Raw genomic sequence first — 57,671 nt, 5'->3', positions numbered from 1 at the left:
GCAAGGGACGTTGTGAACCGTGGCAACGGCCCTACAGCGTGACCGTCGCGCGTTACGGCGACGAACACGATACATTCAGCTTGCTCGAGTGTGATGGGTCCGTTGCCCTGGGCGCGCTCGATCGCCTGAGTGTGCTCGCGCGGCCCGCGGGGGCCGAGCGTCCGGAGCTGCCACTGCCACTCGAGCCCGAGCCCGACAGTGAGTGGGCCGGCGAATGGGTGCCGAACGTGCGTTTGCTCGACCCTCGTCTGCTGTGGGTCGTGGCGCGCATCTCGGAGGCGTTCCCGTCCCGTCCGCTGTATTTGATCAGCGGCTATCGGCGCGGCGGCCACGGCAGCTTCCACGCCAAAGGTCGGGCCCTCGATCTGTTCGTCATGGGCGTGCCGAACGAACAGGTCATGCGCCTGTGCCGCACGCTCAAGGACGTCGGCTGCGGCTTTTACCCCCACAACAAATTCATCCACGTGGACGTCCGGCCGCCCGCGACCGGGCACGCCGTCTGGATCGACGTCTCGGAACCCGGGCAGCCGTCACGCTACGTCGACAGCTGGCCCGGCATCGTCGAGAGCGGCGCCCTGTCCTGGGGCAACGGCGAGTGAGCTCGGCAGGGGCTGCGGGGTTTTCGGCGATCCTCGGCCAGGCACCGGCCGTCGAGACCTTGACGCGTGCCCTCGCGGCCGGGCGTGTGCATCACGCCTATCGCTTCGAAGGACCGCCCGGAGTCGGCAAGGAGCTCGCGGCCTTCGCCCTCGCGCAGGCCTTGGTGTGTGAAGCTCCGACGCCGGTTGGCTGTGGCAAGTGTTCGTCGTGCCACCGAGCGGTCACGCTGGCGGAGCAAGATCCGCACGTGCCCCTGCACCCGGACGTGGTCCTGATCGGGCGCGGTCTGTATGGCTCGCTGCTCGGAAGCGGCGTGAGTGAAGCGACCGGCATCAGCGTCGAGCAGATCCGCAGGGTCGTGCTCGGGCGCACGGGCTACCCGCCACACGAAGGGCGCGCGCTCGTGTTCATCGTGCGGAACGCGGAGGAGCTGACGTTGCAGGCCGCCAACGCCATGCTCAAGACGCTCGAGGAGCCGACCGACCGCACGCACTTCGTGCTGCTCACGAGCCGCCCGCGACGCCTGATCGACACCGTGCGCTCGCGGACCCTCTCGCTCCGGTTCGCCCCGCTCGCCGACGACATCGTCGCCAAGCTGCTGACCGACCGCGGCCTTCCGGTGGACGTCGCTCCGCTCGCGCAAGGCAGCGCCGAGCTGGCCTTCGACCTCGCGGATCCCGACGCGATGCGCGAACGGGACGAGTTCTCGAGCGCGGCGCGGACGGCGCTCGAGGCCCCGGATCTGGCCGAGGCAATCGCCCTGGCTCAGAGCCGCGGCGAGGGGCGCGACGCCGTGCGGGACCAGCTCGGGTTCTTCGCGCAGTCCCTGGCTGAAGAAGCACGCCGCGCGCTGCCCCATGACGTCGATGCCGCGGAGGTCGCGGCGCGCCGCTACACGGTCGTGCTCGCTGCGCTGGCCCAGATCGAGAGGAACGCCCAGCCGGCGCTGACTCTCGAAGCGATGATCGCCCGGCTGCGGCGCGCCTGAATCCGAGTCGTCACTCGAGGGTCTGCGCGCCTCCACCCCAGCGCACCACGTCGGACGCAAGCAGCGCTCGCCCCTGCCACACACGACAGTGTTTGCCGCGGCCGAGCACCCACAGCGCATCGCCCCCGAGCCCGCGGTATTCCGACAAGAGCCCCTCGTTCCAGGGCAGCGGCACCGATTTTCCGAGCGGAGCGATCTGCACCGGCAAACGCCGTACCCGTTCGAAGCGCACTCCCCGTGACTCGATGCTGCTCGGCGTCTCTTCTGGCAGCGCCAGCGAGACCTCCTCGAGCCAGTACAGCGTCGAGGCCGGCGGGGGCAGACTGAGCACGATGGCCTCGCTCGCCTCGAACACCGCCGCAACCGGGTCGTTCGCCTCGCTGAGCAACCACGCTTGCTCGAGCCACAGCTCCCGACCGGACACCTCGATCACGTCTCCGAGCTCGATCTCGAAGCCGGCACTGCGGAGCGGAGTCGGAGCTGCAGCTGGCAACGCGGCCGCCTCGCTTTGTTTGTTGGCCACCGAGCTCGCGCGCTGTCCTTTCCGGATGAAACCCGCGACCCCAGCCAGCAGCGCCCCGCCTCCGACCAGCACCGCGGCAAGCACGAGGCTCACGCTTCGCCCCCGAGCGCGCGGGAAAATTCCCGGGCACGCGCCGTGACCGTCGAGAGCGCTGCGTCTCCCTCGGGCATCAGCGCGGAGATCACCGCACCCAGCTCGGCGCGGGCAGCAATCGCCGGAGCGCGCGCGAGCTCGATGCCACCGATGGCGACCAGGGGCACACCTCGAGCGCGCGCTCGGACGCTGGCGCGCCCGAGGCCATCGAGCCCCACGACCGGATCGGGATCCTGCTTCGAGCTCGTGGGGAACACCGGACCGAAGGCGACGTAGTCCGGCGCGAGCGCGAGCGCTCGTTCGAGCTCTGCCATGTCGTGGCACGACACACCGACGGCGAGTGTTGGTGCGAACGTGCGCACGTCGCTCACGTCCAGATCCGTCTGCCCGACGTGTACGCCATCACAGCCGGCGAGCAGCGCGAGATCCGGGCGATCGTTGGCGAACACACGCACACCGGCGTCCCGGCACGCTGGCACCAGCGCCCGCAGGAGCGCGAGGGTGTCCCGCCCGCCCAAGGACTTGCCACGCAGCTGGACCACGGCCGGCCGCGCGGCGATCACCGCGCGGGAGAAGTCGAGCACGTCGAGCCCCCGCGCGGAGAGGCTGTCGGTATCGATGATGGCGTAGAGTCCACGCATTCGAGGGCTTCCGGAGCATAGCGCCACAAACCGGGGTTTCGCCCCCACCATTGCCTGTCGCGCGAGCGGGCTGGCACGCGCGGCTCCGCTTTGGTACCCATGAGCCATGTCCCTGCGCACCTGCTCGTTTCTGCCGGCCCTGTTGCTCGTGGCGAGCAGCGCGCGGGCAGAGGAACCCGCGGCGCCGGGGGCTGCCGAGCCGAACCCACCGAACCTCACGCTTCGGGTGAGTGAGCGCGGGCCAGGCCTGCCCTGGTCTCTGAGCATCTCCAACCGCGGACAAGGCCCCGCGGTGCTGGCGGCCGATCCCAGGCTCCTGAGCCTCGAGGTCCAGGTCCCGAGCAAGAAGAAGACGGAGACTTGCCGGCTGCCCAGTGACTTGTTCCCGGGACACGCCGACAAACGCACGCTGGTCTTGCTCGAGCCCGGCGAAGGCGTCGAACAGCGCTTCGATCCCAGGCTCTACTGCTTCGCCGCAGGCGGACAGTGGCAGCTCGTGCCCGGCGCCATCGTGACGCCGCACTTCGGCTTTCCGGAGAAGAAGAAGACCGTGTGGCGTCGCGGCAAGAGGACAGAGGAGACTCCGAAGCAGGATCCGCCCTTCGCCGTGATGTTGCCGCCCAAAAAGGGCGCGAGCCGCCCCTCGAACGAGGGTGGCGTGAAGGGGCTCCGCGCCGAACCCTTTGCGCTCAAGAGTGAGTACGCCGAGTGGTCGCGCACGAAGCTCCCGGCGGACAAGAAGGCCATCGAGGACAGCCCGCTGGAGATCAAGATGGTCCAGGGCTCGGACGCGCAGGCGGAACGCGCCGCCACCGTGCGCATCACCGTGCACAATCGCAGCAAACACGCCGAGACCGTCTACTTCCGCCGCGAGCTCGTGAGCTACGAGGTGATGCGCCCGGACGGCCTCGTGACCTGTGATCCGCAGCCTGATGAGCGCGCACCCGATCGGCAGGCCTTCACGCGCCTCGGCCCTGGGGGAAAAATCTCGGTGGTGAGTCGTTTGATCGAGCTGTGTCCCACCGGTACGTTTGGCAGCCCGGGGCTGTACCTGGTTCACGCCCGCTACGACGCGACCGAGTCCGGTGATGACTGGAACATCGACGCCTTCGTGGGCCGTGTGGTCTCCCGCTCGCCGGCGACGGTGCGGATCCGTACCGGCGAACAGCCGTTCTTGCAGAAGCGCACGCTGGAGCGGGTGAGGGTCTCGCGCAAACCCGGCATTGTCCCTCCGCGCTGATGCGGGGCGGACAGATCAGGAAAATTCGGCTATCAGTTAGCGTGAGGAGAACGGTCACATGCGTCGTTTTGCACACTTGGTCTGGGTTTCCAGCTTGCTCTTGGCCTGCGGCGGGGAGTCGGACTCCGATCCCAGTGGCAGCGGTGGGGCGTCCTCGGGTGGCGTCGGCGGCTCGACCAGCGGCGGTGCCGGCGGAAGCGGCAACTCCACCAGCGGCGGCGCCTCGGGCAGCGGAGGCTCGACCAGCGGCGGCGCCTCGGGCAGCGGAGGCTCGACCAGCGGCGGCGCCGCGGGCAGCGGGGGCTCGACCAGCGGCGGCGCCGCGGGCAGCGGGGGCTCGACCAGCGGTGGAACGGGCGGCGGCGGAGCGGGAGGAACCGGCGGTGCATCCGTCGCGGCACCGGAGTGCAGCGTCGACAGCGACTGCAAGGTCTTCGAAGACTGCTGCTCCTGCGAGGGGATCCCCACCTCCCAGAATCCGGGGATCTGCAAGCTCGGGTGCACGACGAAGAAGTGTGCCGCGCTCGGCGTCTCCGCCACCGAGGTCAGCTGCGTCGCGGGCCGATGTGTCAAGGGCTACGACTGCGACTCGAGCAAGGTCGTCTGCCTGACCAAGGCGCCGAACTGCCCGGCCGGTGAGGTCGCTCAGATCAAAGGCAACTGCTGGAGTGGTGCCTGCGTCCCTGCCGGAGAGTGCACCAGCGTCGCCAGCTGCTCCGATTGTACGTCGGCGAAGTATGCTTGTGTGACCTACGTGGCGAAACCCGCGCCGGTCCGCCACTGCGTCGACATTCCTCTACCGTGCGCCGCTGCCAGTTGCGCCTGCTTCGGCCCGAGTGTGTGCACCGGCAGCTTCAACATCTGCAACGATCTCTCGGGCATCAAGGGTGTGACCTGCGGTTGCCCGACCTGCTGAGCCTCACGGGCTCGGCAGCTCACCATCGTAGAGCGGCAGCTCGAACTTCGACGTCAGCTGGCGGAAGATGTCGATGCTGTCGACGTACTTCGCCAGCGCCGCCGCGGCGCCTGGATTCGCGGCGTCCAACTGGGGTTTGCCGTTCACGTCCAGCTCGAGCATGGGCGTGCCGTCGGGGTTGAACAGCGGCTTTCCGTTCACGTCGAGCTGAACCTTGTAAGCGAGCGCCATGAGGTGATTGGCCCAGGCGAGCATGCGAGCGCCGATAGCCCGCTCGCGCACCTGACCCATGAGCTGCTCCGTCCCGGCGCGGTGTGCACGGTAGGTCATGCCGGTCACGGGGTAGCTGAACTTCATCACCTCGTCCGCAGGCCAGTCCGGGGTCTCGTTGGGGAGCACGGCGATGCGTGCGTCGTGCACCCACGAGCTGGACCAGTTGGTGGGGAAATACATGCTGCCCCACACCATGGCGTAGAGCTGCGAGTTCCAGCCGTAGTTCGGATCGGCAAGCTTGGCGTTTGCCGGGCGCGTGCCCAGATCCTTGGCGTCGTGCCAGTTGGGATACTGGAGGCTGCCGAGGGGGGTGTTGTTCGGGTCGTTCTTGACCACGACCCAGGGAGCGAAGGTGTCCAGATCTCCGGTCAAGAGCGCGGAGTAGAGTCGCCGGACCTGCTCCGGGTAGATGGTGGCGAAGCTCACGTTCTTGTAGCGCGAGTCGTAGAAGTCCTCCTTCGAGTTCGAGACGAAGGAGTCGAAGGCTTCACTCAGGTAGTAGGTCGCCCAGATCTTCTCGTAGTACGTGCCCACCTGCGACTGGTAGTCGCCCCAGAAATAACCTTGGGAATAGTCGAAGTCGTTGTGCAGATAACGACCGTCGCCGAGGGCCACGCGGAAGTCGTACAGGTACACGTCCGGTAGCGCCACGGCGTCGGCCGTGAAGAGCTCCGTCGCAACACCCACCGGTTGCCCGCTGCCGCACACGTCCGCCGGACAGTAGTGACCGGGCTCGGGGCGCGTCAGGATGCGCGCGAACAGGTCGAGCCCGTGAGTCGCCGCCAGCTGCAGCGGCCCGTAGTTGCCGTCCTCGAGCAGACCGGCGGCCGGTTGGGTGGGATCTCCGTCGAGCACGGCGCCAAAGGCAAACGCCTTGCTGATCTGCTGGATCTTGTCCAGGTAGCGGTACTGGATGCGGGCCGTCACGTCGAACGAGTTGAACTCGACCCGATTGCGCCGGAACGCGTCCAAGATGTAGCGGTTCTCGAAGGTGCTCTCGAGGAATCGCACCTGCTCGTAGGCATCGGCGCCGGAATCCATGCTGAACGAGGGCACGTTGCCGGTGTCCGCGTACTCATCGCTCGAGAACAGGTACCCGCGGCGTACACGCCCGGTCGCGTCGACCGCCCGCGGCTGCACCGCCCAGGAGAACGACGCGTAGTCGGGATCCGCAGCGAAGTCCGACATGTCGCGGTAGTCGACCACGTCCATCTCACGCTGTTTGCAGCGACTGCCGAGCGGCTCCAAGGAATCGGCGGCGCAGTCGCTGATGAGGCCGAACTCCTTCTGGTACTGGCTGTAGTGGATGAACGTGTAGGGATTGTTCACGTCCGTCGGGGGGAAGTAATAGACGCCGAACAGCCCCGGGCTGGTGGCAAACGCCGTGAGCTTGTAGGCCTCGGTCTGCCCCGCGCCCTTGGCGTCGACGCTGACGCCGTCCTTGGACCACACGTCGAGCACGTTGCCGTAGGTGAAGCGCACCGCGGCGCGGTCGTATTTGCCGGGCAAGAGCATGTCCTGGCTCTGCTCACCCGGGTAGTCCATGACACTCGAGGTCGAGTAGCGCTGGATCTCGCCGTCGATCTCCTTGTCACTGATGGGATCGCGCCAGCGAGGCCCCACACAGGCCGAGCCGTCCGTGGTGCCGGCGGGGCAGTCCTTAGCAGCGTCGACCCCGTCGTTGGTCCGGAGCTGCCAGTACTCGGGATCGTAGTTGAGCGAGTCGAACGACGCGCCGAAGTTGTGGCGAAGCCCCATCGAGTGGCCGACCTCGTGGGCGAGCACCCCCTTGTTGAACTCGGCGCGGGCCCAGTCGACGATCTTTCGACGATGTTCGTTGGCCGCTGCCTTGTCGCTCGGATCGGCGGGCGGCGGGAACTTCTTGACCAGCGCCCGTGCCAGGCCGAGCAAGTTGTCCGGCTCGGCCGCGTCGTAGCGGCAGGCGTGGCGACGCGCGTTGCCGAGCTGCCGCGCGCGCCGATCGGCGGCGCGCAGCGTGGGGTTCATCTTGCGGTCGAAGGGTGAAGCGCGCCGGATCGCCTCGGCGCTGGGCGGGGCTGCGGGGTCGGCGCCCGAGGCCTGCAGCATCTCGGGCGAGACGAGGCTGGCCTCGACGGCAGTGCCGCGCAGCGCCGACAGCCGCGCGGCGAGCGCTGCGTTGCCCGGACCCAGACGGCCGGAGTCGAGCAGGAACTTCGCCCGTGCCGCACGCTTGGCCAAGGGGTGGTGCATCGGCTTGGGCTTCGGCGCGCCGGCCAGGTACGGCGTGATCACCTGAGGGTCGAAGGCGGACAGGCGTGAGCTCAGCTCGTCTTTGGGCAAGGCCGAGAGTTTCTCCGCTGGCCCTTTGGGCTGATTGGCGGAGACCCAGTCCTTGACGTTCTGACCCTTGATGTAGTCGTCGGGTTTGATCTGGCCGTTGATGAGCGCCACGAGATCAGCAACCGTGCTTGCAGCGCGGTCGAGCACCGCCCCCCACTCGGCGACCGAGCCGGCGATCTTCTCACCCGTCAGCGGATCCTCGGCGTCCATCATGATGCCCCAGGGCGCCATGATCTGTGGATCCTGGACGACGGCCAGGATGTTGTAACGCAGGTCGCCGATGCGCGGCGCGGTCTTGTCGGCGCCGCAGGCGGGGTCGTCGCCCAGTTCGCTGGAGACGGGGTTGTGGCAGAGCACGAAGAAGTTCGGGACCTCGACGGGAGACGTGGCGCCGACCGGCGGCACGAAGTCGTCCGACCAGCGCGCCGGCCATCCGTGAGTGGTCTCGCAGCCCTGTTCACCCGTGCGCCGGCACTCGGCCAGGCGCCCCGCCAGCACGCCCACGCGCACCGCGTCGTTCCAGGCGCTCATCATCTCTTTGCTCGACTCGAACAGGTCGTCGGGGAAACCAGGGTTCACGTGCCAGGCAATCGTCTTGGCCTGGCGATCCCGGAGCGGCAGGGTGCACTCGCTGGTGACGGCATCACAACGACTGCCACGCCCCACGCTCGCACACTCGTCCTCGGTGCCGTCCGCGTCGTCGTCCCGGTGGGGATCCGCCCCGACTGGCGTGGTGTCCGGCGTGTTGCAGGCGACCACCGGGTCGGCGTGGGAGCGCTGCCACAGGTTCCAGCGAGTGCCGAAGCGGTGCCACTTGTCGTCGACCACACCGTAGCTGCGGTCGTAACCAAACCGATCGACCGTGAACAGGCCGAACATGTCCATCTTGGTACCGTCGTATTCGAGCGGTTCGTAGTCGGTGTCGGCGATCTTCAGGTACGACTGCCGAAGGGTCACCTCACTCGGGTTGCAGTTCACGCTGGGGAAGCTGCCGTACAGCCAGCAGGCCGGAAAATCCCCGTAGATCTCGTCCTTGATGACCTGGGGTTTGGCCCAGACCTTGTGGGTCACGTCGAAGTAACCGCGCTTCCGATCGAACACCGGTGTGTCCTGGTGCGCCGGATCGTTGACGTAGTAAGCGATCGGCTCGATCTGAACGCCGTAATAGATGCCCAGCTGTGAGAGGGTGTCGAGCTCGTAGGCGCTGGTGATCAGGTTCTTCGACCAGTCGACGCGAAAATACGCCCGTTTGTACCAGGGCCGGTCCTGGTCGTTCTCCTCGACGACGTTCAGCTCTTCGCCGGTGTTCTCGTTGTACGAGCGCTTGATGTCGAAGTGGCTGTCGATGGTGTACGCGGCCACCGCCTGGCCGTCGGGCGTGCGGCGCACCCCCTTGCCGTCCGTGTTCTCGATGCGCTCGTAGGTCAGGCGTGCGATCAGCAGGTCTTCGGTGATCTCCCAGCGCACCCGCATCGTCGGCTGAGCGTCGCTGTTGGTGAAGAGTCCGTCGGAGCCGGCCCCGGAGTCGACGTCGACCACGGTCACCCGCATGTAGAACTCCGGATCGTCCTTGGGATCACCGACCTCGCCCACGAAGAAGCTCTTTGCCAGCGCGTCCGCTTGAACGCGATTGATGGGCGCTCGCTCCTCGGCGCAGCCCGCGAGCAGTGAAAAGCCGAGCATGGACAGGGCGCCGAGCCAGCGCCGGACGGAGTTCTTCGACATGGTTCTCTCCCGCTTCGCCGGACCCGAGCCGGCTGGTCGGTTTGGGGACCGACGCGACGGCTGCCTTAGCGCAAATCGAGCGCGACTTGAACGCTGGCGGTGGGCGCAAGTGCGCTGCGGGCGGCGAACGAGTCTAGTGCTCGAACATGATTGGGGTCATTTCCGCGCCGGGGGCGGGGCGAGACGTTGGAGCAACCCGGGAGGCTGTCATGCACGTGGTGCTCGTCGGCGCGGAGTTCGAGGAAAACCTGGCCGTGCGCTATCTGCGCGGGGCGCTCGAGCACGCGGGGCATCGCGTGACTCAGATCGTGTTCAACGAGGCGGACGACATCGATCGCGCCGCCCGAGAGATCGTCGATGCGAACGCTCCGCTGCTTGGGCTCAGCATGGTGTTCACGTACCGTGCGCGCGAGTTCGTCCGACTCGCGACGCGCGCGCGAGAGCTGGGTTACCGGGGCCACGTCGTCGCGGGCGGTCACTTCGCCGCGTTCCACCCGACCGAGCTCTTGCGCGACGCCCCCGCCATCGACTCCGTCGCGATCGGTGAGGGCGAGGATTTGCTGTGCGAGCTCACGGGAAACCTCGGCAACCTCGGCGCGGTGCGCGGCCTGGTGTTCCGGCAAGCTGACCAGGTCGTGCGGAACGCCCCCGCGGCCAAACCGCCTGATCTGGATCGGCTGCCTTGGCCGCCGCGCAAGCAGCCTCTCGACGATTACCTGGGACTGCCCATCACGAACCTCCTGGGCTCCCGCGGCTGCGGATACTCGTGCACCTTCTGCTCCATCGTCGCCTGGCATCGCCTGACCGGCGGCGAGCGAGTGCGCATGCGGAGCGTCGAGAGCGTGGCCGACGAGATGGCGGCGCTCTATCACTCGGGGGCGCGCATCTTCAATTTCCACGACGACAACTTCTTCGTGGACGAAAAATCCGAGATGCTGTCACGGGTCGCTGCGCTCGGCGCCGCCCTCGAGCAGCGCCGGGTGGGACGCATCGCGTTTGCGATCAAGGCCCGTCCGGGAGCCGTCGACGAGGAGATCTTCAGAGCGCTGGTCGCCCGGGGTTTGTTCCGGGTCTTTCTGGGCATCGAGGCCGGCACCCCCGAGGCCCTCAAGCGCCTGGGGCGACGGCAGACCGTCGAAGAGAACGAGCGCGCCCTCGAGGTGGTCAACCGGCTCGGCATCCACACCGCCTTCAACGTGCTCTTGTTCAACCCGGATTCGACCCTCGAAGACGTGCGCGACAACGTCGCGTTCTTGGGCAAACACCCGCACAACCCCACCAACTTCTGCCGCACCGAGATCTACGCGGGCACTCCCCTCGAGACCAAGCTTCGGCGCGAGGGGCGCCTCCGCGGCAGCTATTTCGGCTGGGACTACTGCATCGCCGACCCGCGCGCGCAGCTGTGTTTCGAGCTGGCCTTTCACGCCTTCCGGACGCGCAACTACGGGCCGGACTGCCTGCACCACGCCGCCATGGCGCTCGACTACGAACATCAACTGCTCGCGCACTTCCAGGCTGAGCGGGCGGACCTGCGAGCGCGGGTCAAGGACCTCGTGGTGACGGTGAACCTCGATACCTGCCGGCACCTCGACGAGATCATCGAGCGCTGTGCGCTCGGCTTCGATTCTCCGGAGGCGCGCTCGGAGTTCGAGCGCAGGATCGCTGCTGCCGTCGAGGCTCAGAACCGTCGGCTGGGGGCCGCCGCGAACGCCCTGCTCGACGAGATCCGCGCTGGGGTCAAACAACCCGTGACCCGGGGTTGGACCAAGACCGCGCGCGCCGTGAGCCTGGCGGCGAGCATGTCGCTCGCGGCCACCGCGTGCAAGAAAAGCGGCGACGACAGCCACCCCACGGAGATGGTCGCGGCGCCGCCGACCCAACCCTACGACGCCCCTCCCCCACCGGATGCAGCGAGCGACGCGGGCGTGGGTCCCGCTGACGCGAGTCCGAGCGACGCCGCCAACGAAGCGGAGGCGACGGGCGCTCCCGGGGACGCCGCACCAGGCCCCGATGCAGCCCGCGACGCCGGCAAGAAACCCGTCCCGACGGGCGGAACCCACCGCCACGAGATGGTCCCGCGACCGCGCTTGCCCACTCACCCTTCCGAGATGGCGCCTGCGCCCCCCGACGACGAGTGACCGAGGGGCGAGCGGACCCGCGACGGGACGCGGCGGCCATGCTACCCGTGCCGCATGCGCTGCACATTTCTGATCCCGAGCGTGGTTCTCAGCGTGTGCCTCTGCGCTTGCGCGAAGAACCCCGAAACTCCCGGACCCAGCGCGCCGACCGCGCCGACCGCCGACGTGGAGTTGCCCAAGGATCGCATGGCAGGCAGCAAGGTGTTCGACGCGTTGGGCCACGAGCTCAGCTGCGCGCCACCGGGCAAGGCCTGTAAACCGAGCGACGAACCCGCTGACTTCAGGGACGCCTGCAAGCTCGCCGGATTCCGGGTCATGAAGTGCGGGTGCAACATGGTGTGCACCGGGAACTTCAAGCGCGAAAAGACGGCGTACGACGCCGAGAACAACGAAAAGGCCTGCGTCGCGGAGCAGAAGGACTGCACTCCGCCCGAGACGAGCGCGGCGTTTCAGGACGCGTGTACCGAGAGCGGACACCCGTTCGTCGTGTGCGGCTGTGAGTGGCTGTGCGGTGGAAAGCTGAAGCGGCCGGTATCGAAGACGCCGAACGAGTGAACGCCGGGGCACAGCCTCGAAGACTGATGTAGCCTCGGCGACATGACCACACGATGGCTCGCAGGGGTGGGTGCGCTGGTGTTGGGTTCAATGCTGATGCTGAGCTGCGGCGGCTCGACCGGCGGCGGCGGAGGTACGGGCGGGGGCAGCGGAGGCAGCGGCGCAACCGGAGGCAGCGGAGGCAGCGGCGCAACCGGCGGGAGCGGTGGCGGCAGCGGCGGCATTCCCCTGGTGCCGTCCGACAAGCTCGACCTGCTGCTGATGATCGACAACTCGATCTCGATGGCGGACAAACAGCAGCTGCTCTCGGACGCGGTTCCAGCGCTGGTCAAGCGCTTGGTCACGCCGGTCATCGACCCCGCGACGGGCAAACCACAGTTCAAGGCCATCGAAGACATCCACATCGGCATTGTGTCGTCGAGCCTGGGCGGACACGGCGGCGACCAGTGCAAAGAGAACGGCCCCGCGTTCAACCCGACGCAGAACGACAACGCACACCTGATCGGCACCGTACGACCGAGTGCAAACCTGCAGACCTACGCCGGCCTCGGGTTCTTGTGGTGGGATCCCAGTGGGACAAAAGGCAGCGCGGGCCCGGGACAGAGCGATGCAGCCCAGCTCGAGTCCGATTTCAAAGCGCAGGTGACGGCCGCGGGTGAGAACGGCTGCGGGTACGAGTCCCAGCTCGAGAGCTGGTACCGGTTCCTGGTGGACCCGGCCCCGCCCGCCCAGGTCGTGGTCGTCGACAACATCGCAGTGGCGCAGGGCGTCGACGCCGTCGTGCTCCAGCAGCGATCGGACTTCTTGCGCCCGGACTCCGTCGTGATCGTGATGATGCTCACCGACGAGAACGACTGCTCCACCGTCGACGGCGGCTTCAACTGGATCGCGGCCCAGACCTCGAACCCGAACAACACGGCGTTTCACCTGCCGCGGGCCGCCGGCGCATGCGCAACGGATCCCGACAGTCCTTGCTGTCGTTCGTGCAACGTGGCGGAGAGCTCCCCGCCTCCCGGCTGCGCCGATCTCGGGAGCGACCCGGAGTGTCAGAAGGGTGCGTACGACGACCAGAGCGACCACCCGAACCTGCGCTGCTGGGAGCAGAAACGCCGCTTCGGTCTCGATTTCCTCTACCCCACCGAGCGCTACGTGCAGGCGCTGACCCAGCCTATGATCTGTCCGACCTGGGACGGCAAGGGCCCAACGACGAGCTGCACACCGGTGAAGAACCCCCTGCTCGAACAGCGCAGCCCCGGCGCGGTGTTCTTGGCAGGCATCGTGGGGGTGCCGTGGCAAGATCTCGCGACGGAGGCAACCCTGAGCTCTCCCACGGAGCTGTCGTACCTGACCGCGGCAGAGCTCTCCGCCAAGGGCCGCTGGGCCTGGCTTCTGGCGGACGACAGCAAGGACCTGGCGGACGACCCGCTCATGATCGAGTCGAACACTCCCCGCTCGGGCACTCAGCCAGCGACGGGAGTCGCCTTGAGCCCGCCCTCCGCCAAGGCCGCCGCTCAGCCGGCCAATGGGCACGAGTGGAATACGAATCTCGCCGACCTGCAGTACGCCTGCATCTTCCGGCTGAACACCCCCAAGGACTGCGGCGCGTTCAGCAGCGGTGGCTGCGACTGCGACGACGTCGGCCCGGGTTACACCGCCAACAATCCGCTCTGCCAGGATCCGGCCTCGAGCACCTACTCGAAGCTGCAACACTATGGCAAGGCGTTCCCCGGGACGCGCCACCTGAAAGTACTGAAGGGCATCGGCAATCAAGCGGTCGTCGGCTCCATCTGCCCCAAGGTCACCGTGGGCGATCCGGCGAACCCCGCCTACGGCTACAACCCGGTGGTCGATGTGTTGGTGAAGAGCATCACGGGCGCATTGGCAAAATGACGCGCGCGCTCAGCTCGAAGCCAAGGCCTCGACCCGCGCGCTGAGCTCTGCCACGAGCGGCTCCACGCTCTCGCTCCGCCCGTGGCGCGCCAGGGTGAGCTCCGTGGCGAGCAGCTCTGCAAGCTCGTTGACGTCATCGAGCGCCTGCGAGTCCGAGCGGGCCAGCTCTGCCAGGCGTTCGCGATTGCGCGCCGAGGCCAGCATGCCGGCGTCGAGCTCTTGCTCGACCGCGTCGAGCCGGCGGCCGATCCGATCGACCTCCCGCAAGATGGCGTTGGCTTCGCGCTCCGACAGGAAACCGTCCAGCGCGGTGCCCGAGACCGCACCGCGAGCGCGCTCGACCGCGCTCGAGATGCGCCGCTCGACCAGTCGCGGACGCGGCTCGCTTCGGACCGGTGGGCCGCTGGCAAAAGCAAACGGCAACCACAACGGCCAGACCCCCCCCCCCCCCCCCCGCCCCCCCCCCCCCCCCCCCCCCCCCCCCCCCCCCCCCCCCCCCCCCCCCCCGGCCCCCCCCCCCCCGGCCCCCCCCCCCCCCCCCCCCCCCCCCCCCCCCCCCCCCCCCCCCCCCCCCCCCCCCCCCCCCCCGCGCCCCCCCCCCCCCCCCCCCCCCCCCCCCCCCCCCCCCCCCGCCCCCCCCCCCGGCCCCCCCCCCCCCCCCCCCCGCCCTTTCGGACCCCCCCCCCCCCCCCCGGCCGGCCCCCCCCCCCGCCGACCCCCCCCCCCCCCCCCCCCGGGCGCGCGGCGCGCGCGCCCGGGCCCCGGAGCCCCCCCCGGGCGCCCAGCCGCCCCCCCGCCCGCCCCCCCCCACCCGCCCCCCCCCCCCCCCCCCGCCCAGCGCCGGCGCCGGCGCCCGGCGGCCCCGGCCCCGCCCGCCGCGGGCCCCCCCCCCCCCCCCCCCCCCCCCCCCGGGCCCCCCCCCCCCCCCCCCCGCGCCCGGCGCCCGGGCGGCGCCCGGCGCGGGGGGGCCGGGCCCCCCGCGGGGGGCCGCGGGGGCGCGGCCCCCCGCGGGCCCCCGCGGGGCGCCCCCGCGGGGGCGCCCGGCGCCGCGGGCGCGGGCCGGGGGGGCGCGGGCCGCCCGCCCCGGGGGCGGGGGCCCGGCCGCCCCCGGCCCGCCGCGCCCGGGGCCCCCCGGGGGCCCGCGCCCCCGGGCGCCCGCCGCGCCGCCCCCCGCCGGGGGGCCCCCCGGGCGGCGGGGCGGGGCCGGGGGGGGGGCGGGGGGGCGGGCCGGCGCCCCCGGGCGGCCGGGGCCGCCCCCCCGGGGGGGGGGGCGCCGCCGGGCCCGGCGGGCGAGGCGCGGGGGGCGGGGCGGGGGGCGGGCCCGGGGCCGGGGGGGGCCGGGGGGCCCCCCGCGGGGCGCGGGGGGGGCCGGGGCCCCCCCCGACCGGGGGGGCGGGCGCGGCGCGCCGGGCCGGGGGGGGGGGGGGCGGGGGGGGGGGGGGCGGCGGCGCGCCCGCCGGGGGCCGCCGGCGGGGGGGGGCGCCCCGGGGCCCCGCGCCGGCGGCCCCGGGCCGGCCCCGGGGGGGGGCCGCGCCCCGCCAGCCGGGGGCAGGGGGGCCAACCCGCGGAACCCCCGAACCACCCCCCCAGCCCCCGCCCGGCCCGCGCCGGCCCCCCCCCCGCGCCCCGGGCCGCGGCCGGGGGCGCGGGGGGGGGGGCGGCGGGGGGGGGGGCGGGGCGCGGGGCGGCGGGGACCAACAACAGCAGCGCGGGCGCGCGCGGGGGGGGGCGCGCCCGGCGCGCGCCGGGCGGGCCCGCCGCCCGCCCCCCCCCCCGGGGGGCCGGGGGGGGGGGGGGGGGGGGGGCCGGGGGCGGGCGGGGGGGGGGGGGGGGGGGGGGGGGGGGGGCGCCGGGGGGGGGGGGGGGGGGCGGGCCCGCCCCCGCCCCCCGCCCGGGGGGGGCGGCCGGGGGCGCCGGGCCGCGGCGCGCGGCGGGGAGGGGGCGCCGCGCCCCCCGCGCGCCGCCCGGCCCGGGGGGGGGGGGGGGGGGGGGGGGGGGGGGGCGGGGCCGAGCGGGCGGGCCGGCGCGGGCGGGCGCGGGGGCCCCACGCCGTTGACCGTACCGGGCGAGCGTGCAGGAACTCGGGGCCTCCCGCGGCAATTGTGTGGAGAGCCGGCAGAGCCCGTGTGGACACATCACTGCTAGGGTTGCGGCCATCCCGTGAGCTCACCTTCCCTCCGCATCGGCATCATCGGCGACGTCCACCTGGCGTGGGACGATCGGGACGTCGCCCTGATCGATGCCGAGGCCTATGATCTGGTGGCGTTCGTCGGAGATCTGGCAGGCTATCGTCAGGACGCGCTCGGTGTCGCCGCGAGCATCGCGCGGCTGCGCACGCCCGCGTTCGTGGTCCCCGGAAACCACGACGGCGTGAGCTTGCCGCATCTGGCAGCGGAGACGCTGGAGCGCCCCCGCGCGGCGCGAATCCTCGGGCGAGGACAGTCACGGCGCTGCGAGAGCCTGCGCAGCGCGCTCTCGCCGGTTCCGCTCGCCGGGTACAGCATGCACGAGCTTCGAGGGGATCAGCTCTCGCTCAGTGTGATCGCGGGCCGTCCGCACTCCCAGGGCGGCGGGTTCTTTGCGTTCGCGAGCTATCTGAACGCGACCTACGGTGTGAGCTCTCTGGAGGAATCTGCAGCGCGTTTGTGCCGGCTGGTCGACGAAACCCCGCACGAGCGCCTGATCTTCGTTGCGCACAACGGACCGCTGGGCCTCGGGGCGCGTCGGCATGACCTCTGGGGTTGTGATTTCCGGAAGAGCGAAGGGGATTTCGGCGACGCGGATCTGGCCGCGGCCATCGAACACGCAAAGCAGCGCGGCAAGCGCGTGCTGGCCGTCGCGGCGGGTCACATGCACCACCGACTGAAGGGCGGCGGCGCGCGAACCTGGCAGTCTGAGGTCGACGGCGTGCTGTACGTCAACGCGGCGCGGGTGCCGCGCATCGAGAGGGGGCCCGGCGGGACCCGCCGCCACCACGTGCGCCTCGTTACCGACGGACAGAGTGCGAAGGCAGAGCGGGTGACCGTGTGCGAGTGAGGGCGTGGCTGGTGGTCTGTGCGCTCGGCGGAGCTTCTGAGTTTGCCCGCGCCGCTGAGCCCGACACCACGCCAGCCGTCCAGAACGAGGCGGGAAAAAGCGCCGCCGAGGCCGGCGCCCGCGGCGAGGCCGACGCGACGGGTGAGCAGTCATGGACCATCCCCTCGCTGCACGCCCTCGGCCTGATGACGACGATGCGCGCGACGGAAGCGTTCCTCTGGCCTGAGCCCTTCGCCGACACGGAGCTCTCCCACATCGGTCAGCACTACGAAGCGGCGTTCACGCTCCCCCCCAAGTGGGACTCGTCCCGTCGCGCCTTCGAATGGGACGGAGATCCCTGGTGGATCAACGGCATTGGCCACGCCCTCTTCGGCAGCGAGCTCTATCTTCGCGCCCGAACTTGCAAGAACGGCGTGCTGCCCGCGCTCGCCTTCACCGTCATCGGCAGCACTCTCTGGGAATACGGCTTCGAGGCCAACGGGGTGCGCCCGAGCGGCCTGGACCTCTGGTACACGCCGGCCGCGGGCCTCGTCCTCGGCGAAGTCCGGTACCTGGGCTGGTCCGCCGCCCGGCGCATCGGCGACCGGACCCTGCGCGGCGTGCTCCAGGGCGTGCTCGATCCATTCGGGGAGCTCGAGCGCTGGGCCGGGACGCGCTGTTAGGCTCGCTTGCTCGGCGCCGAATCGGATGGCGCGCCCCTGTCAGAACCGGCAAGCTGGCGTTCGTGCCACTGGACTCCGCGACGCTGCAAGCGAGCTTCGACCTTGCTCCGATCGGCGTCACGCTCACCCGCGACGGCGTCACCGAGTACTGCAACCCCGCGTACCTGGCGATGTTCGGGTACACGGACCACTCCGACGAGATCTACGGCAAGAGTTTGCTCTCGATGGTCGCGCCGGAGCAGCGCGAGGCGATCATCGACCACATTCAGAAGCGCAGGGTGGGCATCGAGGCCGAGGCCGCCTACGACTCCCTGGGGCTCCGTCGGGACGGTAGTGTGTTCCCTTTCCACGTCTCGGTGCGTCGGGTCGAAATCCAGGATGGTCCGGTGACACTGGCCTTTTTCATGGACATGACCGAACGCCGGCGGATCGAAGAGACCCTGCGCCAGTCCAACGAGCAACTGAACGCACTGATCCAGGCCTGCCCGGTGCCCATCATGCTGCTCGATCCGGCGGGGACCGTCCGCCTGTGGAACCCAGCGGCCGAGCGCACCTTCGGCTTCACCGAAGCGGAGGCGATCGGGAAGCCGAATCCGGTCGTCGACGAGGCGTCGCGAGCGGAGTTCCGCCGCAACATGGAAGGTGCGATGGCCACGGGCATTCAGGGCGTGCAGGCTCGACGGCGACGCAAGGATGGCTCGCCCATCGATCTGGCGATCTGGGCCGCGCCAATTCGCGACCAGAGCGGAGCATCTGCCGGGACGATGGCGCTCACGGTCGACGTGAGCGAACGACTGCGGACGGAAGCAGCCCTCGCGCGCAGTCAGGAACAGCTACGCCACGCGCAAAAGATGGAGGCCGTGGGACGCCTCGCCGGCGGCGTGGCTCACGACTTCAACAATCTGCTCACCGTCATCTCTGGTTTTTCGGCCCTCCTGCGCACGCAGATCCCGGGGCAAGAAGCCGCGCTCGGGAGCGCCAAGGAGATCGAGAACGCCGTGGGTCGCGCAGCCGCGTTGACCCGTCAGCTACTGATCTTCAGCCGGCAGCAGCCCGTCAGCACGACCGTCGTGGACCTCAACGAGGTGGTCAGCAGCATGGAGCGCATGCTGTCTCGCCTGATGGCCCCCGAGACGAGACTCGAGCGGCTCTTGGCCGTGGAGCTCGGGCGCGTGCGCGCAGACACGGGCCAACTGGAACAGGTCATCACCAACCTGGTGATCAACGCCAGTGACGCGATGCCGGCGGGCGGTCAGGTTCGGCTCAGCACGAGCAACGTCGAGCTCGATGACGCGCTCGGCTCCCGCTTCGTCGTCCCTGCCGGCCGGTATGTCGTGCTCGAGGTCCGAGATACCGGGATGGGCATGGACGAAGCCGTGCTGTCACGCCTGTTCGAACCGTTCTTCACCACCAAGGAGCGCGGCAAGGGCACCGGTCTCGGGCTCTCGACGGTCTACGGCATCGTGACGCAGAGCGGCGGGCACCTGCAGGTCGAGAGTCAGCCCGGGAGTGGAAGCACCTTCCGGGTGTACCTGCCTCGGGTGGACGAGCTCCCGCGGGACGCGGTCGTCCCGGAACGACGCATCCCTGCGCGGGCACGGGGGCCATTCTGGTAGTCGAGGACGAGCCGACGATCTTGCAGCTGGTCGCCGGCATGCTGGAGCAGGGCGGCTACCAGGTCCTTACGGCGGAGGGCGCGCCGCGCGCGCTCGAGCTGCTCGAGCGGCACACGGGCAAGCTCGCGTTGCTGCTCACCGACGTGATCATGCCGGGCCTGCGCGGGCCCGAGCTGGCCGAGCTTGCCTGGGCGAAGAGCCGGGACCTGCCCGTGCTCTTCATCAGCGGCTTCGCAGATCCGGCCGGCTTCCCAGGCGCGTTTCACCAGCGAAGGATCGGATTTCTGCCGAAACCCTTCGAGCACGAGGCACTGCTCCGAAAGGTGGAGCAGATGCTTCGAAAGTGAGGAGCGCTGGGCGCGACGGAGTCACCCGTCGGGAGCTATTTCCCGGCGTGGGTCTTGATCTCGGTCTCGAGCTGGGTCCAGACCGACTGTGTCGGGTCGAAGCCCTCTTGTGCAAACACGATCGTCCCGTCGGGGGCCACCAACAGGAACGACGGGTAGCCGAAGTTGGGCACCTTCTGCAGCACACTGCCGATTGCTGCCGGACCGAAGCCGCGGTCGGCGAGGGCGATGCCGCTGACCTGGTTTGTGTCCACCCAGGCCTTCAGGTCGTCCACGGTCGGGATGAACTCGGCGCGGCCGTAGTCGGGCACCAGCATCGTCACCACCAAGGTCGGGATGTTCAGCGCCTTCATCGCGTCTTCGAAGGCTTTCTGGCCCGCGACGGCACCGTCGCAGGGGCCGCAGGTGAGCTGCACCGTCTGATTCGCCTGAATGACCAGATAACGCCCGAGCAAGTCGTAGAGGCGAACCTTGTCTCCGCAGGCGTCGGCGAACACACCGTCAGGAAGCTTGTCATTGAGGATGGGAGTGTATTTCCCGACGTACTCCGGCGGTTTGGTCTGAGGCCAGCCGCAAGAATACGTGGCCGAGGGGCGCCATCCATCCAAGGGATCACCTTGCGTGGTGCCGAGAGTCAGAGTGCCAGTCCCCGTCACGCTGAGCGAACCTGTCGGAGCGGGAAAGTCGGCACTCACCGTGATTGTCACCGTGCCGCTCTGCTCCGTCGCCGTGCCCAGCTCCAAGAGCGGTTTGGTTCCCGGACCCCAATAGAATTTTTGGTCGCTACCCCACCCCACGCTGAGAGTTGGCGGAGGCAACGGCTGCTTGCAGTTGGTCGTCGTCACCTTGTGCGCCGAGCGAAAGGTCGGCTTGCAGCTCGGGCACTGCCAGAGTGCGCTCTGGTCTTCGACGCCGTCGATCTCATAGGTCGTCGAGCAGTCGGCGCTCGGATCGGTGCTGTTGGCTTGGTTCAAGGTCAGCGTGCCCTTGACGGTCGCGAGGGTCGTCGAGACGCTGCCGCCGGCGCCGGCTGCGCCTCCGCTGCCAGCCACGCCACCGCCACCCGCCGCTCCCCCGGAACCCGCTGCACCGCCCGTTCCCGCGCCGCCGCCCGTCCCACCACCACCACCGCCCCCGTCGTCACTGCCACAGCCAATCGCCGCGAGAGCAACCGCGACCCCCACTGCCCCGAACAACCGCTGCCGACCCGATCCGTTCATCATCATCTCTCCCCACGCGCGGCGCGACGCCGCATCGAGCGCGCGAGCATGTCTTCTCGCCCGGGGCTCGGTCAAGCCTGTCTTTCTCGCATGAAAGGCGACCGGACAGCCGCGCCCCGGCCCATACGCTTCGCAACCTCGACCGCATGTCGCTAGCCAGAGCCGGCGATCGGCGCTAGAGGCGCGGCACCAACGTGAGCGCTCCCCCAGAAAAGTCCGACGCCGGGCCCGACCTGACCCCCGACGATCTCGAACGCTGCATGCGCGTGCTCGAGGCGCTGATCGACAGCCGCGCGCACCTCGCCAAGTTGCCGCTCGAGAGCCGCAACCGCTTGCTCGCCGCGGCGGGCCGTGTCTCTCGACCGCACCGCCTGGAACAGAAGCTCCTGGCCCGCGCGCTCCGCAAACACAACAAGAAGGCGCTGCGTGCGGCGGACGAAGCGCTGCTCGAGCGGGCATCAATCCGGAAGAAACGCGCCCAGCCGGTCTTCATCACGCCGAAGAAACACGCCTTGGCCGCCGAGGCGCACGGCGAAACGCCGGAGCTCGACCAGGGCCTCGACGCGGCGGAGCTACAGAAACCGCGAGTCTGTTACGTCTGCAAGCAGCTCTTCTCCAAGGTGCACTTCTTCTACGACCAGATGTGCCCGACCTGCGGCGACTTCAACCACATGAAACGCTCGCAGACCGCAGATTTGAGCGGCCGCGTTGCGCTGATCACCGGTGCCCGGGTGAAGATCGGATTTCAGGCGGCGATCTTGCTGCTACGCGCCGGCGCCCGGGTCATCGTCACGACGCGTTTTCCCCACGACGCTGCGCTGCGCTTCGCCCGCGAGGCCGACGCCGGAAGCTTCGGCGACCGGCTGCAGATCTACGGCCTGGATCTTCGGCACACTCCCAGCGTCGAGCTGTTCGCCCACCACGTGATCGAGACCGAGTCGCGCCTCGACTTCGTGCTGCACAACGCCTGTCAGACGGTGCGACGCCCGCCAGGGTTCTACGGGCACCTGATGCAGGGAGAGCGTGGCGCGGTCGCGGCGCTGCCCGAGCGCGCTCGAGACTTCTTGCGGCAGCACGCGGAGCTCTCGCAGAGCGCGTCGCTGGCGACCACCCGCGAGGCACCCGCCCTGGCCAGCGCCCGTCTGGGTCTGGAGCGCGCACCAGAATTGACGCAGGTCCCCCTCACCGAAGAGGACCGGGACACCGGGCTCCAGCTCTTCCCGGCCGCGCAGCTCGACGCCGACTTGCAACAGGTCGATCTGCGCGAGATCAACAGCTGGCGACTCGCGCTCCATCAGGTCAGTACGGTGGAGCTGCTCGAGGTGCAGCTGGTGAACGCCATCGCGCCCTTCGTGCTGAACGGGCGGCTGAAGCCGTTGATGCTGAAGGATCGCACCGACGACAAACACATCGTGAACGTGTCGGCGATGGAGGGGCAGTTCCACCGTCGGTTCAAGACCAACAAACACCCCCACACCAACATGGCCAAGGCCGCCTTGAACATGATGACGCGCACGTCGGCGGACGACTACGTCAAGGACGGCATCCACATGAACAGCGTGGACACTGGCTGGGTGACGGACGAAGATCCGGCCCACATTGCGGCCCGCAAGACCGTCGAGCAAGGGTTCCACCCGCCCCTGGACATCGTGGACGGCGCGGCGCGCATCGTCGACCCCATCCTGGACGGCATCAACACCGGCGAGCACCTGTGGGGCCAGTTCCTGAAGGACTACAAACCTGCGCCGTGGTGACGTCCAGGTGCCTGTGACCCGCGAAAAGGGGCGCTGGCGCGTCCTCCTCGCGAGCCCCAAGGCGCCCTACGTGATCGCAGCGTTGGCGCTGCTGCTCACGGCGAGCTCGCTCGGCAACGGGCTCTTGATCGACGACCACTTTCACCGAATGGTCGCGCAAGACGGCCGAGGTTACCTCGGTGATGTGCGCTTCCGCCTCGATCAGTTCGCGTTCTTTCCAGGTGATGATGGCTTCCGCGCTCGGGCCCAGGACCTCGGGTTCTGGCCCTGGTGGGGCTCGCACGTGAAGATCATGTTCCTGCGCCCGGTCACCGCGGCCACGCATTGGCTCGACTCCACGCTTTGGCCTCATTCGAGCTGGGCGGCACATCTGCACAGCATGCTCTGGTACGGCGCGCTCGTGCTCGCCGCGGGCGCGCTCTATCGACGCACGCTGGCGGTGCCCTGGGCTCGGGGACTGGCAACGCTGCTCTTTGCGCTCGACAGCGGGCACGCTCTGCCCGCGGGGTGGCTCGCGACCCGAAACATGACGCTGAGCGTGCTCTTCGGTGTCGCCGCCCTCACGTGCCAGCATCGCTCTCGGAGCGACGGCTGGCGACCCGGCCGCTGGCTCGGCCCGGCGGCGCTCGGGCTGTCGCTGTTGTCCGCCGAGTACGGTGTCGGCGCGCTGGCCTACCTGCTGGCGTACGCCCTGGTCATGGAGCAGGGCGCCTGGCAGAAGCGGGCGCTCGGCATGCTGCCGTATCTCGGCGTCGGGGCCGCCTGGCAGCTGGTTCATCGCGCTCTCGGCTACGGCGTCGCGAACACCGGGCTCTACACCGATCCGCTCCACCAGCCCGCCGCGTTCGCGGCCGCGCTCGTGGAGCGGGCGCCGGTGCTCCTGGCCAGCCAGCTCACCCTTCCCTTCGCCGATGTTGCGACGGGGTTGCCAGAGCGCTTCGGGCCGCCGCTCGTGCTCGCGTCGCTGCTCGTCCTCGGGCTCTTCGCCTGGCTCTTCCGGCCGCAGCTGGCTCTGGAGCGCAGTCAACGCTGGTACGCGCTGGGCGCGCTCTTCGCGGTGATCCCGAGCTGCACGACGTTCACGCACTCTCGCATGAACCTGTTCGCCAGCATCGGCGCCGCGGCGCTCGTCGCAGGCTTCGCCGAGCGCGCAGTCGCGGCGACGACTCGCTCGTTGCTCACGCGGACCATCGCCGTCGCCCTCGTGCTGCGGCACACGTTGCTGTCGGCGCTACTGTTATCGGTCAACGCTGCCGTCCCCAAGAAGTTCGCGAACCTGTTACTCGCAGCCGACCGCTCCCTGCCCAGCGACCCGGCATTGGCGAAGCAGACCCTGGTCGTGGTGAACACTCCGCACGTGTTCGCCTCGAACTTCACCATCACGATGCGCCAGCACGGCGACGACTACCCAGGCACGTGGCCGGAGAGGATCCGCACGCTCGGCGAGAGTGTGCAGGCCGTCCAGGTACGGCGCATCGACCTTCACACCCTGGAGGTCGAGGTCGCGGACGGCTACCTGGGTGCGCCGCTCTATCACATCGCCTGGACGCCGCGTGACAAGCGGCCCGCCGGGTTCACGGTGGAGCTGGCGGACAGCCGCTTCGAGGTGATGGAGGCCACCCCCGACGGCCGCCCGCTGAGAGTCCGCGCGCGCTTTGCCGAGCCGCTGGAGTCCCCTCGCTACCGATGGGTCGCGTGGCAGCGGGATCACTTCGCGCCCTTCGCGCTGCCTGGTGTGGGCGAAGGGGTCACGCTGCCGGGCACGAACGTGACCGACGTGCTCTCGAAGCTAGACTGACGTCGGCCGCTCGCGGCGGCGGCGGCCGCTCAGGCCACCTCGACCTCGGTGACCGGCCCGTGCAACGCGCAGGGGCAGCTCGAGCGTTGGTTCGCATGACGCGCGCCGCCGAGCTCGTGACTGCGGTATGCTCCGGCCATGATCCGACGTGCTGCGTTCGGGGTCGTGCTGCTTGGGCTGTTCGTGCACTGCGGGGACGACGGCGGCGGGGGTGTTGCGGGTCCGGATGGCGGTTCGGTCGGCGCCAGCGCGGGCACCGGCGCCAAGGGACAGACGGGGGGCACCGGCGCCGCATCGGGCGGAGCTCCGACCGGCGGCGGCGGCACTTCGAGCGGCGCCACCGGCGGCGGAGGTTCGACCTCGTGTGTCGGGGTCACCTGCTCCGGGCAAGGCAGCTGCGTCGTCGCCGACGGCGGCGCAACCTGCAGCTGCAACAGCGGCTTTCATGCGGTCGGGCTGGAGTGCAAACCCGATGAGACCTGCGCGGCGCTCCAATGCGGGACCTGTGGCCAGTGCAAGGTCGTGGGCGGCGTCGCGAGCTGCGAGTGCCCGAAGGACTACCAGTGGACCGGGGACAAGTGTCAGCTCGCCATCGATCCCTGCGCCAGCGCGAACTGCGCTGCCGACGAGGCCTGTGTGCCCGAAGCGCACTGTCAGGCCCTCGGCGCCTGCGTGAAGAAGTGCGACTGCAGCAACTGCGGCAACTGCGGCGGCGACAACAGCGACGGGAAATGGGACGACCAGCAGGAGTACTGCGGCAATTTGAAGCAATCACCGGCGACCGTCGCGTGCAACAAACCCTGTCCTTCGGGCGAGGGCTGCCTGCCGTTTGCGACGCCGATCTGCTGGCCCATCGAGGGGTGCTTCAGTTTGTGAGGACGCCCGCAGAAGGTTTGAGTATAAACCTCTGTCATGAAGATGCTGGGGGCGCGTGTGGGGGTGGCGGTGCGGCTGGGTCTGGGTGCAGCGGTCGCGTTGCTTTGGGCGGCGGCCTGCGGGTCCGACGACGCGGAAGGCCTCCGCCGGGGCAAGCTGGCCGAGGGTTGTGTCATCAACACGGACTGCACGGCTCCGCTGGTGTGCGCGTTCCGCCTCTGCCACCAGGAGTGCAAGGACCAGCCCGACTGTGAGCTCGGCCAGCTGTGTGTGCCCGCGGACAAACCGTTCAACGTGTGTCAGTTGCCCATCGAGTCCGGGTGTACGTATCACAGCCAATGCCCCGCCGACTTCCGCTGCGCTGCGGGCAAGTGCCGGCCGGAGTGCGTCACCGAGAAAGACTGCGTGGGCGGTCAAGCGTGTGTCACCGGCGTTTGCGCCGCGAAGGACGAGCTCGTCGACGGCGGGCTGGTGACGGATGGCGGCACGGACTCGAGCCTGGGCGTTCCTTGTGTTTACAGCTCGAACTGCACGGCGCCTCTCGTGTGCATCAACGGCAGCTGTTTGCCAGAGTGCCAGGAAGATCGCGACTGCCCGCTCGGCCAGGTGTGCAACGCGGCGAAGGCCTGCGCCTTCGGCGGTGGGAGTGACGCCGGCGCGGATGGCGCGGATGGCGCCGTCGGACCCAGCGACTGCTCCAACGGGAAACAAGATCCGACAGAGACCGGCATCGACTGCGGCGGCCCGTGCGGCGCCTGCGCCGACAGCGCGTGCACCAAGCCGAGCGACTGCGCGAGCCACGTGTGCAGCACGAAGAAATGCCAGGCCCCGAACTGTACGGACGGCCTGCAGAACGGCACCGAATCCGACATCGATTGCGGCGGCGCGAGCTGCTCGAAGTGCGGCGCGCAAAAGGGCTGCTGGGGCCCGCTCGATTGCGGCACCGGCAACTGCACCGGTGGCGTGTGCATCGACCTCTCGTGCTCGGACAAGGTCAAGGGCGGCGCCGAGACCGACGTGGACTGTGGAGGACCGCTGTGCAGCCCGTGCGCGGACGGCTCGGCCTGCGACGGCAACAACGACTGCACCAGCGCCAACTGCGTCTCGAAGAAATGCGTGCCGCCGGGGCCCACGACGTGGACGGAGGTGTACACCATCGGGGGCTCGAACTACGTCGGGGCCAGGGTCAGCACGGACCCTTCGGGCAGCGTGTTCGCAGCCGGAAGTCTTGCAAAGGGCACCTTCGGTGGCACCCTGTTGCAGTCAGTGGGTTACGCCGACCTGTTCATCGCCAAGTACAAACCATCTGGGGCTTCAGAGTGGGCAGTCCGCGCCGGGGGCGCCGGGGACGAATCGATCGTGGGCATGGGCACGGACAGCGCGGGCAACATTCTCATGGCGGGGCTGACGTCAGCGAAGCCGACGTTTGGCACCAAGACCCTCACGTGTGACAAGGCGAGCTTCTACGTCGCGAAGTACGCGGGCACGAACGGCACGAACATGTGGGCCAACTGCATCGAGACGGGAACCGGCACGCTCACCGCCTATGCCGCCGGCGTGGACAGCGGCGGGGATCTGTTCGTCGCGGGGCAATTCAGCGGGGTGCACGACTTCCAGGTCGAGCAGCTCACGAGCGCGGTCGCTGCCGGGTTCGTCGCGAAGTTCGCGGCTGCAACTGGGGATCCCGTTTGGGTCAAGCAGTTCGCGGTGCCCACGTTCGGGTACGGATTTGTCCGCGCGCTGGTTGCCGACGGCGCGGACATGATCCTGACCGGGGACTTTTATGGCAGTGACGTCACCTTCGGCACGACCACACTGACGAATGTCGGCGGGAACACCTGGGACATTTTCCTGGTCAAGGTCTCGGCCACAGGCGCCTTCTCGTCCGCCGTCCGCTATGGTGACGCCGGGGACGACAGGGTCGGCGGGATGGCCCGCACCGCATCGGGCAAGCTGGTCCTGACCGGCGAGTTCGCGGGGCAGGTGGATTTTGGGAAGGGACCGCTGCCCAGCAAGGGCGGCAGCGACGCCTTCCTGATGGAAGTCGACCCGAGCACGATGACCACGACCTGGGCAAAGGGCTTCGGGTCCAGCGCCGACGACCGCGGCGTGGCGGTGGCATCAGCACCGAACGGAGAAATCGCGCTGGCTGCCGAGATGGGCGCTGCGGCGAATTTCGGAGGCGGCGCATTGACCTACGTCGCCGGCATCGATCTCGTGGTTGCCCGCTACAGCTCGAGCGGTACTCACCTCTCTTCCAAGAGCTGGGGCGGTCTTCTCGATGACAGGCCGGACTCAATCACCTGGTCCGGCCCCTTCGTGGCCGTCGTGGGAACATACTCGAGCGGCCTGATCAACTTCGGCAACGGTAACCTTCCTGCGACGGGGGAGAACGCCTACATCGCGCATTTCGGGCCGTGAGGTGGGGTCATCAGCGGGGCGGCGGCCCCTCGAGGCAGTCGGGATCGGCGCCGCCTCACCGATGAGCGCGCATGGCCGCGCCGCGCCGCACGCTTTGGCGCTATCTTCGGTCCATGCGCAACGCGGTTCTTCTGGGCCTCGGACTCTGCCTGCTGGGCTGCGGCGGCGATGACGGCGCGGGGGCCACGGGCGGCGCCGGCGGCGCGGGCGGCGCCGGCGCTGGCGGGTCAGGCGGCAGCAGCGCGGGCGGCTCCGGGGGCGGCGTCATCACGCCGGGCAGCTGTGATCCGGACCCGTTGAAGACCGGCCTGGTCGCACAGCAGACCGGCGTGTCGGCGGACGTCGCGGATTGTTCGATCTTGAAGTGGACCGCCCAGTACGCCGAGCCCGACCCGATGATCGTGAAGGCGATGATCTACGGCGAGTCGCGCTTCGACTACGCGGCAGACGGTTGCCCCAACCTGCCCTGCGGCACCCCCGCCGGTTGGACCGAGGCCGAGTCGCACTGCTTCGGCATGATGCAAGTGGTCCCGGCCTGCAGTCCCGTGGCCGGGGACGCCGGCTTTCTGCCGAACGGGCACCCCAACCTGACGACCGACACCAAGTCACCCGACTTCGCCAACTCGATCTTCAACCCCGACGTGAACATCCACATCGGGGTCGCGGGGTTTGCCGGCAACCGCGCCGAGGTGAAGTCCCTCTACCCCGGCTGCACCGAGGACCAGTACACGCTGATGGCCCTCGGCAACCTGGCGTCGCACGGCAGCACCACCGGCTGCACCCAGTACAAGCAGGACTACATCGACTACATCATGCCGGCGTACCTCGAGTACTCGGCGGCCGCGGGGTACACGCCGCACGAGTATTGATGTTGGCGCCGCGTTGCGCACGGCGCGAGGCTCAGGCGCGCGCACGCTCACCGGATCGAAACCAGAGCGGCGCTATCGCCGCTTGTTTCGCTCCTGCAGCGTGGCGATGAGGATGGGCAGGACGATCCGATCCTTGGCGCGCCCTACCTTCGTTTTCACTGCGATGAGTGTTGGCAGATCAAGCACACTCAATTGGCGTCCTTCGTCGGTCACCGACTCGCTGTGTGGCAGAAGCTCCTCGTAGCCCTGGCCTGCACCGAGCTCGCAGAGCGGGTCGAGCGGCCCCAGACACGTAGACAGGTTGATCTGTCCCTTCCCGGCCAGCATCTCGGCCGTCGGTCGAAGGCCTCGATTGGCCGCGTCATAGCGCAAGGTCGCGTCGAGTCGGAGGACGAGCTCGAGCAGCCGCGCCACGTTCTCTGGCGTACGCCGGTGTACGATGTCGAGATCGTTCGTGGTGATGGGAGCCCCATGAATGACCGCAGCCGCTCCGCCGACGACGATGAAGTCGACGCCAGCGTCGCACAGCGCCGCCAGCAGCGCCGGAAGATCAGCCGCGTTGGGATGTCGCGCCATCGCGGATCCTGGCGAGGGATTGTGCCAACTTTGAAGCGGATCGCAGACGCTCCCACGGCGAGTGTTCGAGCGAGAGGGTAATCAAAGTGCGATCCACGTCCGCGATGGCCTCGCGGACTTCTGGATCGAGAGCTTCAACGAGCGCAGCGACGTCGGCCGAGGTCGAGCCGACCTTGCGATCTCGATCTACTCGCGCCGCCATGGGGTGATTGTACTACGCGAGGAGCCGCGCGCGCATGGGCCAACGCAATCGTGGGTTGGGCGGCCGGCGTCCTCAGCGAAGACTCGATCTCCCTCGAAATCGCGGGGCTTTGGCGCCCGTCCGGCGGCTGAAGCTCGTGCGCCCCGTGGCCGCAACCGACGACGGATGCGGTCTCCGGGTTGCTGGTACACGCCGCACGAGTACTGAGCTGGCGCGCCCTCGACCTACCCGGTGGTCAACCGCCGCATCACGGACTCCGGCACCACCACCAGCTCGTTCTGGCGGTTGACGGTGACGAGATCGACTTTGCCTTCGCAGAGCGCCTCGTCCTCGCCCACCCGGTGCGCGTTCTGGGAAAACACCAGCCGGTAGTCGCTCTCCTTGCGCACCGTGGAGCGGATCTCGAGGCTGTCGCCAAACGCCGCGCTCTTTCGGTAGGTCACCTCGACGCGGTAGACCACGAAGCCGACGCCGTCGTCATTCAGCAGGCGCACCAGCTCCTTCGGGCCGAGCATGTGCTCCCGCGCGCGCTCGAAGTACTTGAGGTAGTTGGCGTGATAGACCGCGCCCGAGTGGTCGGTGTCCTCGTAATAGATCTGAACCGGGTGGACGTGAGTCATGCTTGCGCTCACCGACCGAGCAACCGACGGCGGAGCTCACCGAGCCAGCGATCTTCCGGCGTGTCGGAGAACGTGAGCCCGCCACCCCGCGCCGCGAGCAGACGACTCACCGCCGCGCAGGGCTCGCTCACACGCGCCAGCGTCTCGAACAACACCGCGTGCTCCTCACTCACCCCGGTCTTCGCGACATGCTCGCGCACCACCGCCGCGAACTCCGGATCCGGCGCCGCCGGCTGTTCGAGCGCGTTCGGCGGGCCGAGCGCGTTGATGGCGTCGACGACCACACCCTTGCGCTCCTTGTAGGGCAGCGCCTCGAACAGCTCCGGCAAGAGCGGCCGACCGAGGTGGATGTCCTGGCGGCCCATGCCAACCGGGAACTCGAGGCGGGTCTCGACGGGCTCGGCGGGCAGCCCGCGCGTGAAGCGCACCGGCACGATGGGCGCGCGGGTCGCGATGGCCATGTCGATGAAGGCGCTGCTCATCTTGACGACCGGCGTGCGGCAGCTGAGCGAACGTGTGCCCTCGACGTGCACCATCACGGATTTCCCGGGTCCCACCATCTCGGCGGCCAGCTCGGCGACGATGCGGCCGAGGGACTCGGGATCGGAGCGATCGAAGTAGGTTATGACCCGGGGATCGATCACGCCGGGGTACTCGAAGCAGTGCTGGATGAGCAGCCCGAGCCAGGTGCCGCGGTGTTCTTCCTTGGCGAGAGTGACCGTGGGGACGCTCGTCAAGCCCGACGCGATGATCGAGAACAAGAGTGACTCCACGCCGACCTGGTGGTTGGCGAGGTAGAGCAGGCTCCGGCCGCCGACCGCGCGAAGCGCTGCGGGCTCTGCCACGTGCACCCGACCGATGAAGCGTTCGATGAGCCCGTAGTAGAGATCTTCCACCGGCCAGCGCCCGACCCCGAAGTGCTCCCCCCAGTAGGCGCGCACCTCCGTCAGATCGATGGCAGGCGCTCCGAGCGAACGCACGACGACGTCTTCCCGCTCGCGGCTGACCTCGGTGCGAACGGCGGTCAACGGCAGAGCGTCAGCGCGCGCCAGCCCCGCGACGCTGTCGACGGAGCCGGGGTGCACGCCGAGCAAGCGCGCGACGTGCTCCTTCACGGCGATGGCTTCGACCAGCTCACCGTCGACCTCGTAGAGCGCCTCGAGGGTCCCCGGGAGCCAGTTGCTCGCCTTCACCTCGCTGGCATTGAGGCGGGTCTCGGTGCCATCGAAACGACTGAGGGAGAGGCCCGACACCGGCTCGCGATCGCGCAAGAACGCACGCCTCTCCTCCGGCGGCGCCAGACCGAGCGGACCCTTCGGCATCAGGATCTCGATCAACCGGCACGCAAGCCAGACTCGCCCTTCGACGAGCAGCTGCAACGAGAAGACCGGAAACCGGGACGGCTCCCGGGCTCCCTCGTCGAAACCGACGAACCGCACCTCGCAGCGCACCTCGCCTTCCATCGGGGCGGGCCCGTGCAGCGTGAGCGCCTCGATTCGATACGGGTACCCGACGACGTCCTCCCCGATGGCGTCGCACCACAGTCGGAGCTGATCGTGCGGGATGGCGTGCGTCGCAGCGTCCAGCAGCGCCTGGTTCAGTGTACCGGCCGGAACGGCACCCACGCTGGCATCCAGGACCGCGCTCGCTCCGCTCTGGCCCATGCAGAGGGACTTCAGCTTGTGGAACGCGGGGCCATGAAACAGCCGGCCGCTCGTGTAGGGCAGCGGGACCTCTCGCGCATCGACCAGGGGAGCCAGCGCTGCCGGCGCCGGCGGGTACTCGTCGGCCACGCGCAGCGTTGCCGTTGCCACGGGCTCGAAGCGAGACAGCTCCGAACGCGCGGCTTCGCGCCACGCCAGCAGGGTTACCTCACCGCTATCAGGATGCCGTTCGGTCTTCAGACGCACCGGCGCCGGGACGGGCAGCCAGCGCTCGACCTGGACCCGGTCCATGCCGACGACCCGACCGGGCGCGGCAGCCGCCAGGCGATCAAGCATCGACATCATCGGCAGCGCCGGCACCGTGAAGGTCGGACAGTGATCGGCGAGCCAGCTGTCTTTCTCCGGATCGAGCAGCTCTTCGCCATCGGGCACGATGCGCATGCCCATGCCCTTCGCCTCGTAGATGCGCTTGCCGTCGACCCAGAGTGAAGCGTTGGCGACGGCATAGGGGCCGCGCTCGTCTTCACCGATTTCGATCAGATCGAGCAGCGTCGAGACGATCTTGTTGCTCGGGATCACTTGCCCGCGATATTTCCAGGTGAACGGGGAGCCGATGCGGATCGGCTCGAAGTGCCCGCCGCGTTCCCCGAGGCCGCGCTCGAGCATCGCGTACTGCAACAGCTGGATCATGGCCTCGATGCCGAGGGAGCCGGGCTGCACGGGATCCTGGAAGAAGTGGGCCTTGAAGAACCACTCGTCGGGATCGACGTCCTTCTCCGCACGGTAACGCCCGAGCCCCGCCGAACCGCCCTCCGGCCAGACGCCGGTCACCCGATCGATCATGCGCAGCATGGGCTGGGGCAGCCGCACCCGCCCGTCGAAGAACCGCGCAGGGGAGCCCGTGAGCTCGACGCGCACGTCGCTCGGCGCTTCGAGCGCGCCCTTCTCGTGCTCCGGCACGGGGAGACCCACCTGGTTCTCGAAGGCGGCTTCCGGGAAGAATCCGAACACCGTCTTCATGTCGAAGACCACCTGGTCGTCAATCAGGCACTCGACGTCGAAGGACTCGATGATCATGCCCGCCGTGGCCGAGATGTTAGTGATCTCCACCTTCGTGTGCAGCGTGCCGGCATCCGGCAGAAGCTCGACGTGCTGGGTGGCGGTGCCGTCGAGGTTCCGGAAGCAGAGGTTCTCTTCCACCGTGAGCGCACTGCCGACGAACGACGCGAGCCAGCCGCAGGGCTGAAGCGCCGCCTCGAGCAGCACGCAGTAGGGCATGCTCCGCACGCCGTTCTGGTCGAAGTACCAGGCGCTCGCCGGGATGTCGTACTCGACCACCACGCGCTGCCCGCGCTCGAGCTTGCCGATCTCACCTTCGATCGACGCGACCCGTGACATGAAGTGGTACGGGGGTCCGGGCAAGCGGGCGACCTTGCGATGGCCGTCGAAGGGCGTGTAGCTCGGGAACGCGCGCGACGGGCGACCCCACGCACACGCGAGCAGCGAGTCGTAACCGAACTCGAAGCCGCCCTGGATGGCGACCGGCCCGGCTTTGACGATGGCGAGGGACGGCTCGCGCGCCAGCAATTCGTCCAGCGGCCAGTCCGGCACGAGCTGGAGCGCGGCGCGCTTGCAGTGGAACGCCTTGCGGCCGTCGATGGTGCAGAGCAGATCCGCGAACAGCATCGGACTCGGGCCGTCGACGACCTCCTCGACGAACACCTCGTACACCAGGTGCTTCGAGGTCGGGGTCACCTGCCCGCGGCAGCGCATGAGGAACGGCTGCTCGGGCACCGGCTCGAAGCGCCAGCCGTCGCGCTTCAGCGTGAAGCCGAGGGCAGCGAGGTACACCGCCATCGTCTGCAGGCAGCCCTCGAACATCAGGGTGCCGGGCATGCACGGGTCGTTCTTGAAGTGCCCGTCGAAGAACCAGTCGTTCTCTTCGATGGTGTCCACGGCCCGCAGGTATCCCCGACCCCACGGGCCGCCCTCCGGATCGAACTCGGTGACTTCGTCCAGAAACAACATGCGACCGTCCGCGATGCGCGGCGTCCGGCTGTGGGTGTTGGCCCACTCGAAGCCCGGCCCGAAACAACCGGGCACGTCGCCCGCGGCAAAGGCCCGCAGCTGTTCGCCGCTGAAGCTCCGTCGTTCGCTGAGGCGCGGCGGCGGATCGAGGCGCGGGCTGTCGCAGGGTTTGTGGGTCTCGGCGTCCCAGAGCACTCCGGCCGAATCCGCCAGCTCTTCGTCGGTGAAGAACCCTGCCTGCCCACCGCGCACACTCAGGCGCGGCTCCCCGCGAACCTGGCAGTCGTAGTGGAAGAAGAACAGTCGCACGTCGCCTTGGGCGGCGTGCCCATCGACGTGGATGTCGTACGCGAGCGTGTCGCCCGGCTCGGGCAGCGCACCGTGATAGGTGAGCTCACAGCCGAGCAGTCGATACACGCGTTCGGAACGGTTCAAGAGGTCGACGCCGAGATAGCTGATCAGCATCAGATCGGCCTGACCCGCCTCGATCATGATGCCGGCCGGCATGCGGCGCTGGTGCAGGTACCACGAGTCCTCGCGCACGTCGGTCTCGGTCCAGATGCTGCCGAGTCCCTGGAAGCCCCGACCCAGACAACCCAGCTCGGCGTCGATGCCGGTCATGCGATCGGCAAGCAGCAGCGGCGGCTCCGGCATGCGCACCTGACGGAAGTAGCCGTCTTGAGGCCCGAGCGCGGCGCCGAAGATGTGCGAGATGCGTCCGCTCGAGTGCAGCTCGAGGCCAGCGCGGTCGAGCTTGAATCCGGGGAGATTGCGCTGCTCGGCTGCTTCGAGCGCGCGATCGAGGGCCGCACCCGCACGCGGCGGGGCGAGCGGGCCCGGCGTCACCGGCGAAGGCGCGTCGGCCACCGGGGGAGGAAGTTGCTCCGGCGCGTAGCTCACCGGCGCGAGCGCGCTGAGTGCGAGCCATTGGGCACGCAGCCGTGCTTGCGCGTCGAGGAACTGTTGATGCACCGCCGTCTGCTGCGCGACGAAGCCGTGATGTTGCTCGATGATCCGGGCGTGGGCCTGGAACAACATCTGCGCGGGGGACCACGCGAGCGACGGCTCGGAGGGGAGCGTGGCCTCGTGCGCCATCGAATGAGCGCCCAGCACTGCTTGCGGCGACTCGGCCGTGTGGGCTTGTCCAGGCGATGCGAAGCGCGCAGCGCTGGCGGGGTGCGGCGACGGAGTCACAGCGAGCTCGGGCTCCGTCAGCGGTTCGAGCCAGGGGGCGCGAGGCATGGTCTGGGCAGCATTCCTGCTCGGAGTCTCGCTGGCGACGGGGGTTCGTTCTGCCACCGGCGGCAGCGCGGGAATGCGCACCGGCGCGCGGCGCACCGCGAGCCGAAGTCCTTCACGCGGGGGCTCGACTTGCTGAGCTCTTGCTCGCGGGTGCACGACGAGCGAGGCACGCTGACCTCCGAGTGAGCCGAGGTGAAGCTCGACGCTGGGCGCTTCGGACTGAACCGCCGCCGCGACCTCGAGCAGACCCGACGCAGCGTGCGCGCCGTGACGCGGCAGAACGGCCGCTCCGGTTTCAGCAAGGTCACCGAGGGTGGCGAGCACCGTGTGCCCGAGCCGCTCGGCGTCGACGAGACGCTCGAGGATCAACACGACCGCGCGGTCATCGGCGGGTGTGGTTGTCGCGTCCGGCCGAAGCGCAGCCAGGGCCGCGCGATGCACCGGCTCGTCGGAGAGATCCACCGCCCCGACCAGCGCCGCGTCCAGCTCGCCGCGACGGAGCGCGCGGCAGGCCACATCAAGCGCGCGCACGCCGCTCAGCTCTTCCGCGGACACCACCAGGCTCGGGCCGCGCAGATCGAACGCGCTGTTGATGCGGTTGGCGACGATGTTCGGCATCGTTCCGAGCACCCCCGCCGACTGCAGCGGTCCGACGAAACCGTCCTGCAGCGCCTCGACGAAGCCCCGCTCGTTCGCGCCGAACTGCCGTGCCCAGCCTTCGGAGCGCCAGCGAGCGCCGTAGCGCGCAACCTCCGGATCACAGCCCATTCCCACGAGCACGCCGGTCGTTTCCCGCGGAACCTGTGGCACCCGCGCGAGCGCCCGCCCAGCAGCAGCGAGCATCAAGAGCTGCTGACCGAGGGCCTGTTCGAGATCGAGAGGCGGGAACCGCAGCGCCGACTCGTCGAGCAGCACCGAGCCGTCCACGTCGGGCGCGAGCACCTCGAGCGCAACCACCGCGATGGGCTCGGCAGGACGAGCGCTCGCGTGCGGGACCTTCGCGGCGCGCACGCTTGGCTCGGGTCCGAGATACTGCTCGACGATCAGGTGCGCGTTGTTGCCGCCGAAACCGAAGGCGCTCACGCCTGCGCGGCGCGGCCCCTTCGAGCTCCACGGTTCACACGCCGTCACCACCCTGAGCGGAGTCCCAGCGAGATCGTCACTCAGGGCGTCGGAAGCGTGGATCGTCGGCGGCAAGAGCTCCGCGTCCATGGCGGCGAGCACCTTCAGCAAGCTCGCCACCCCGGCGGCCGTGATCAAGTGACCCAGGTTCGACTTGAGGGAGCCGATGGGCAGGTCGGGGTGTCCTCGGAAGACCTGAGCCATGCTGCGAAGCTCGGCGGCGTCCCCGACCTTGGTGCCCGTGGCGTGGCACTCGACGTAGCTCACCTCGGTTGGAGCGATCCCAGCGACCTCATACGCGCGCTCCATCGCGCGGATCTGCCCCTCCTCCGCCGGTGCGAGAAACCCCTTGCCGCGACCGTCGTTCGACAGACCGATGCCGCGGATGACTCCGAGGATCTTGCGACCGTTCTGTTCGGCGTCCGCCAGCCGCTCGAGCACGACGATGCCGCAGCCCTCCGCCGGCATCAGACCGTCGGCGTCGCGATGAAACGGCCGGCTCTGGCCGGTATGACTCATGGCCTTGAGGGCGCAGAATCCGACGTGGATGAACAGATCGTCCGCCGAGCACACCGCACCCGCGAGCATGCTGTCCGCGCGTCGCTCGTGCAGCCGCTCGCACGCGAGCTTGATGGCAACCAGAGACGAAGCGCAGGCCGCGTCGAGGCAGAACGCCGCATCGCCGAGACCGAGCGCCGCAGCCAGGATGTGCGCGGGCAGTCCAGACATGAAGCGGTTGCGTGGATCGGCTTCAGCGAGCTCCGCTGCCCGTGCGAGCTCGGCCCCAAGCCAGGTGCGCTCCGCAAACCGCGACATGCCCGCGCTCGGGAAGGACAGATTGCCGATGACCGCCCCGGTCTTGGTGGTGTCGGCGACGCCACTATCGGCGAGCGCTGCCCGCGCCGTGTGGACCAGCCACAAGAAGAGGGGATCGAGCCCGTCGAGCTCCGCCGACGAACATCGCAGGCCCTCGAGCTCGAGCTTCGGGTCGCGAACGTAGCCGCCGCGCACGCTCCACGTGCGATCCTCCGCCGCGCCCACCGCACCAACGACCGCACGCCGCGGCGTCCGCCAGCGACCAGCGGGCACTTCGCTCAGCAGATCTCTGCCAACCTTCACCGCCTCCCACAGGGCCTGAGGGCTGTCCGCTCCCGGCAGCAGACATGCGCGGCCGACGATGGCGATGGGCTCGAAGCTCATGGTCGTTGATGGGTCTCGACGCCGCACAGGCGTGCGACGACCTTGCCCTGCGCATCACGGAAGGTGATGTCGCTCGTGGTGGTTGGCTTCTGCGCGCGTCCAATCAACGTGCAGGAGACGGGGCCGACGGGCGGCGCAGCGGTGAAGCGCTGGTAGGCGCCGAGCGCCGTGGGCAGCGCCCGCCCACCCAGGCAGTGTTCACTGAAGAGCAGCGCGAGCTGGAGCCCGCCATCGAGGGCCGCCATGTCCGTCCGATACGGACCGTCCCGCCAGGCTCGTGAAGCGGTGGTGTCGAGCTCTCCGACGATGCCCCCGTCGCTCACACCCTGAACGTTGCGAATGACCTGGAGCTCGGGCCCGTGAAATAACGAGTCACCGTAGATGGCTCCCGGGCGTGGAGAGAGCATGAGCTCGTCGTCGGGCGCGCGCTCCGGGGCCGCCACCGGCAGCGTGTCACACAGCACCGCCTCCGCCGCGTAGTAGCGTTGGTTCGGCTCGACGACGTCGCACAAGCTCAGGGCGATCCGCGCGCCATCGCTGCTCGTTGCAGCGCGGAGCGCCAGCGCATCACCCCCATGGTCGAAGCGCGGCAAGGTCACGCCGCGGAACAGCCGAATGTGCTCGATGGCAGCGACACGACGACCGGTGATGGCCTCTGCGGCGCGGGTGAACCACTCGAGCACCTGCACCACCGGCAAGACCACGGTGCCCTCGATGCGGTGGTCAGTCAGATGGGGGTGCGACTCTCGAGCCACACGCAGCACGAAGCTGTGAGGGCGCGCCTCACCGGCGATGGCTGCACGCCGCGGCTCTCCACCGAGCACGAGCTCGACCTCCGAGTCCGCCTCGGCAAGCTCGTCGACCAGCATCTTTGCGCCCACCTCGAGGGGAATGAGCGCCACGCCGTGGGCTTCGAAGTGGGCCTTCAAGGCAGGCGTGACCATGCCGCCCTCCCAGGGCCCCCAACCCAGGGACTTCACGACCGAACCCGGACGGCGACGTCGCTCGCGTGCGGCCACCTTGTTGAGCATCTCGTTGGCCATCGCGTAGTCACACTGGCCCACGTTGCCCGTGCGTCCGGCCACGGAAGAAAACAGCACGATGGTGTGCAGCGGATCTTCAGCGAGCGCTGCCAGGAGAGCCCGCAGGCCGCCGATCTTCGGGGCCAGGACGCGCTCGAGTTGTTCGTCGCTCTTGTCGACGATGTTCTTGTCAGCGACCACTCCCGCACCGTGAACGAGGGCGGTGATGGGACCAAAACGCTGGCGCACCTGCTCGAGCGCGGTCGCCACCGACTCGCGATCTGCCACGTCCGTGGGCAGGTACATCACCTCGGCACCGGCCGCCGCCAGCGCGGCGAGCGTCTCGCCGACCTCGCGCATCGCGAGCACTCGCGCGACGCGCCCGCCGATCTTTGCCGGCTCGACCGGCAGGCCTTCGGCTTTGGCCGCCAGCATCAGCGCGCGTTTGAGGTTTGCCTCCCCCTCGACGCCCCGACACGGCGCGGGCTCTTCCTCGAGGGCGGTGCGACCCAGGAGCGCGATCTTCGACGGCGAGCGCCGCGCGAGCGCGATCAAGGTCGCGGCCGTCACGCCACGGGCTCCGCCCGAACACACGAGGACCGAAGCGCGGGGCTCGGCCTTGGTGGCGATCGGGGCGAGCACACTGCGCGGGCACAGTCGGCGGTCGCCACTCAGCCCCACCTCGATCTCGGGACCGCCCGCCAAGAGCTCGTCGACGATTCGCTCCGCTAGCTCGGTCTCGTTCGCACCCGCACGGGCCACGTCGATGGCCTTGAGCGACGCGAGCGGCCACTCCAGATCCGCTGTCTTCACCAGGCCGGCAAGGCCTGCCAGGAAGGCACGCTCGTGGCCACTGATCCCGAAGTCACCCCCGGTGTCCTGCAGCGTGACGAACGAACCGCCGTGCTCGAGCGCGCGCGCCGCGAAGCTCTTGAGCGCACGAAACGCCTGCCGACAGACGTCGATCTGGGCGTCGTCATCCAGCTCGGGCGCGAGCCCGCCGACGAACACGACCGAGGTGGCGGCGTCGGGGATCTCGTCGCAGCTCTGCGCGTTGATTCCACGCCGGCACAGCGCCGCCGCGATCGCGTCAGCGATCGGGCCCATGCACGGAGGGGTGACGGCCACTACGGCGCCCGGTCGGGCGATGCCTTCGAGCGCCAAGCCGGACGGCTCGGCCTCGACTAGCTCTAAGGTGTAGCGGCCGAGCCGACTTTTGGGGGGCTGGACTCCTTGGATGCGCCGTTCCCACCCAGGCTCGACTTCATGTACGTGACGACGTCGCCGAGGGTGGCGAGCTTGGCCATCTCCTTCGTGTCGACGTCCGGCAGGTTCGGCTGCCGCGCACGGATGCTGGCGAGGATCTCGACCCGCTTGATGGAGTCGATGCCGAGATCCGCTTCGAGGGCCATCTCGAGGGACAACATCTCGGCGGGGTAGCCGGTCTTCTCCGCGACCACCTCGAGCAAGAGCGCGGTCATGTCCGGCGCGGGGGCCGCCGACGCCGCAGCGACGGCGGGTGCGGGTGCAGGCGCAGGTGCGGGCGACGGCGCGGGAGCCGCGTGGACTGGAGCGGGGGACGGTGCGGGCGGGGGCGCCGCGTGGGCGGGCGCGTACACCGGCGCAGCGGCGTGGACTGGAGCGGGCGCCGCGTAGATCGGCGCGGGCGCAGGCGCGTGCGCCACATACGCTAGAGCCGCGGGCGCGGTCAGCGCTTGCGGTGCGTAGGCGAGCTGCCGCCCGGCCGGGAGCTCGGACCCCGTCACCATCGAGGCGAGCCCGGTCATCGCCTGCTCTGCGGTCTGCAGAAACGCGATGTGGGCCTGCGCCATGGCGTTCTGGAACGACATGTGCGCCTCGGCTGTCTGCCGCTGCATCTCCTGGTAACTGTGGGTCCAGGCGGGCGCGACCATCGTTACGGATGCGAGCTCCGTTGGCGAGGTCCGGAGTGCGTGCGCGGAGGGAGCAGCTCCGGCGACGCGGGCCGGGGCGGCGTAGGCCTGGGAGCCGCCGTTGGTCCCCTGACCGTTGGCCCCGGAAGCGTGGTTGCTGGTGGCATTGCCTTTGGAACTGTCTGTCACGTTGTACTCCGTGGGTGCGTCCGAGTTGGGCCGCTCTTGCGCGGCGAGATGAGCTGGCTGGGAAACGCCGAGAGCGATGTCCAGGTTGGGCGGGGTGCGCCCTGCCGCGCCGTTCTTGGGCGGATAGGGTTTTCCGTAGTTCGAACCGTTGAGCTGAAGAACCATCTTGGGTTTGCCCGCGGCGCTCGCAGCCAGCGCCACTTCGTAGGGCGCGAAGAGCGACGTGAGGTCGAGGGCCACCCCCGACGCAACCAGCGCCGCGAGGGCTTCGTGCAGACAGCTGATGCCGTGTTTGCCCTGGCGATCGACGCTCACGGCAAGGTGCTCGCGACCCTCGAGGATGCGCGTGGTCAGCCCGGTGAGCACCGAGCCAGGCCCCACCTCGAGAAACACGCGCGCGCCCGCGGCGTACATCGCCTCGATCTGCTCGACGAAACGCACGGGGTTCGCGATTTGCTCCGCGAGCACGTCGACGATCTCCCGCGAGTAGGGCGCCGCGAGCGAGTTGGCGTAGACCGGCACGGTCGGCGGTCTCATCTCGACGTCGCGCAAGGCCTTCCGGAAGGGCTCGACCGATGCACTCACCACGGACGAGTGGAAGGCCGTATGAACCGGCAGGTCTCGGAACGAGATCCCCAGACGTCGCAGCTCTGCTCGGGCTTTTTCCACCGCCTCGAGGGGTCCCGAGAGCACCACCTGGGTCGGAGCGTTGTGGTTCGCAACGACGAGTCCGTCGACTGGTTCGACGATGGGCCTGAGCTCCTCGAGCTTCGCAGACACCGCGATCATCGCGCCCGGCTGGGCGGCGGCCGCGGCCATCAGCTCGCCGCGAGTGCGGGCCAAGCGCAACATGGCGGCCTCGTCGAACACTCCCGCAGCACACAGCGCGGTCACCTCGCCGTAGCTGTGACCCCCGACGCTGTGTGGCTCGAGGCCCATCGTGCGCAGCAAGCGCAGGTAGGAGAGTGAGGTGGCGCCGATGGCAGGCTGCGCCCACTCGGTGCGCATCAACTTGGCCGACTGCTCGCCTCGCGCAGCGTCGTCGAACACCGGCGTCGGAAACACCACGTCGTGCAGCTCCAGCCCCGTGGTGGCTGCGAGATCCCAGACCCCGATGGCAGCGTCGTAGGCCATTGCCAGCTCGGCTCCCATGCCGACGTACTGGCTCCCCTGCCCCGGGAAGAGCAACGCCACCGGCGGGCGCCCGGCGCCCACCCCGTAGTGCACGCCGCGCGGAGTCGAGAACGCTGCGTCCGGCGAGCTCTCGATCCGGGTCAGAGCGTCCGCGAGCTTCGCCCGCAAGTCCTGCTCGTCTTTCGCGACGATGGCGAGGCGCGCGCCCGCTACCTTGCCGGCCCAGTCGGCCTGGGACTGTCGCGCGAGAAACGCGAGTCCCTCGCCGGCGTCGACGTCGCGCAATCGCGCCAGCAGCTCTCCCGGAGTGTCGGCGCCGAAGAGCACCAGCTCGTCGGGGGCCGCTCGCAAGCGCGGTTTCCTCGCGGCGCCCGTGTACTCCTCCAGCGTGAGGTGGAAGTTCGAGCCACCAAAACCGAACGAGCTGACGGCCGCGCGTCGAGGGTGATCGGCCTTGCGGACCCACGGCCGGGTCTCGGTGTTCAGATAGAACGGGCTCGTTGGCAGCGACAGCTCCGGGTTCGGGCTCTCGACCTTGATCGTCGGCGGCAGCACCTTGTGGTGCAGCGCCATCACCGTCTTGAACAACCCAGCAGCACCGGCCGCAGCCTTGGTGTGCCCGATCTGCGATTTGACGCTACCGAGAGCGCACCACTGTCGGTCCGTGCGCCCGGAGCTGTCGAAGGCCGCGCGGAGACCCGCGAACTCGGCGGCGTCACCGGCCTTGGTGGCCGTGCCGTGGGCCTCGACCAGCTCGACGCTGTCGGGTCCATAGCCGGCGTGTTCGTACGCGCGAAGCAACGCCTTGGCCTGACCCTCGGGCCGCGGGGCGTAGACGCTCTTGGCGCGACCGTCGGATGAGCTGCCGATGCCGCGGAGCACCGCGTAGATCGGATCGCCGTTCTGCTCGGCGTCCGCCAGCCGCTTGAGGGCGACCATCGCCATGCCTTCACCCAAGAGTGTGCCGTCAGCGCGCTCCGAGAACGGTCGGCAGTCGCCGGTCGGACTGAGCGCGGGGGTCTTGCTGAAACACATGTACATGAAGATGTCGTTCAGCGTGTCGACCCCGCCGCAGATCACCAGCTCCGACTCACCCAGGTACAGCTCGTTCGCAGCCATCGAGAGCGCCGCAAACGTGCTGGCGCAAGCGGCGTCCGTGACGCAGTTGGTACCGCCCAGATCGAGCCGGTTGGCGATGCGGCCCGCCACGACGTTGCCCAGCAGTCCTGGGAACGAGCTCTCCTGCCAGGGCACGTAGTGCGCGGCGATGCGCTCGCAGATTTCCTCGACCTTGCTCTCGGCAACGCCGGCGTCCCTGAGGGAGTTGGCCCAGACCGGCCGCTGCAAGCGGCTGACCATGGATGCGAGCAGCTCTTGGCCGGAGGTGACCCCCAGGATCACACTCGTGCGATCGCGGGTCGCATCGCCAAGGGCACCGTGGGTCGCGTCTTCGAGCACTTGCTGCGCGACGATCAACGCCAACAGCTGCGAGGTGTCGGTGGCCGGCACGATGCTGGGCGGCACGCCGAACTTCAGCGGGTCGAAGGCAACGTCGTCGAGGAACGCACCGCGCTTGGAGTAGGTCTTGTCCGGTGCGCTCGGATCGGGATCGTAATAATCTTCGATCAGCCAGTGCGACGGCGGTACGTCGCGGATCAAATCGCGACCCGCGAGGATGTCGCGCCAGAAACCGGTCGCGTCGGTCGAGCCCGGAAACAGGGCGCTCACTCCGACGATGGCGAGGGGGACGTGGTGGTCGGTCATGTCAGGACAGGGGCCGTGGTCTGAAGTTGAAAGCAGCAGCAGGCACGGGGACTCCGTAGCTGCGGAGTTGTTGGGCGCGGGTGATCACCGCGGCGCCCTCCATCAAGTTGCGAGCGATCTGCACCGCCTGGCGGTTCTCGGCAGGCTCGAGGAACGAGCCCTTCACCCAGTCGTTGAAAGCCCCCATGGCTGGACCGCACCAGATCTGGTAGTCCGCGCGCCGCTCCGACTGGCCGTTGATGGCCCAGCGGCTCGACAGACCCAGGTACCAGCGGAAACACAGGGCCATCTTGTGTTTGGGATCTCGCTCGGCCAAGGCGAGCTCCTTCGGCTCGCGCGCGCTCCAGAAAGCGCGCGTGTGCTCCCACACCTCGTCGAGGCTCATGCGGAAGATGTCCTTTTCGATCCGCGCGCGATCTTCGGCGGGGATCGCGTCGATGGACGCATGCGCCTGGTACAGCTCGTACAGGCGGTTGGCGCGGGGGGCGAAGAGTGTGCCGCGCTTGAGCACCTGCAGCTTCACGCCCAGCTCGAACATGTCCGCGGCGGCCGCCATGCTCACGTCCGCGAGCCCCGCGCTCGCGAGCATGCCGCGCCCTTCTTCCGACAACCCGGACTCGACCGCGCCCTGATTCACCGACCCGGTCAGCACGAACGCCGCGCCCAGGGCAAAGGCGGCGGCGACCGCGGTAGGAGTCCCGAGGCCCCCCGCCGCGCCCACACGGATCGGCCGGGAATAACCCTGCTCCGCAACCACTCGGTCCCGGAGTGCGGTGATGATCGGCACCAGCGCGGTGAGCGGACGGTTGTCGGTGTGACCGCCCGAGTCGGCTTCACAGATGATGTCTTCCGCCAACGGCAAGCGCGACGCCAGAGCGGCTTCCTCGGTCGTGATGCTGCCGGCGGCCACGAGCGCGCCCAGGATCTCCTGCGGCGGTGGCATCAAGAACGCCTGCGCCACCTCCGGCCGAGAAATCTTCGCAAACAGGTGGTTCTCACGGCGCACGCTGCCGCGCGGGTCGAGCGTCAGGCCACTCGCCGAGTAGCGCACGACCGACGGCGTCACCCGCATGAACGCCGAGGCCGACACGCGCCGTACTCCGCGCCGCAAGTACAGGTCCACCAGACCGTTCTCCAGCGCCGGCTCGTCGGGGCTGTGGATCAGATCCGTACCCCAGGGGTAGTCGTCACCCAGCTCTCGCGTCAGCTCGTCGATCGCCGCTTCGACGCGCGCCAGGGACAGGCCCGCGGCGCCAAAGAAACCGAGCATCTCGGCCCGAGCGATGTTGATCACGAGCGCGGTCGTGGCGATGCCGTTGGCCATGGCGCCGGTCACGTAGGGGAAGCGTGTGTCGTGCACTTCGCAGAACGACCGATCGCCGAGCCACTCCGGGTAGAGCGGCGGCAGCACGGCTAGCAGAGGAAACGTCGGGGTCCCGTTGACCTGATCCGGGCGCAGCATCGTGCCCTCGGAGGCCACCCCGACCCGGGCGTGGTTTGGGTCGTAGACGACGAACGCCGGTGAGCGAACGTGGTGCGCCTGCTCGACGATGTCTTCGCCGACAAACGCGGGGGGACGCGGGCTTCCCCAGGTGCCCAACGACTTCATCGGATGCGGATTCACTTCGCTCTCGTCCTCGAACGCACGCTCCGCGCCGGACCCTCGCTCGAGGGAGCGGGGCCACGGTGGAGGCCGTGGGACTATCGTCAATCCGGCACTAGTTGAGTGTCACACTTCGGACACATCCGAGTCGGAACGCCGCGCTGCGTCAGCGCACGCCGGTGAAACGATGTTCACCGAAAGCCAGAAATTACCGAGAAATCGGCCCCAAGGTGGCGGATCGCCACGGCCGCGACGTGCCGTTCGGTCGGGTACGAGAGCTCGAAATGCCAGTGCTCTCGGGGCTCGGCAGGGGTCTCCCGGGAGCTGAAGCGGATCTGGGGCTCGAAGCTGAAGGAGAACTCCCGAAGCGGAAGCGACAGGCCCATGCCTCGCGCTTTCACGTAGGCCTCCTTGAGCGTCCAGATCTCGAAGAATCGCCGCCGGCGCTCGGCGCCGGGCATCGATTCGAGCAGACGGCACTCGTCGGCGGCAAACACACTCCGCGCCACCTCGAGCAGGTCGTCGACGCGGGTCGTGTCCTCGATGTCGAATCCGCAGTCCGCCGTCGCGCTGACCAGGCAGCCAACCAGGCCGGGCGCGTGCGAGAGACTGAAGCGCAAACTCCGGTCGGACACCTCGGGACGCCCGTAGGCATTGGCATCGAAGGTCCACGCCTCGGGGGCCGTATCAGCATGAGCGGACAGGGTTTGGCGCAGGAGCGCGTGCGCCGCGAGGAACGTCCGCTGGTCGTCCACGCGCAGGTAACGACGCATGCGCCCGAGCTCCTCGGGGCACAGCAGCGCTGCGAGCTTCGGGTCTTCGAGCTCGAGCTCGGGTCGTTGGAAATACACCCGAGCCGTGCCCGCCTCCAGGCTCACTGGACTCGCTCGCGAGGTCACTTCCCCATGACGCGGTTGGCTCCGAGCCGCCACACTCCGCCGCTCTGGTGCACGACCGCGGAGCCGGTGACTCCCTCGGCGTCGAAACGATAACGCAGGCGCACCGACGTGCCGTCACGCTCGATCTTGGTGAACACGAGCACCGGGTCCTTCTTGGACTTGGGCTCGCCCACGACCTTCAAGTCGTACGAGCCAATGGTGACGCTGAGTTTCGGCGGCAACCCCTCGCCGAACACCTTGAGCGGCAAGCGACCCGACTTCTTTAGCTGCAGGTAGTCAGCGAGCTCTGGGTCGTTCATGAGCTGCTGCAACACACCCTCCAGATCCTCTTTGCTGAGTGGCTCCGACGCAGCCGGTGCATCTTCCTTGGGCTTGCCCGCGCTGTCGTCGGGCGCCTCGGACGGTGTGTCTTCGCTCGCGGCGGACGCAGCCGGTTTGGCGGGGGTTTCACTCTCGTCCGGCGCCTTCGCCTCCGGAGCGGCGGCACCGCCTCCGCCGCAACCCATGAGCAAGACCAACCCGAGCAGCCAGCTTCGACCCACCATGGGCAGTGACATATCACGGGTGGCAGGAGCCGGCTCGCTGGCCTGTTTCAGTGACACTCCTGATCGGTTCTCGCCGGGCCGAGCGTGAGCGTCCACCATCAGGTTGGGGTGGCGGCCCGAGCCGAGGCAGCGGAAGTGCTTGCTGGCCGCACGGGGCGCACGCGCCAGCGAGCGACGGCGGGGGCGGTGGTCCGCGACCAGCCTGAGCAGCGCGCCGGCCAAGAGCGTGCTCTGCTCCCGCCGGCGGGCGCGCCGGGCGCGCGAGTCGGGGACCTCGTCGAGCCTCGCCTCAGCGATGCGTTTCTGCAGCAAGCCGATGAGCCTCTGCCTGGTGCGTCCCCTTCGAGTCAGGATGCGCTCGCATTGGTGCCCACGACGCTGCCGCTGCCGAGACCACGAGCACCTGCCGGCACACCCTTTGTGGGGGTGTGCCCGGACCGTCTCAGGCTGTGAGCGCGGCGATCGCGGCGCGAAGCAGGGGTTCGACCCGAGGCTCGACGCCTCGCAGTCGCACCTGCTCGAGAGCGTGCCGTGCCTGGGCCCGCTTGAACCCCGAGAGCACCAGCGCCGAGCGCACCTTCTCGAACACCTCGGGCTCGGGCGCGGCCGCGACCGCGGGCGCTGGCGTGCGGCTCGCTTCGCGGCGAGCTCGAGCCCCGGCGATCTCGTTCTGGATGTGCTCGTCGCCGAACACCTGTCGCGCTCGGTACGAGTTGTGAGCCGAGCAGAGCAGGCAGCAGTCGTCCACGGTCGTCGGTCCGCCCTTCGCGAAGTTGGCTCGAAACCGCGTCGCTTCGTTGCCGCTGGCCGGCCCGACTACCGATCAGGGCTGGTTTCAGCGGTAGACAAACCCCACAGTCCGATAGCGCTCCAGCAGCGATGGATCACCGGGTCCGATCTCCAGGTCCAGCTCGAAGCTCGCGGCGTAGTCGATGGCGGTGCCGAGCACGTTCCAGCGGCAGGCGCTCGCACGCCCCGCGCCGTTCTCGGACTTTGCGTCCCAGGCCTGCGCAAACGCTGAACCGAAGCCCCCACTCTCGAAGTAGAAACAGCTGTCGAAGAAGTCCTCGGTGCCCGTGTCCCGCAGGTCCCATGCGCCGTCGACCATGCCGCGAAAATCCCCCTCGAGGAAGTTGAGCGGGCTCGAAAATGCACCGGTCGGCGTGCCGTGGCCCTCGAGCATTGCGCACGTCCCAACGTAGCGGCCCGGCCCTTTGGCGCTGAGCACGGGGTGGTGAGTGCTCGGCGCGGGCGCAACCGTCGTGTGGCTCTCTGCGTGCAACCGCCCGAACGGTGAACTGGGCACGCCAGGCTCACCTCGAATCGACAATCCGAGGCTGAGATCGCTGCTGGCCGTCGACTGGAACCCGAGCAGAGCGCTCGTGCTGAACGGCATCGGCAGACGCAAGCTCATGCGCAGACGCTCACCCTGGTCCTCGACTGCCAGCGCGAGGCTGCTCGTGGCAGGCGGCGCGAGGGCCGCCGCGTAGAGCAACGAGAGGGGTAACTCGATGGCCGGCGTCGCTGCGCCGTCCCAGCTGATCTTCAGGGTAATCTTCGGCAACTCCGCCAGATCTGTCTTGGCCACGCTGACCGCGAGCTCCGTCAGCGTCTGCGGCCCGGGCAGCGGCGGCAGCGTAACGCTCTCTAGCGACGTCAGCGCCAGCGTGGTGACCGGCGACAGCTCGGAGCCGGACACCGCCGGCGTGTCGAGCACGAGCTTCACGTCGTCCCGGGCGGGCAGCCGATGTTTCGACGGCGCAACGTGCTCGACGTTCGAGGCGACGTCGATCTGGTAATAAACGAGATCGAGGGGACCCACCCGGTCGATGGCCACGATCAATCGTTTTGCGAAGCTCACGGGGTAGTACCAGGCCAGGTGGTGCGTGGAGCCGCGGCCGAAGGGCGGCGCGAAGATCTCCCCCGCGCTGCCGTCGAGCACCGCCGCGAGTGGCAGTTGCAGGAACGGCTCCGGGGCGTCGTCCAGGTAGATGCGCAAGAGCTCCGAGTCGGAGACCGTGTTGCGCAACGACAGCTGCGTGAGCTGGAAGCGCTCCATCCTGCCGGGGCCATCGACGCGAGCCATGACCAGACCGTGCACGTAGGCCTCCGGGCACTCTTCGAGGTCGAGCTGCACCCCCACCAACGGCGCTTCGATCTCCGCGTCGGCGCTTCGACACACGAAGTTGTTCATGTCCCGGTTGCCGTTGGCGAGCAGCGAGATGGGGACCGGGGCACCGGTCTCACGGTCGTAGCTCGAATACCGGTGAAATCGATCCGAGGTGAACACGGGAAGGTCGCGCCAATCGCGCATGCGCTCGAGAGCGAGAGCGTCCGCGGTCTCGTCGGGCAAGACGACGTCATCCGGCCCCACCGACTTCGGCGCCGCGCTCTCGGTCGGCTCGCTGCACGCCGTGAGCGCAAGGGCGATTGTGCCGAGCATCCACCGGCGTGGCGACCGAGCCCACACCCCTGACCCCCTCGACGCCACCATCCGCCCTCAGAATTCGCCCGAGCCGCTCGTGCCGTGGGTCGTGCAAGAGCCGATGCCTCGAAAGCGCGCGATGCGTGGCACGAGCGCGAAGTACACGTAGTGGCCGAGGGATTTCCAGCCGCCGCCGTCCACACCGGAGTCGTCGACCAGCGCGGGCCAGCCAGAATTCCCGCTGTCGAAATCTAGACCGGCGTCGCTTGCCCCGAGCGCCGCGACGTAGACCCCGACTGGGATGTTTCGTAGCTCGTCGAGGGTCACGTTGCCGTCCCCATCGCCAAACTGCTCGTCAGCCCGCGCGAACATGTCGAAGCGGAGCTTTGCCTCCTCGTCCGACACGTTGTCTTGAAACAGTGCCTCGCCGCGCAGCGTGATGTCCGCTCGTTTCTCGTCGCCGCCGGCGAGCGCGAATCCGACGTCGCTGACCCCACCTTGTTCGACCCGACAGCCCTGGAACTCGAAGTCCTGGCGGATGCTCCAGGCGAAACGCTTCACCACCCCATTTTTCTCCGCACGCCCCTGAACGAAGGCCGAGATGCCGCGGGCGCCCGACACGAAGGCGTCGGTCCCCGGCGTGCGCATGAAGGTTTTGTCCGCCTCAGTGACCCCCACCCCCCGTGCGGCGCGCGACGACGGGTGGCCGATGCGAAAGCCGAAGTCGCAAGTCCCGAGCGCGTAGATCTCGCTCACCTTCTGCGAGCCTGGGCGGAGTGCGTCGATGACGCGACTGTAGCCGTTGTCGTCCGTGTAGTTGTTGCAGCTGTCGCCATCGAGGGAGACCCGGCCGAGACCCAAGAGGAACCGCTCGTAGACGATGCTCCAACCATCCGCGGTCAGCGTGGCTGGGATACCTTCGAGCAGCGCATCATCGGCAGTGGCGGTCACGCTGAGTTTCCCTGGCGTGGGCCGGGTGTCCCGGGGCAGACAGCCGAAGGTCGAGAAGAGCGCAACGAGAAGGAGCGCGCTCGGTCGCATCAGCATCAGAACCCTCCCTCGACGCCGACGCTGGGAATGGCGATCGGCCCGATCTCTTCGTCGTTGAAGATCTCCTTGTGAAGAGTCGCGTTCATGAACTCGGCAACGAAGGAGATCCAGGCAGACTTCGCCAGCGGCCAGCGTTTCTCGAGCCGCAGATCGATGCGGTAGAAGGCGGGATTGCGCTCGGGGCTCGACGACCTGAGGGGCGCGACCAGGCCGCCGCTGTCCGGGTTCTTGGGTGTGCCGGTATAGAAGACGAAGCGAGTGCCCGCCCGCCAGCGCCGACCCAGATCGTAGGCGACGGCCACGTTGGCGACGTGGGTGCGGTCGAAGGTAGCAGGGATCTTCTCGCGACCGATGGCGCGTGTGCTGCGCGAGAGAGTGTAGGAGAGAAATCCGCCGAAGCGTTTGGTGAGCTTTCGTTTCACGAACAGCTCGAACCCGTAGCCGGCGCCGGTGCTGCGGCGCTCGAACGCCGGCGGCCCTCCCCCGCCCCCGCCGCTCGTGCCAATGGTGTCGGTCATGTCGAGGAACACGTTGTAAAACACTGTAGCAGTCGCGGTGGTTGCGTCCGGCAGATCCCACTCGACCCCGGCGCTGGTCTGATAGCTGGACTGAAGCCCGCCGCGGAGATTGGCGGGAGACAGCCCCGGCACCGGCACGACGAAGGACGGAGGCTGATGCGCGACGCCGTACGCATGAACGATGCGAAAATCGTCGCTGAGCTTGAATCGGGCTGCGATCCGCGGGTCGAACCCGACCGCGCTCGCGCCGCCGGAGCTGTAGAGATCCAGGCGCAGGCCGGGCGTCAGCTCGACCTCCGGGGTCACGTCGAGCACCACGTCGCTCCACATGCCAATGCCGAGATCGCTGCGGGGCGGGAACAGGTCGTTGAAGGTCTTGGTGCCTGGATCGTCGGGATCCGCGTAGGTCTGCTCGGTCGCGCTGTACGAGTCGAGTGCAGTGTCAGCTCCGGCACGAAACGTGACCCCCGGCTCGAGCCGTTGTTTGAGCTCACTGCGCACGACCAGCATTTCGTCGATGGCGTTGCGCTGCTGGCCGATCTTGGTCTGGTCGTAGCCGAGCGTCACCGCGGTGCGGATGTCACCGTCCGGCAACAGGCGGTCGTAACGCAGATCCAGGCGATAGAACTCCGTCCCGAACAGGACCTCGAACAGCCCGTTCTGCGTTCGGCCGAGCAGATCGTAGCTGCCGAAGCCGAAGGCCGTCACCCGATCCTTGGGGGTGATGTCATAGGACACCCGCGCCTGGTAGTCCCGGTAGTCGAGCGTGATCTCCTTCGCGAACAGAGACAGCAGCGCGGCGGTGTAGGAGTACCGCGCGCCGACCAGCGCGGTGCCACGCCCGCCTGCAAAGGGCGCCTCGACCATGGCCCCGGCATCGAACAAACGGATGTTGCCCTCGCCATGCCACTCGCTTCGTGGGGCCGTCGCCTCGGCAGCCACGATGCCACCCGCGAAGCGCCCAAAGCGCGCGGGGTAGCCGCCCGGATACAGATCGACGCGTTCGACCAGCGCCGGGTGCACGACGGAGGGCCCGATGGCGAGGTGATACAGGTACGGCACCCGGACGCCGTCGAGAAAGTAGCCGACGTTCCCCGGCGGCGCCCCGCGAATGTAGAAGAAGGGCAGACCCGAGATGATCGGCGTGACCCCCGGCAGCACCTCGATGGCGCGAAACGGATCACCGAACACCCCGGGGATCTGCCGCACTTCTTCCCGCGTGAGCGACGAGACCGCGGGTGCCAGTTTCTTCCCGCGCACCACCACCTCGATGGGCGCGGCCTTCTTTTGGGTCGAGGTCTCGGGCGTGATGGGTTTGGACGCGCTCGCTCCGAACCGGAACACGACCCGGGTGTCTTTGCCTGGCAATAGCTCGACGACCGTGTCTTGAGCGTCGCGATCCGGCGGTTCGACCGAGAGCTGCGCCTTGCCGCGCGCCAAGCCTTCGAAGCGGAAGCTGCCATCCGCTCCCGAGGTCGCGCGATGCACGACCCCATCGGAGGTTCTGACCGACACGGTCACGCCTCCGAGTGCCGCACCGCTGTCGGCCTCGACCAGCGCGCCCTCGAGGCTGGGCGCCGGCGCCGTGAAGCGGTACTTGAAGCGGATCTTCGACGCGGTCTTGACCCCGCCTCGCAGCGCGGGCTCGAAGCGCAGGTGTCTCGCCGCCTCGAGCGCGGCTGCGTCGAAGCCGTGGCCCTGGGGTGTCTCGACGCTGGCATCCTGCACCGCTCCGGTCTTGTCGATCACCACGATCACGACGACGGTCACGGGACCGAACACCTCGTCGGCGAGCGCCTGTTTGGGATAGACGACACCAGGGTCGAACGAGAGCTTGGGCGGGACGATGTCCGGGCTCGTCTGCGCCCAGGCAGAGCCGGCCCAGAGGGTCAGCGCGAAGAGCGCGGCGAGCGCGCGGAACGAGCCGCGGAAGGTCGGCCTCGCGGCGTCCGACCGTGCGAGGCGAGTGCGGGCCGCGTGCCGTGGGCAACCCGCCAGGTGGACGTGCGGAGCAGGCACTTCGCGGCGGAGCCTACGCGCGGGCCCGCTCCTGGTCGAGCGCGGTCTCCCGGAGCGCTATCGATCATGATCGGGCCTTCTGGAGCGCGGCCGATTCCGCCGCGCGTGACCGCGCGGGGCATCCCGGCTACGAGAGCGAAGCTGATGTCGAGCTGGTCCGCCATCGTCGGAGCGCCGGGCACCCAAAAGGGTCGCGCGGCGCAGAAGCTCGCCCAACAGCTGACGACGCGCGGGCTGAGGGTCGCGGGTTTCGTGCAGATCGACGTGCTCGATGCCGCGGGTGAGGAGCTTGGTTGGGACGTCGTGAGTGTCGCAGAGCCGCCGCGCTCCGGGATCCTGGCGCGCGCCTCGCAGACGCCGGATCTCTGTGGATATGCCTTCGAAGACGCCGGGTTTGCGCTGGCCAAAGATTTCGCATCGGAGACCGCGGACGTTGTCATCGTCGGCAACCTCGGCAAGCTCGAGGCGGCAAAGCTGGGACATTGGCCGCTGCTCGAGGCGCTCGTCGCGCAGAGTGACGGTCCCCACGTGGTCGCCTGTGTGCGGGACAGCTGCCTCGCGACCATCGCCCTCGCACTACCCGACCCCGTGGACTACGTGGAGCTGCCTACCGACGACGCCACGCTCGCGGATTTTGCCGAACGCTTGAGCAGCGTCGTGAGCGGGCGCTGACGGGCTCACGGGGCCGCGACCTCACTTCACCGGGGGCGGCACGTACTTCTCACAAGCCTTGTCGATCACCGGCAGCGTCTCGGCGAAGAACTGATCGTAGCTCGTGGCGCACACGTCACCCTTGTAGGCGTTGTCGCCGAACTTGTTGGTGAACCCGATCAGCTTGGACGCAGGTACCGCGCCGCAGCTGTTGTTTCCGGTCAGCCCGATCAAGGACAGAACGACGATGTTCTCCTTGATGCCGCCCTTGTAGCTGAGCAGCTCCTGGTACCAGCTGGCCGGATCGCCGCCGGAGCCGCAGGTCTTGCAGCCACACGAACTGAACGGGTCGGGCTCACCGCACTGGTCCGGTGCGTCGTCTTCATCCGTGATCAGGACCACGATCAGCAACGAATCGATCCGCGCGAAGCCGGCGTTGCAGGCTCCGGGCGCGTTGTTGTCGGTCTTGATCGCGTTCAACATCGCTCGCGAGACCCGCTCGTCGTCGTTCCCCCCCGAGCCCACCTGCGCCACACACGCGAACTTTCCGGCGACGTTCGGCTCCTTCTCGTCGAGGTAGCGCTTGCCACTCGCAAACGGTCCACAGTTGGCCTGGCTGGAGAGCGGGCCGCCCGTCTGGGTCACGAGATCACCGATCTTCTGACAGCCAGCCTGGTTCTCGAAGTTGTCGTCGGAGCTGACGACACCCACGTGATAACTGTCGGCGAACGCCAGCTTCTGCTGGATGGCGCCGATGAACCCCGGGAACGAGTTGATCAGGCTGATCTGGTTGTCTGACATGCTGCCCGAGCGATCGATCACGAACAGGATGTCCACGTTGCGGCACTCGGTGGGGCCGCCGGCCGCGCCGCCGCTGCCCCCGGAGCCGCCTTGCAGCGTCACGCCACCGCTACCCCCGGCGGCGCCGCTGCCGCCGCCGACCCCGGCCCCTGCAGCACCGGCGCTGCCGCCGAGCTCGCTGCCGAGCGGCCGCTCGTTGGCCGCCGAACAGCCCAGTGCGAGACCGAGTGTGGCGACGGATAGTGCGATGCGGCAGGCGGCTGCGAACGTCATGTCATCCTCCGGTCGGACTAGGGGGCGAGCCCTCGGAAAAGCGATCACTCGGCCCGCCGTCCTTGCACCGCCAAGGCCAAGAACGGACGCACTCGCGGGGCGGAAAATACCGTGTATTCGCCACCGTCGCGCACCGCGACGTGCCGAACCTGGACCCAGTCCGCGTCGACGCCGCCCAGCAGCCCGAGCTCGACGCTCGGCAGGAGCCAGGCTGCACCGAGCCGCAGCCGCAGCACGGGCACTGCATCGAAGCTCGCGTCTCCCGGCGAGCCGCGATCCGCCGCGCGGACGGGCTCGACGTAGGTCAGATCGAGGCCCGGTCCGACCGCAGCGCCGAGCCGCGCCGAGCCAGTTTGCAACGCAACCTCCCCCAGGGCCCGCAGCGCAGCGGCGGAGAGGCGGGCGCCGAGCGCTTCGCCCTCGATCACGATGGGCGCGCGGTATTGCAACGAAAGCACGCCGCCGAACGCCAAGGCAGAACGCGTTGCCAGATCGAGAGAGAGCCCCGGCCCCTGCCATAGCGAAGTTCGGTACACCTGGGCCTCGTAGAACGCCCCAGGCGAGAGGTTCCACTCGCTGTCCGCGTGCGGTGGGGCCGGCGGCGGGGGGCTGAGCTCGACGGGCACCTCACGCGCTGGCGGGCGGACCTCCGGTGATTCCACGGGCTGACGCAACAGCTCTGCCCGGGCCGCATCTCGGCTGATGCCGATCTTTGCGCCGCCGAGCAGGGCCTCGACGGCCGAGCGGACGATCTGCGCGATCTCCTCTCGCTCGACCTCGTCGAGCTCCCGCGTCAGAGCCACACGGCGGATGAGGATCCGCTCCCACGCAGCATCGGTGAAGTAGAGCGTGGCCAAGCTCGAGCCGGACAGGTCCACCCAGACTCGGATCGCCGCCGCACCCGCCTCGCCGCCGGGCTCCACCACGGAGCGAGGTTCGATGGCGGAGGACCGCGTGATGCGAACGGCGACGGGGAGACGGCCGAGCAGCTCCGACAAGCTGACCTCGACGGGCTGAACCCGCTCGGACGGGCCCCCGAGCACGAGCTCGACGGCCCCGCGCTCGTCGGCGCGGGCCGGGAGAAACGCCAGCAAAACCGCGAGTCCCACGAGAAATGTCACGAACCGGTGATCAGTCTGGGGTCGGCCGCGCCCCCTAACCGAGCGAGACCGCATGCAGCTCGTGCTCACCCTCATGCCCGGCGGCGATACTAACCTCGAGCAGGCTGTGGAGCACCTGACCGCGCGCCGCGACGAAGATCGACCCCCAGATCCGCTGGGGGCCCAGGCTCGCGCGGCCCAGTCCGGCGACCAGGTCGCGCTCCGCGAGTTGCTCGATGGCCTGGGGCCACGCCTGCTCCGCACCGTGCGCGGCGTGCTCGGCGCGCGCCACCCGGAGCTCGATGACACGCTGCAGGAAGCGATGCTGCTCTTCGTTCGCTCTCTGCCGGCGTTCCGCGGCGAGGGCGATGTCACCGGCTACGCGGTGCGGATCACCCTTCGCTCCGCCATCACTGCGCGCAAACGTCATCGCGCTCGCGCCACGGTGGCAGAGGTCGCGACCTCCGAAGGCGAAGTTGAAGCCGCAACACAAACTGACGCCGTGCTAGCCGCGCGGCGTCGGGAGATCTTGCGTCGCCTGCTGGAGGATCTTCCCGAGACTCAAGCCGAAGCGCTCGGCTTGCGGGTGGTGCTCGGTTATTCCCTGGCCGAGACCGCGGAGATCTCCGGCTGCCCCGAGAACACGATTCGAAGTCGCATCCGCTTGGCGCGGGACGCGCTCAAGAAGCGCATCGAGACCGAGGGGCTGCTGGATGTGCTGGAGGTGAACCCGTGACCGCGAACAACAACGACATCGATCCGATGCTCGAGCAGCTCGGCCGTGACTTCGACGCGGAGCTCGCTGAAGAACCCGGCGACTCCGCGCGACTGCAGCAGGCCGTGACCCGGGCACTGGCAGCGCCGGCGCCGCCAAGGTCGATCGGGCGGCGGCGTCTTCCCTGGCTGCTCGCGGCGGCCGCGCTCTTTGCGGGTGCCGCTCTGGCAACGCAGCTCGGGCGCAAACCAGCGGGCGTGGCGCCGACGCCGTCATCCTTCACTGCCGTCACACTCGATGAGCCAACTGCGCCGCTCGGCACCACCGAGAGCGCGCCCGCCCCCGCAACCGCCGCGCCGAGCGCGAGCCCAGAGTCGAGCAGCGAGCCAAGCCCAGTGCTTCCCGCACCCTCGAGCTCCGCAGGCGCGCCACCGAGTGCGGCCAGCCTCTTCAGCCGAGCCAACCAGGCTCGACGCGACCGGCACGACGCCGACGCAATTCGACTCTACCGAGAGCTTCAGCGCCGTTATCCGGACTCGCGCGAGGCGAGCGCATCGCGGGTCACGCTGGGCCAGCTCTTGCTCGATCGCACGGCTCCCAGCGAGGCGCTCGGCGAGTTCGAGCGCTACCTCGAAAAATCCCCCGGTGAGGTGAGCGAAGAGGCGCTTGCCGGCCGTGCCCGCGCTCTCGGCAAGCTGGGCCGCGCCAGCGAAGAGCGCGCCGCATGGCAGACGCTACTCCAGCGTTACCCGAGCTCCCTCCACGCCGCCGAGGCGAAACGACGGCTGGCCGCCATCGGCAACTGACCGAGCCGATCCCAAGCGACCTAGACCTCGAGCGCGAGCCGCGTCATCCTTGGCGCATGCGAACCGCCCTGATGCTCGCCGGCGCGATCGTGGTCCTCGGCTGCGGCGGGTCCAGTGAGGACGATGGACCGTCGAAGAAGAAGGACGCGGGCAGCGGTGGCAGCGCCGGCGCAGCGGGCAGCGTCGCGACCGGCGGGACGGGGGCGGCGAGCGGAGCCGGTGGCGTCGCGGGAAGCTCGAGCGGCGGTGCGGGCGGCGGCGCCGGAAATCCGACCGGCGGGGCCCCCGGTTGCAGCTTGGCTGCGGTGGCGCCCGGCCCCCAGGACATCGAGCTCACCTCCAGCGGGACGAAGCGCTCGGCCCACCTCGTCGTGCCGACGAGCTACGACGCAACCAAGAGTGTGCCGCTCGTGCTCGTCTTCCACGGCTACCTGGAGAATGCCGGACAGATCGAGAAGATCAGCGAGATGACCCCCGTGGCGGAGAAGTATGGGGCCGTCGTCGTTTACCCCGAAGGCATGAACACCAGCTGGAACGCAGGCAAGTGCTGCGGCACTAGCTCGAGCACGAAGCGCCCGGACGTGCAGTTCGTGGCGGATCTGCTCGACGCCCTCGAGGCCAAGCTGTGCATCGACAAGAAACGCGTCTACGCCGCGGGCTTCTCGAACGGGGGCATGCTGAGCAACCGCCTGGCGTGTGAGCTCTCGGAGCGCATCGCGGCCTTCGGCCCGGTCTCGGGACCCCTCGCGGTCGACACTTGCGAACCCAAACGCCCCGTACCGATGATCGAGTTCCATGGCACCGCGGACTTCGTGGTGAACTACAACGGCGGCAGTCTCTCCGGAGCCAAGAGCGTCGCGGACAACCTGGCGTTCTGGGCCAAGAACGCCGGCTGCACCGACGCCGCGGCGACCTCGTACCAGAACGGTGACACGACGTGCGTGCAGCACAGTGCGTGCGCCGCGGGCAGCATCGTCCGACTCTGCACCGTGAAAGATGGCGGGCACCAGTGGCCGGGCGGCACGAGCGCCGGCCCCGCCGGCAAGCTCACTCAGGACATCGACGCCAGCGAAGAGATGCTGAAGTTCTTCCTCGCTCAACCGATGCC

Annotated in this window: 39 protein-coding genes (2 of these 39 running past the window's edge); 20 read left to right on the top strand and 19 right to left on the bottom strand. The window is 69.0% G+C overall.

The window, feature by feature from the left end; genetic code table 11:
* Both IPI67_22810 and IPI67_22805 read left to right on the top strand, forming a co-directional pair.
* On the top strand, nucleotides 1-599 hold the 3' portion of the coding sequence (locus IPI67_22810) for a DUF882 domain-containing protein (GenBank protein MBK7583014.1). 103 nt of this gene lie to the left of the window's left edge; 599 of the gene's 702 nt are visible here — the last part of the coding sequence; its start codon lies beyond the left edge, outside the window; it ends in the stop codon at nucleotides 597-599.
* Nucleotides 596-1,588 (top strand): DNA polymerase III subunit, encoded by a 993-nt coding sequence (locus IPI67_22805; GenBank protein ID MBK7583013.1) that lies wholly within the window; start codon nucleotides 596-598, stop codon nucleotides 1,586-1,588. Before IPI67_22810 ends, IPI67_22805 begins: the two co-directional genes overlap by 4 nt.
* A 10-nt stretch (nucleotides 1,589-1,598) precedes the next feature.
* Here the strand turns inward: IPI67_22805 and IPI67_22800 are convergent, their stop codons facing one another.
* Together IPI67_22800 and IPI67_22795 are read right to left on the bottom strand one after the other, a co-directional pair.
* A complete protein-coding gene (locus IPI67_22800) occupies nucleotides 1,599-2,204 on the bottom strand; it encodes a hypothetical protein (protein MBK7583012.1) in 606 nt (201 codons plus the stop codon).
* A complete protein-coding gene (locus IPI67_22795; GenBank protein ID MBK7583011.1) occupies nucleotides 2,201-2,845 on the bottom strand; it encodes a thiamine phosphate synthase in 645 nt (214 codons plus the stop codon). Before IPI67_22795 ends, IPI67_22800 begins: the two co-directional genes overlap by 4 nt.
* Before the next feature lie 106 nt (nucleotides 2,846-2,951).
* On the opposite strand from IPI67_22795, the gene IPI67_22790 reads away from it, so the two are divergent.
* Nucleotides 2,952-4,085: a hypothetical protein gene (locus IPI67_22790; protein ID MBK7583010.1), complete on the top strand. Its 1,134-nt coding sequence runs from the start codon at nucleotides 2,952-2,954 to the stop codon at nucleotides 4,083-4,085.
* Nucleotides 4,086-4,143: 58 nt separating this feature from the next.
* Entirely contained in the window at nucleotides 4,144-5,001 is an 858-nt protein-coding gene (locus IPI67_22785) for a hypothetical protein (GenBank protein ID MBK7583009.1), read from the top strand.
* 3 nt (nucleotides 5,002-5,004) lie between these two features.
* On the opposite strand, the gene IPI67_22780 is transcribed toward IPI67_22785, so the two are convergent.
* Nucleotides 5,005-9,321, bottom strand: coding sequence for a zinc-dependent metalloprotease (locus IPI67_22780; protein ID MBK7583008.1), 4,317 nt, complete (start codon nucleotides 9,319-9,321; stop codon nucleotides 5,005-5,007).
* Nucleotides 9,322-9,467: 146 nt separating this feature from the next.
* Between IPI67_22780 and IPI67_22775 the strand changes: the two genes are divergently transcribed.
* From IPI67_22775 to IPI67_22765, 3 genes are read left to right on the top strand one after another with little or no spacing between them, the layout of a single operon-like run.
* Nucleotides 9,468-11,459: a radical SAM protein gene (locus IPI67_22775; protein ID MBK7583007.1), complete on the top strand. Its 1,992-nt coding sequence runs from the start codon at nucleotides 9,468-9,470 to the stop codon at nucleotides 11,457-11,459.
* Nucleotides 11,460-11,513: 54 nt separating this feature from the next.
* Nucleotides 11,514-12,014, top strand: coding sequence for a hypothetical protein (locus tag IPI67_22770; protein MBK7583006.1), 501 nt, complete (start codon nucleotides 11,514-11,516; stop codon nucleotides 12,012-12,014).
* A 42-nt stretch (nucleotides 12,015-12,056) separates the two neighbouring features.
* Nucleotides 12,057-13,904, top strand: coding sequence for a hypothetical protein (locus tag IPI67_22765; protein ID MBK7583005.1), 1,848 nt, complete (start codon nucleotides 12,057-12,059; stop codon nucleotides 13,902-13,904).
* 9 nt (nucleotides 13,905-13,913) lie between these two features.
* Here IPI67_22765 and IPI67_22760 read toward each other — a convergent pair whose 3' ends face one another.
* Nucleotides 13,914-14,333, bottom strand: coding sequence for a hypothetical protein (locus IPI67_22760; protein ID MBK7583004.1), 420 nt, complete (start codon nucleotides 14,331-14,333; stop codon nucleotides 13,914-13,916).
* A 1,731-nt stretch (nucleotides 14,334-16,064) separates the two neighbouring features.
* Between IPI67_22760 and IPI67_22755 the strand changes: the two genes are divergently transcribed.
* From IPI67_22755 to IPI67_22740, 4 genes are all read left to right on the top strand, one after another.
* Nucleotides 16,065-16,940, top strand: coding sequence for a metallophosphoesterase family protein (locus tag IPI67_22755; GenBank protein MBK7583003.1), 876 nt, complete (start codon nucleotides 16,065-16,067; stop codon nucleotides 16,938-16,940).
* Nucleotides 16,937-17,602: a DUF3943 domain-containing protein gene (locus IPI67_22750; protein MBK7583002.1), complete on the top strand. Its 666-nt coding sequence runs from the start codon at nucleotides 16,937-16,939 to the stop codon at nucleotides 17,600-17,602. The genes IPI67_22755 and IPI67_22750 overlap by 4 nt, the downstream gene beginning before the upstream one ends.
* Before the next feature lie 62 nt (nucleotides 17,603-17,664).
* Nucleotides 17,665-19,218, top strand: coding sequence for a PAS domain S-box protein (locus IPI67_22745; GenBank protein MBK7583001.1), 1,554 nt, complete (start codon nucleotides 17,665-17,667; stop codon nucleotides 19,216-19,218).
* A gap of 20 nt (nucleotides 19,219-19,238) precedes the next feature.
* Nucleotides 19,239-19,565 (top strand): response regulator, encoded by a 327-nt coding sequence (locus tag IPI67_22740; protein ID MBK7583000.1) that lies wholly within the window; start codon nucleotides 19,239-19,241, stop codon nucleotides 19,563-19,565.
* A 35-nt stretch (nucleotides 19,566-19,600) separates the two neighbouring features.
* Here IPI67_22740 and IPI67_22735 read toward each other — a convergent pair whose 3' ends face one another.
* Nucleotides 19,601-20,785: a hypothetical protein gene (locus IPI67_22735; GenBank protein MBK7582999.1), complete on the bottom strand. Its 1,185-nt coding sequence runs from the start codon at nucleotides 20,783-20,785 to the stop codon at nucleotides 19,601-19,603.
* 260 nt (nucleotides 20,786-21,045) lie between these two features.
* Between IPI67_22735 and IPI67_22730 the strand changes: the two genes are divergently transcribed.
* From IPI67_22730 to IPI67_22710, 5 genes are all read left to right on the top strand, one after another.
* A complete protein-coding gene (locus tag IPI67_22730; protein ID MBK7582998.1) occupies nucleotides 21,046-22,539 on the top strand; it encodes an SDR family oxidoreductase in 1,494 nt (497 codons plus the stop codon).
* A 13-nt stretch (nucleotides 22,540-22,552) separates the two neighbouring features.
* The gene (locus tag IPI67_22725) at nucleotides 22,553-24,337 is read left to right on the top strand and encodes a hypothetical protein (protein MBK7582997.1); all 1,785 of its coding nucleotides are present in this window, start codon (nucleotides 22,553-22,555) and stop codon (nucleotides 24,335-24,337) included.
* Between the two features lie 138 nt (nucleotides 24,338-24,475).
* A complete protein-coding gene (locus IPI67_22720; GenBank protein MBK7582996.1) occupies nucleotides 24,476-25,213 on the top strand; it encodes a hypothetical protein in 738 nt (245 codons plus the stop codon).
* A 36-nt stretch (nucleotides 25,214-25,249) separates the two neighbouring features.
* Nucleotides 25,250-27,634: a hypothetical protein gene (locus IPI67_22715; GenBank protein ID MBK7582995.1), complete on the top strand. Its 2,385-nt coding sequence runs from the start codon at nucleotides 25,250-25,252 to the stop codon at nucleotides 27,632-27,634.
* A 113-nt stretch (nucleotides 27,635-27,747) separates the two neighbouring features.
* Entirely contained in the window at nucleotides 27,748-28,503 is a 756-nt protein-coding gene (locus IPI67_22710) for a hypothetical protein (protein MBK7582994.1), read from the top strand.
* 72 nt (nucleotides 28,504-28,575) lie between these two features.
* Here the strand turns inward: IPI67_22710 and IPI67_22705 are convergent, their stop codons facing one another.
* From IPI67_22705 to IPI67_22650, 12 genes are all read right to left on the bottom strand, one after another.
* Nucleotides 28,576-29,079: a hypothetical protein gene (locus tag IPI67_22705; protein ID MBK7582993.1), complete on the bottom strand. Its 504-nt coding sequence runs from the start codon at nucleotides 29,077-29,079 to the stop codon at nucleotides 28,576-28,578.
* Between the two features lie 426 nt (nucleotides 29,080-29,505).
* Nucleotides 29,506-29,901: a YbgC/FadM family acyl-CoA thioesterase gene (locus IPI67_22700; GenBank protein ID MBK7582992.1), complete on the bottom strand. Its 396-nt coding sequence runs from the start codon at nucleotides 29,899-29,901 to the stop codon at nucleotides 29,506-29,508.
* Nucleotides 29,902-29,909: 8 nt separating this feature from the next.
* Nucleotides 29,910-37,157, bottom strand: a complete 7,248-nt coding sequence (locus tag IPI67_22695; GenBank protein MBK7582991.1) for a 1-acyl-sn-glycerol-3-phosphate acyltransferase — start codon at nucleotides 37,155-37,157, stop codon at nucleotides 29,910-29,912.
* On the bottom strand, nucleotides 37,154-39,286 hold the full coding sequence (locus tag IPI67_22690) for an SDR family NAD(P)-dependent oxidoreductase (GenBank protein MBK7582990.1): 2,133 nt from the start codon (nucleotides 39,284-39,286) through the stop codon (nucleotides 37,154-37,156). The genes IPI67_22695 and IPI67_22690 overlap by 4 nt, the downstream gene beginning before the upstream one ends.
* An 83-nt stretch (nucleotides 39,287-39,369) precedes the next feature.
* Nucleotides 39,370-43,158, bottom strand: coding sequence for an acyltransferase domain-containing protein (locus IPI67_22685; GenBank protein MBK7582989.1), 3,789 nt, complete (start codon nucleotides 43,156-43,158; stop codon nucleotides 39,370-39,372).
* A gap of 1 nt (nucleotide 43,159) precedes the next feature.
* Complete coding sequence (locus IPI67_22680) at nucleotides 43,160-44,767, bottom strand: PfaD family polyunsaturated fatty acid/polyketide biosynthesis protein (GenBank protein MBK7582988.1); 1,608 nt, start codon at nucleotides 44,765-44,767, stop codon at nucleotides 43,160-43,162.
* A 185-nt stretch (nucleotides 44,768-44,952) separates the two neighbouring features.
* Nucleotides 44,953-45,660, bottom strand: a complete 708-nt coding sequence (locus IPI67_22675) for a 4'-phosphopantetheinyl transferase superfamily protein (GenBank protein MBK7582987.1) — start codon at nucleotides 45,658-45,660, stop codon at nucleotides 44,953-44,955.
* Nucleotides 45,657-46,517: a hypothetical protein gene (locus tag IPI67_22670; GenBank protein ID MBK7582986.1), complete on the bottom strand. Its 861-nt coding sequence runs from the start codon at nucleotides 46,515-46,517 to the stop codon at nucleotides 45,657-45,659. The genes IPI67_22675 and IPI67_22670 overlap by 4 nt, the downstream gene beginning before the upstream one ends.
* 130 nt (nucleotides 46,518-46,647) lie before the next feature.
* On the bottom strand, nucleotides 46,648-46,953 hold the full coding sequence (locus IPI67_22665; GenBank protein MBK7582985.1) for a hypothetical protein: 306 nt from the start codon (nucleotides 46,951-46,953) through the stop codon (nucleotides 46,648-46,650).
* An 87-nt stretch (nucleotides 46,954-47,040) separates the two neighbouring features.
* Nucleotides 47,041-48,648, bottom strand: a complete 1,608-nt coding sequence (locus IPI67_22660) for a DUF2961 domain-containing protein (protein ID MBK7582984.1) — start codon at nucleotides 48,646-48,648, stop codon at nucleotides 47,041-47,043.
* Nucleotides 48,649-48,705: 57 nt separating this feature from the next.
* Nucleotides 48,706-49,677, bottom strand: a complete 972-nt coding sequence (locus tag IPI67_22655) for a hypothetical protein (GenBank protein ID MBK7582983.1) — start codon at nucleotides 49,675-49,677, stop codon at nucleotides 48,706-48,708.
* Entirely contained in the window at nucleotides 49,677-52,217 is a 2,541-nt protein-coding gene (locus tag IPI67_22650) for a TonB family protein (GenBank protein ID MBK7582982.1), read from the bottom strand. Before IPI67_22650 ends, IPI67_22655 begins: the two co-directional genes overlap by 1 nt.
* 144 nt (nucleotides 52,218-52,361) lie before the next feature.
* Here IPI67_22650 and IPI67_22645 point away from each other — a divergent pair, with 144 nt between their 5' ends.
* Nucleotides 52,362-52,889 (top strand): DUF2478 domain-containing protein, encoded by a 528-nt coding sequence (locus tag IPI67_22645; GenBank protein MBK7582981.1) that lies wholly within the window; start codon nucleotides 52,362-52,364, stop codon nucleotides 52,887-52,889.
* A 21-nt stretch (nucleotides 52,890-52,910) separates the two neighbouring features.
* Here IPI67_22645 and IPI67_22640 read toward each other — a convergent pair whose 3' ends face one another.
* Both IPI67_22640 and IPI67_22635 read right to left on the bottom strand, forming a co-directional pair.
* Nucleotides 52,911-53,942 (bottom strand): VWA domain-containing protein, encoded by a 1,032-nt coding sequence (locus tag IPI67_22640; protein MBK7582980.1) that lies wholly within the window; start codon nucleotides 53,940-53,942, stop codon nucleotides 52,911-52,913.
* A gap of 44 nt (nucleotides 53,943-53,986) precedes the next feature.
* A complete protein-coding gene (locus tag IPI67_22635; protein ID MBK7582979.1) occupies nucleotides 53,987-55,051 on the bottom strand; it encodes a hypothetical protein in 1,065 nt (354 codons plus the stop codon).
* 64 nt (nucleotides 55,052-55,115) lie between these two features.
* On the opposite strand from IPI67_22635, the gene IPI67_22630 reads away from it, so the two are divergent.
* The 3 genes in view from IPI67_22630 to IPI67_22620 are tightly spaced (at most 56 nt apart) and all read left to right on the top strand, a layout consistent with a single transcriptional unit that may run on beyond the window.
* Nucleotides 55,116-55,778 (top strand): RNA polymerase sigma factor, encoded by a 663-nt coding sequence (locus tag IPI67_22630; protein ID MBK7582978.1) that lies wholly within the window; start codon nucleotides 55,116-55,118, stop codon nucleotides 55,776-55,778.
* A complete protein-coding gene (locus IPI67_22625) occupies nucleotides 55,775-56,563 on the top strand; it encodes a tetratricopeptide repeat protein (protein ID MBK7582977.1) in 789 nt (262 codons plus the stop codon). Before IPI67_22630 ends, IPI67_22625 begins: the two co-directional genes overlap by 4 nt.
* Nucleotides 56,564-56,619: 56 nt before the next feature.
* Nucleotides 56,620-57,671 carry the 5' portion of a hypothetical protein gene (locus IPI67_22620; protein ID MBK7582976.1) on the top strand. 4 nt of this gene lie beyond the right edge of the window, so only the first 1,052 of its 1,056 coding nucleotides appear in the window; it begins with the start codon at nucleotides 56,620-56,622; the stop codon falls past the right edge of the window.

The organism is Myxococcales bacterium, from assembly GCA_016706225.1.
Lineage (GTDB): Bacteria > Myxococcota_A > Polyangia > Polyangiales > Polyangiaceae > JADJKB01.
This window is presented reverse-complemented; position numbering and strand designations above follow the sequence as displayed.

Coding starts and splice junctions, on each gene's coding strand:
- IPI67_22795 (MBK7583011.1), bottom strand. CDS start 2,845: ATGCGTGGACTCTACGCCATCATCGATACCGACAGCCTCTCCGCGCGG.
- IPI67_22790 (MBK7583010.1), top strand. CDS start 2,952: ATGTCCCTGCGCACCTGCTCGTTTCTGCCGGCCCTGTTGCTCGTGGCG.
- IPI67_22785 (MBK7583009.1), top strand. CDS start 4,144: ATGCGTCGTTTTGCACACTTGGTCTGGGTTTCCAGCTTGCTCTTGGCC.
- IPI67_22780 (MBK7583008.1), bottom strand. CDS start 9,321: ATGTCGAAGAACTCCGTCCGGCGCTGGCTCGGCGCCCTGTCCATGCTC.
- IPI67_22775 (MBK7583007.1), top strand. CDS start 9,468: ATGATTGGGGTCATTTCCGCGCCGGGGGCGGGGCGAGACGTTGGAGCA.
- IPI67_22770 (MBK7583006.1), top strand. CDS start 11,514: ATGCGCTGCACATTTCTGATCCCGAGCGTGGTTCTCAGCGTGTGCCTC.
- IPI67_22765 (MBK7583005.1), top strand. CDS start 12,057: ATGACCACACGATGGCTCGCAGGGGTGGGTGCGCTGGTGTTGGGTTCA.
- IPI67_22735 (MBK7582999.1), bottom strand. CDS start 20,785: ATGAACGGATCGGGTCGGCAGCGGTTGTTCGGGGCAGTGGGGGTCGCG.
- IPI67_22730 (MBK7582998.1), top strand. CDS start 21,046: ATGCGCGTGCTCGAGGCGCTGATCGACAGCCGCGCGCACCTCGCCAAG.
- IPI67_22720 (MBK7582996.1), top strand. CDS start 24,476: ATGATCCGACGTGCTGCGTTCGGGGTCGTGCTGCTTGGGCTGTTCGTG.
- IPI67_22715 (MBK7582995.1), top strand. CDS start 25,250: ATGAAGATGCTGGGGGCGCGTGTGGGGGTGGCGGTGCGGCTGGGTCTG.
- IPI67_22710 (MBK7582994.1), top strand. CDS start 27,748: ATGCGCAACGCGGTTCTTCTGGGCCTCGGACTCTGCCTGCTGGGCTGC.
- IPI67_22705 (MBK7582993.1), bottom strand. CDS start 29,079: ATGGCGCGACATCCCAACGCGGCTGATCTTCCGGCGCTGCTGGCGGCG.
- IPI67_22700 (MBK7582992.1), bottom strand. CDS start 29,901: ATGACTCACGTCCACCCGGTTCAGATCTATTACGAGGACACCGACCAC.
- IPI67_22695 (MBK7582991.1), bottom strand. CDS start 37,157: ATGAGCTTCGAGCCCATCGCCATCGTCGGCCGCGCATGTCTGCTGCCG.
- IPI67_22690 (MBK7582990.1), bottom strand. CDS start 39,286: ATGGGCCCGATCGCTGACGCGATCGCGGCGGCGCTGTGCCGGCGTGGA.
- IPI67_22685 (MBK7582989.1), bottom strand. CDS start 43,158: ATGACCGACCACCACGTCCCCCTCGCCATCGTCGGAGTGAGCGCCCTG.
- IPI67_22680 (MBK7582988.1), bottom strand. CDS start 44,767: ATGAAGTCGTTGGGCACCTGGGGAAGCCCGCGTCCCCCCGCGTTTGTC.
- IPI67_22660 (MBK7582984.1), bottom strand. CDS start 48,648: ATGCTCGGCACAATCGCCCTTGCGCTCACGGCGTGCAGCGAGCCGACC.
- IPI67_22655 (MBK7582983.1), bottom strand. CDS start 49,677: ATGCTGATGCGACCGAGCGCGCTCCTTCTCGTTGCGCTCTTCTCGACC.
- IPI67_22645 (MBK7582981.1), top strand. CDS start 52,362: ATGTCGAGCTGGTCCGCCATCGTCGGAGCGCCGGGCACCCAAAAGGGT.
- IPI67_22640 (MBK7582980.1), bottom strand. CDS start 53,942: ATGACGTTCGCAGCCGCCTGCCGCATCGCACTATCCGTCGCCACACTC.
- IPI67_22630 (MBK7582978.1), top strand. CDS start 55,116: ATGCAGCTCGTGCTCACCCTCATGCCCGGCGGCGATACTAACCTCGAG.